Origin of the sequence: Micrococcus sp. NPDC078436, from assembly GCF_040702705.1 — a bacterium.
Taxonomy (GTDB): domain Bacteria; phylum Actinomycetota; class Actinomycetes; order Actinomycetales; family Micrococcaceae; genus Micrococcus.
In genome coordinates this window covers 1-50,372 of sequence record NZ_JBFBLX010000019.1, presented here as the reverse complement: position 1 = coordinate 50,372, position 50,372 = coordinate 1, and the positions used below count along the sequence as shown (strand labels likewise).

Sequence of the window (50,372 nt, the reverse complement as noted above, 5' to 3'; positions counted from 1 at the left end):
CGTGGTTGGAGTACTACAACACTGAGCGGGGTCACGCCGCGCTCGGAGGACACCCGCCCATGAACCGGGTGCCACCAACCTCATGACCGGGTACATCTAGGCGCGGGGCCCGGGGCCGGGCCCGGGTGCTGTGACTTTCCGGCCCACGGCGGACACAATGAGGACCGTGAGCGACGAGAACACGACCTTCATCCCCTCCCTGACCATCATCGGCGGCGGCCCCGGCGGCTACGAGGCGGCCATGGTGGCCGCCAAGCTCGGTGCCCGGGTCACCGTCATCGAGCGCCAGGGCATGGGGGGCTCCGCCGTCCTCACGGACGTGGTCCCGTCCAAGACCCTGATCGCCACGGCCGAGTCCATGCGCCGCGTGATGTCCGCCAAGGACCTCGGCGTGGACCTCGGCGGCGGCGAGCCCCGCGCGGACATGCTCGACGTGGACCGCCGCATCCTGGCCCTCGCCGGGGAGCAGTCCCGGGACATCGAGGCCGCCCTCACGGCGCTCGGCGTCCGCGTCATCCACGGCACGTCGCGCGTCGTCGGTCCCCACGAGGTGGAGGTGCGCCCCGAGGACGAGGCCGAGGGTGCCGACCGCGAGGTGATCACCTCGGATGCGATCCTCGTGGCCGTGGGCGCGAGCCCCCGCGAGCTGCCCACCGCCCTCCCGGACGGCGAGCGCATCTTCAACTGGAAGCAGCTGTACGCGCTGCAGGAGCTGCCCGAGCACCTCATCGTGGTGGGCTCGGGCGTGACCGGCGCCGAGTTCGCCTCCGCGTACGACCGACTCGGCGCGGAGGTCACCCTGGTCTCCTCCCGTGACCGCGTGCTCCCCGGCGAGGACGCCGACGCCGCCGAGCTGCTCGAGCACGTGTTCCACGAGAACGGCCTGAACGTGGTGGGCCGCTCCCGCGCCGAGGCCGTCGAGCGCACGGAGACCGGCGTGCGCGTGCACCTCTCCGGCGAGGGCGCTGTGGACACCCCCGTGCTCGAGGGCTCGCACTGCCTCGTGGCCGTGGGCGGCGTCCCCAACACCGCGGGCCTGGGCCTGAAGGAGGTCGGCGTGGAGCTGACCGAGTCCGGCCACGTCAAGGTCGACGGAGTCTCCCGCACCACGGTGCCCAGCATCTACGCCGCGGGCGACTGCACCGGTGCTCTCGCCCTCGCCTCGGTGGCCGCCATGCAGGGGCGCATCGCCGTCGCGCACCTGCTGGGCGACGCCCTCAAGCCGCTGCGCCCGCACCTGCTGGCCTCCAACATCTTCACCTCCCCCGAGATCGCCACGGTGGGCGTCACCCAGGAGCAGGTGGACACCGGCAAGTACCAGGCGGACGTGCTGCGCCTGGACTTCGCGACCAATCCCCGCGCCAAGATGCAGGGCGTGAAGGAGGGCTTCGTGAAGATCTTCGCCCGCCAGGGCTCGGGCACCGTGATCGGCGGCGTGGTGGTGGCCCCGCGGGCCTCCGACCTCATCTACCCGCTCGCGCTCGCCGTGACCCATAAGCTCCACGTGGACGACCTCGCGGACACCTTCACCGTGTACCCCTCCATGTCCGGTTCCATCGCGGAGGCGGCGCGCCGCCTGCACGTGCGCCTGTGAGCTGAGCGGTCCTCCACCTCCACCCCCACCCCCACCTCCACCCCCGCCTCCACCTCCGCCTCCACCTCCACCTCCACCCAGAGTGGTCACAACACGCCGCGTCGCCTTTCCGCAGGCGGCGTGTCGTGACCACTCCGGGCCAGGGCAGGTCGGGCCGGGCCGGGACAGGTCGGGCTGGGCCACTCCGGGTCGGGACAGGTCGGGCCGGGCCGGGACAGGTCGGGCCTCCACCGACGACGGCGGCCGGTCACCTTCACGCTGGAAGGTGACCGGCCGCCGTCGTCTCCGGGAGGGGTGCTGGCTCAGCGGGCCGCGCGGCGCTCCCGAGCGGAGGAGACGGTGTCCAGGTCCGCGTGCCGCGTCTCGGGGGAGAGGGCCAGGGCGACCATCGTGATCAGCGACGCCGCGGCGAGGTAGTAGCCGACGTACGAGACGTCGAACTTCTGCACCAGCCAGGCCGCCACGAACGGCGTGAGGGCCGCGCCGAGGATCGAGGACACGTTGTACGCGATGCCCGAGCCCGTGTAGCGCGTGTTCGTGGGGAACAGCTCGGGCAGGACGGCGGACATGGGGCCGAAGGTCAGGCCCATGAGCGTCATGCCGACCGCGAGGAACGCGACCATGAGCGGGACGTTCACCTCGGCGCCGGTGCCCATCGTGGCCGGGGCCAGCCAGAGGCCGAAGCTCAGGCCGAACAGGATCATGAGGCCGGAGACCGTCAGGAGGGTGGGCTTGCGGCCGAAGCGGTCCGCCAGCCAGCCGGACACCGGGATGAACGCCGCGAAGAACACGATGCCGATCAGCTGCAGCACGAGGAACTCGGAGTACGGGATCCCGAGCATGCCGTTCTCCCGCTTGCCGATCGCGTAGGAGAGGATCCACGTGGTCATGAGGTAGAAGAGCACGTACGTGGCGTACATGACGAAGGTGCCGAGGATCAGCTCCCACCAGTTCCGGCGGAAGACCTCGCCGACGGGGGCCTTGACGCGCTGGTCGTTGTCCAGGGCGCGCTGGAAGACCGGCGTCTCCTCGAGGCGGACGCGCACGTACATGCCCACGGCCACCATGGCGATCGAGAGCAGGAACGGCATGCGCCACACCCACGTGAGGAAGGCGCCGTCCATGTCCGGGTTGGTGGAGTCGTGGTCGAAGCCGAGCACGAGCAGCAGGTACAGGCCGTTGGCCAGGAAGAAGCCGATCGGGGCGCCGAGCTGCGGCCACATGGCCGCCTGCGCGCGCTTGCCCTCCTTCGCGTACTCGGTGGCCAGCAGGGCCGCGCCGGACCACTCGCCGCCCAGGCCGAGGCCCTGGGTGAAGCGCAGGATGGTGAGCATGGCCGGCGCCCACAGGCCCACCTGGTAGTACGTGGGCAGCAGGCCGATGAGGAACGTGGCGATGCCCATGGTCAGCAGGGAGCCGATGAGCGTGACCTTGCGGCCCATGCGGTCGCCGAAGTGGCCGAACAGCACCGAGCCGATCGGGCGGGCCACGAACGCCGCGCCGAAGGTGGCCATGGAGGCCAGGAGCGCGGCGCCGTCATCGCCCTTCGCGAAGAAGATCAGCGGGAACACCGAGACGGCGGCCGTGGCGTAGACGTAGAAGTCGTAGAACTCGATCGAGGTGCCGATGAGCGAGGCCACGACCACGCGCGAGCGGGGCACGGGCGTCTCGTCGGGGGCGGCTGCCGCGGGGGCGACGGCGGCCGGTGCACCGGCGCCGGCGCCGGCGGGGCCGGCGGGTGTGCCGGCAGACGCGGCGGGGCCCGAGGGCGGAGTGGAGTGGGACATGAGAGCTCCGAGGGACGGACGGTCACCGAGGGTCGGATGGCCCACGATGTGAGATGGAATGTCCGCTAGTATAGGAGTGGCGCGCTGACGTGCCCTCACGCTGGCTGCACCTGTCCACCATGCGGACGGCTCGGCCACTGGGAATCGTGCGCCGACGCCTGCGGACGCGACGGCGCCTCGGCCAGGTGTCCGGTCCGGCGCCTCGGCCAGGGGTCCGGCGCGGAGGGATGGACCGACGCGTCGCTGTGCCCGGCGACCAGGTGGTGTGTCCCCGAAATGACATGGTCTATCCGGTATAGCCCATGGCAATTGCCGGACGGCCACCCTGGTCCGCCACAGGAGAGCCCTTCCCCGCGGGGAGCGTGGCCGCGCCCGGACGCGGACTCAGCCTTCGTCGTCGATGGTGGCGAGCACGTCGCCGGCCTTGACCGTCTCGCCGGCTTTCACGCTCAACCCGGAGACCACGCCCGCGCGGTGCGCCGTGAGGGGCTGCTCCATCTTCATGGCCTCCATGACCACGATGAGATCGCCCTCGGCCACGGCCTGCCCGTTCTCCGCCGCCACCTTCACCACCGTGCCCTGCATGGGCGCGGTCAGCGCGTTGGTGCTGGGCGCCGTGGCCGCACCGGCGCGGGCTCCGCGGGGCCGACGTCGGCCCGCGCCGGCGCGCTGCGCGGCGCCCTGCACGGAGTGCATCGCGGCCGCGAACGTGGGCAGCGTGACGTCCACGCGCTTGCCGTTGACCTCCACCGTGACGGTGTGGCGGGCCTCCGGCGCGGCGGGGTCGGCGGGCGTCTGGCCGTAGGGCTCCAGGAGCGCGGCGAACTCGGTCTCGATCCAGCGGGTGTGGACCGAGAACGGTTCCTCGGAGCCGGCGAGCTCGGGCGCGAACGCCGGGTCCTTCACCACGGCCCGGTGGAACGGCAGCACCGAGGGCATCCCCGCGATCTCCGCCTCGCCGAGCGCACGGGCGGCCCGCTGGAGGGCCTGGCGGCGGGTGGCGCCAGTGACGATCAGCTTGGCGACCATCGAGTCGAACGCCCCGGAGACGGTCTCGCCCTCCAGCACGCCGGTGTCCACGCGCACGCCGGGGCCCGAGGGCAGGCGGAACGTGGTGAGGCGGCCGGGGGCGGGCAGGAAGCCGCGGCCCGGGTCTTCGCCGTTGAGGCGGAACTCGATCGAGTGGCCGCGCACCTCGGGATCGGTGTAGCCGAGGGCCTCACCGCGGGCGAGGCGGAACTGCTCCCGCACGAGGTCGATGCCCGTGACCTCCTCGGACACGGGGTGCTCCACCTGCAGGCGCGTGTTCACCTCGAGGAAGGACAGGGTGCCGTCCTGGCCCACGAGGAACTCGCACGTGCCCGCGCCCACGTAGCCGGCCTCCTTGAGCAGCGCCTTGGAGGACTCGACGAGGCGGCGGTTCTGCTCGTCTGTGAGGAACGGCGCGGGCGCCTCCTCCACGAGCTTCTGGTTGCGGCGCTGCAGCGAGCAGTCACGCGTGGAGACCACCACGACGTCGCCGTGCACGTCCGCGAGGCACTGCGTCTCCACGTGGCGCGGCTTGTCCAGGAAGCGCTCCACGAAGCACTCGCCGCGGCCGAACGCCGAGACCGCCTCGCGCACCGCGGACTCGTAGAGCTCGGGGATCTCCTCGCGCTCGCGGGCCACCTTGATGCCGCGGCCGCCGCCACCGTACGCGGCCTTGATGGCCACGGGCAGGCCGTGCTCGTCCGCGAACGCGAGCACCTCGGCCGTGCCTGTGGCGGGGGAGGTGGTGCCGGGGGCGAGCGGGGCGCCGACCCTCGTGGCCAGCCGGCGCGCGGAGACCTTGTCCCCGAGGGCATCGATGGCCGCCGGCGGCGGGCCGATCCACACGAGGCCGGCCGCCTCGACGGCGCGCGCGAAGCCGGCGTTCTCCGAGAGGAAGCCGTAGCCGGGGTGCACGGCGTCGGCGCCGGAGCGCTCAGCGGCGTCCAGGATCTTCTCCACGAGCAGGTAGGAGTCGGCCGCGGTCTCCCCGCCGATGGCCACGGCCTCGTCGGCGAGCTTGACGTGGAGGGCGTCGCGGTCCGGCTCGGCGTAGACGGCCACCGAGGTGAGGCCCTCGTCCTGGCATGCGCGGATGACGCGGACGGCGATCTCCCCGCGGTTGGCGATCAGCACGCGGGAGAACGGCCGCGGAGTCCCGGCGTCGGTGGCGAGGGGGGCCTGGGGCGCGTCGGCGGTGCTCATGGGCTTCGGGGACTCCTCGGGGAAGACGGCGGAGGCAGCGGCACGGGCTGCCGCTGTTCATCAGCACCCTACTGTGGGTGGGGGAACCCTCACAGCAACCCGGCTCGGATCCGCCGGATCAGCGCCTGGTGTTGGAGGAAACCCACAATTCCGTGAAGGGGACGCCGAGGTGTTCGCACGCACCGCGCAGCCACGAGACCGAGAGGCCGATGACGGCGTTGGGGTCGCCGTCGACGCCCGCGATCAGCGCGGCCCCCGCCCCGTCGATGGTGAACGCGCCCGCGCAGAAGAGCGGCTCGCCCGTGGCCACGTAGGCGGCGAGGGTGGCCTCGTCCGCCGCGGCGAAGCGGACGCCGGCGGAGACGACCCCCGCGACGGCGGGAGAGCCGGACGCGGAGGCTGAGGGCATCACCAGCCCGAGCCAGTGACCGGAGTGCAGCGTCCCGGCTCGGCCAGCCTGGCCCCGCCAGCGCTCGAGTGCGACGTCGGGTTCGTAGGGCTTGCCGTAGGCGCGGCCCTCGAACTCGAACACGGAGTCGCAGCCGAGCACGAGGGTGGGCACCGCGACGCCGTCGGCCGCCACGCGGGCGGCCACGTCCCGGCCCTTCGCCTCGGCGAGCAGCCCCGCGAGCTCGGCGGGGGAGGCGTCGGGGTGCTCGGCGCCCACGGCGTCCTCGTCCACGTTCGAGACCACGACGCGGAACCCCACCCGGGCGCGCGTGAGGATCTCCGCGCGCCCGGGCGAGGCCGAGCCGAGCACCAGCTCGACCGCCGCCGTCACGCCAGCGCGTCCCGGAGGGTGTCCAGGCCCATCGAGCCGAGCTTCAGCGCCCGCGTGTGGAACGCGCGGAGGTCGAAGTCGGCGCCCTCGCGCTCCTCGTGCTCGGCGCGGATCTGCTCCCAGATGCGCTGGCCCACCTTGTAGGCGGGCGCCTGGCCCGGCCAGCCGAGGTAGCGCGTGAACTCGAAGCGGCGCTGGCCCTCGGAGATGTTCAGGTGCTTGGCCAGGAACGCGTAGCCGCGCTCCGGGTCCCACGCGCCGCCGCCCTCGGACTCGGGCATCTCGAAGCCGCAGTGGTAGCCGATGTCGAACACCACGCGGGCGGCGCGCATGCGCTGCATGTCCAGCATGCCGAGGTGGTCGCCCGGATCGTCGAGGAAGCCGAGCTCCTCCATGAGCTTCTCCGCGTAGAGCGCCCAGCCCTCGCCGTGGCCGGAGGTCCAGCAGAAGCTGCGGCGCCACAGGTTGAGGTTCGCGCGGTTCATCATGGCGGTGGCGACCTGCAGGTGATGGCCGGGCACGCCCTCGTGGTAGACCGTGGTGGTCTCGGCCCACGTGGTGAACTCGTCCTCGCCGGCGGGCACGGACCACCACATGCGGCCCGGGCGGGAGAAGTCGTCCGAGGGGCCGGTGTAGTAGATGCCGCCCTCCTGCGTGGGGGCGATCATGCACTCGAGGCGGTCCATGGGAGCCGGGATCTCGAAGTGCTCCTTCATGGCCGCGACGGCCTCGTCGGAGAGGCGCTGCATCCAGGCCCGGAGCGCGTCGGTGCCCTTGAGGGCGCGCTCGGGATCGGCGTCGAGGACGGCGCGGGCCTCCTCAATCGTGGCGCCGGGCTTGATCCTCTCGGCGTCCGCCTCCTGCGCGGCGATCAGGCGCGCGAGCTCCTGCTGGCCCCAGCGGTAGGTCTCCTCGAGATCGATCTCCGCGCCGAGGAACACGCGCGAGGCGAGGCGGTAGTGCTCGATCCCGACGGCGTCGGCCTCCGGCGCGTGCGGGCGCAGCTCGGACTCGAGGGCGTCCGCGAAGTCGCGGTAGGCCTGCGCACCGGCCTCGGCGCCGGAGCGGATCCGCTCGGCGAGCGCGGCGTCGACGACGTCGGCCTCCTGCGCGCGGGCGGTCAGGCCCGGGAAGAACCCGTCCCCGGTGCCGTGCGCGCGGGCCTGCTCGATGACGATGTCGATCTGGCGCTGTGCGGCCACGTGGCCCGAGTCCTTCGAGGCGATCAGCGACGCCGTGTACCCCGCGAGCGCGGCCGGCAGGTTCTCGAGGCGGCCGGCGATGTGCTCCCAGTGCTCGGCGGTGTCCGTGGGCATGAGGTCGAACACGGCCCGGATGCCCTGCGCGGGGGACGCGATGTTGTTCAGCTCGGTGCGGCCGGTCGCGTGGATCTCCCGCTCGAGGCCGATGCGCTCCTGCATGGCGGCCTTGGTGACGCGGTCGGTCTCGTCGGCCGGCTCGAGCGCTTCGAGGTCCGCGAGGAGGCGGGCGTTGAGCTCGTCGTCGGCGCGGGCGCCTGCGGGGGAGAAGTCCGAGTACTCGGACTCGTGGCCCGCGAAGCCGAGCTCCGTGGCGGTGTCCGGGTGCAGGGCGAGGTAGTCGGTGACGTACTGCTCGGCCAGGGCGTCGATCGCGGAGGGCGTGCGGGCGCCGCCCTCGCTCAGAGAGGTGTTCTGGGTCATACCCGGAACTCTAGGCCGTGCGTTTTCGTGCGCGAAACGGGAGCTCACGTCCCCCTCCCGTTCACGACGCCGGTCGGGTCAGGAGGGGCCCGCCGAGCGGCGCCACTGGTCCTTGCCGGGACGGGCCCACAGCCCGAGGTCGTCGCGGCGGCGCAGCGTGCGGTCCAGCCGCGGCGGTCGCGGCCGAGCCTGCACGGCCTGCGCCTCCTCCGCCCGCAGGTGCGCAAGCACCGCGGTCAGGGCCGCCATCTCCTCCGGGTCCAGCTCGGCGCCGGAGAGACGCACGGCGTCGGCGGCGTCGCCGGCCTGCTCTCCACCGGCCTGGCCCGTGCCCCGGACCTCCTCGTCGCGCGCGCTCACAGCGGCATGTTCCCGTGCTTCTTGGCGGGCCGCGACTCGCGCTTGTGGTGCGTGGCGCGCAGGGCACGCACCAGCTGGGCACGCGTCTGGTGCGGGGCGACGACGGCGTCCACGTAGCCCAGCTCCGCGGCCTGGTACGGGTTCAGCAGCTCGGCCTCGTAGTCGGCCACGATCTGGGCGCGCCGCTCCTCCACGTCCCCGCCGGCCTTCTCGACCTCGGCGAGCTCGCGGCGGTACAGGATGTTGACGGCGCCCTGCGGCCCCATCACGCCGATCTGGGCGCTGGGCCAGGCCAGGTTGAGGTCCGCGCCGAGCTTCTTGGAGCCCATGACGATGTACGCGCCGCCGAACGCCTTGCGCGTGATCACCGTCAGCTTGGGCACGGTGGCCTCGGCGTAGGCGTAGATCAGCTTCGCGCCGCGGCGGATGATGCCCTGGAACTCCTGGTCGGTGCCGGGCAGGAACCCGGGCACGTCCACGAGGGTGACCACGGGCAGGTTGAACGCGTCGCAGAACCGCACGAACCGCGCCGCCTTCTCCGAGGCCGCGATGTCCAGCGTGCCGGCGAACTGCATCGGCTGGTTGGCCACCACGCCCACGCTCATCCCGTCGAGCCTCGCCAGCGCCGTGATCACGTTGGGGGCGTAGAGCTCCTGCAGCTGCAGCACGTGGCCGTCGTCCACGATCGCCCCGATCACCTGGAGCATGTCGTACGGCTGGTTGGCCGAGTCGGGGATCAGCGTGTCCAGGCCGTGGTCCTCGTCCGTCGGCTCGAGGTCCACGGGCTGGTCCAGCGGCGCCTCGGCCAGGTTGTTGGAGGGCAGGAACTCGAGCAGCTCCTGCACGTACGCGATCGCGTCCTCCTCCGACGTCGCCATGTAGTGCGCCGTGCCGGAGACCGCGTTGTGCGAGCGCGCGCCGCCGAGCGTCTCCATGTCCACGTCCTCGCCCGTGACGGTCTTGATCACGTCCGGGCCGGTGATGAACATGTGGGAGGTCTGGTCCACCATCACCACGACGTCGGTCAGCGCCGGCGAGTACGCCGCGCCGCCCGCGGACGGCCCCATGATCAGGGAGATCTGCGGGACCATGCCGGAGGCCAGCACGTTGTTCCGGAAGATGTCCGCGAACTGGGCGAGCGAGGCGACGCCCTCCTGGATGCGCGCGCCGCCGCCGTCGAGGATGCCGATCACGGGGCAGCCGTTGCGCGCCGCGAACTCCTGGACCTTCACGATCTTCTGGCCGTTACGCTCGGAGAGCGAGCCGCCGAACACCGTGAAGTCCTGCGCGTACACGGCCACCTGGCGGCCGTCCACGGTGCCGAAGCCGCTCACGACGCCGTCGCCGGCCGGGTGCTTGGCGTCCATGCCGAACGCGGTGGTGCGGTGCACGGCCAGCGCGTCGAGCTCCACGAACGAGCCCTCGTCCAGGAGCATCTCGATCCGCTCACGGGCGGTGTGCTTGCCCCGGCCGTGCTGACGCTCGACGGCGGCCGTGCCGCCGGGCGCGTCCGTCGCCTCGAGGCGGCGATGCAGGTCCGCGAGACGGCCGGCGGTGGTGGTCAGATCGGGATCGGACACGCGAGCTCCTGGGCTGATGGGCGGCCCGGGCGGGGCCCTGTCGAGCGGCCAGTCTACGGGGGAGGGCCCGGGGCCCCGACAGGAGGATTCCTCCAACGCCCGCCGGATCGGCTCGTGCGCCCCGCCCGCACGGCGGCGGACCGGTGGGCGTGTATATGTAGGGATCATGCAGGAACACGTCCCCGCGGCTCCCTCCCCAGCCGCCTCCGCCGCCCCCGCCCCGCCGCTGACGTGGCTCGAGTCCGTCGGCTCCACGCAGGACGACCTCCTGGCCCGCCTCGACCGGGAGGGCCACCGGCACGGCGCCGCCGTCGCCACCGCGGACCAGACCGCCGGCCGCGGCCGCCACACCCGCGTGTGGAGCACCCCGCCCGGCACCGCGCTCGCCCTCTCGGTCCATCTGCGGCCCGAGCCCGCCGGCGTCCCGCTCGCGCCCGTGCACCTCAGCTGGCTCTCTCTCGTGGCCGCCGCGACGATCGCCGAGCGCCTCGGAACCCGCGGCGTGGCCGCCCACGTGAAGTGGCCCAACGACGTGCTCGCCCCGGACGGGCGCAAGCTGTGCGGCGTGCTCGGCTCGGTGTCCCTCGCCGCGGACGGCAAGGGCCCCGGCGTGGTCGTGGGGATGGGCGTGAACCTGGACCACCGCGGCGCCGCCCCCGTGCCCACCGCCACCGACCTCGCGGAGTGGGCCGACGCCGGCCAGGTGCCCGAGCCGCGCGTGCTCGCCGAGGAGCTGCGCGACGCCGTGGTGGCCGCCGTGGACCGCTTCGCCGCCGCCGTGGCCGGCGAGGCCGAGCCCGTGGACGGGGATCACCCGGCCGTCGCCCCCGTGCTGCGCCGGCTCAGCACGGTGGGCCGTGAGATCCGGGCCGAGCTGCCCGGCGGGGACACCCTCGAGGGGACGGCCGTGGGCCTCGGACGCGGGGGGACGCTCCTGGTCAGGCCGCTCGCAGGGTCGCGTGAGACACTGCCCGCAGAGATCAGCGCGGGCGACGTCGTCCATCTGCGCGGCGACGTGCTGCGCGGACGCTGAGCCCGTGCCCCGGCGCGGGCACTGAAGCCGCAGGGAGTGGAGAGTGCGCCTGGAGCCCGGTGAACGCGTGGTGGTGCGCACCCGCGCGCATCCGCGCGTCCTGCTGCGCGCCGCCGCCCTGCTCGTGGGCACCGCCCTGCTCCTGGGCCTCGTCATGGGCGTCCTCGACCGCCCGGGCCTGCCGGGCCTCGTGGTCCGCTCCCGCTCGTGGCTGCACCTGCTCGCCTGGTCCCTGGCCGCGCTCGCCGTGCTGCTCGGCACGGTGCGGCCCTTCCTGCGCTGGCTCACCCGGCGCACGGTGATCACCACGCGCCGCCTCGTCCAGCGACCCGGCCTCGGCCGGCGCCCCGAGGCCGTCATGCCCCTCGTGTCCATCGCGGACGTGGTGCGCCGCGGCCGAGGCTCGGGCGCGGGGGATCTGCACGTCCGGTTCCAGGACGCCGGCCGCCAGGTCTACTGGCGGCTCACGGACGTCCCGGAGGCCGGCCGCTTCGAGGAGGCGCTGGCCGAGGCCACGCGTCGGGCCCGCGCGCAGTCGTGGCCCGCCCCGCACCCGTCAGGAGGCATCCGTTGACCCGCTCCCACCTGCCGGACACGGCACCGCTGCCCGTCATCCCGCCCGCCCGCGCCCCCGAGGCGAGGCCGGACGCACCCGTGACGCCGGACGCACCCGTGACGCCGGAGAACCCTGCGACCACGGGCGCGCCCGGGCCGTCGTCGACCGCCGCCGCCGACCCCTGGGACCCGGTGCCCACCCCCGGCTGGACCGGCGCCATGCGCACCCTGGACGCGGGGCTCGTGGTGGGCCCGCGCAGCTACACCCAGCGGGAGATGGCCGACCGCCTGGGGGTCCCCCTGGCCACCGCTCGGCGCATCTGGCGGGCCCTGGGATACCCCAGCGGGAAGGACGGGGACAAGGCGTTCACCGACGAGGACGCGCGCGCGTTCGGCGCCGTGCTGCACCTCATGCGCTCCGGCGCGCTGAACGAGGACACCGCCATCTCGCTCGCCCGCTCGATCGGCCAGCTGATGGACCGCATGGTGGTGTGGCAGATCGAGGCCCTCGTGGAGGACAAGATCGTCTCCGGGGGGATGTCCGACCCTTCGGCGCGCCGCGCGGCCGTGGACCTGCTGCCGGAGATCGTCTCCCCGCTCGAGGAGGCCATGGAGGTCGTCTACCGGCGGCAGCTGAACCGCGCCGTGCAGCGCCTCACCGTCCGCGTGGAGGCCGGCCTGGCCGCGAGCGAGCAGGGCCGCGACGGCTCGGAGCACGACGCCCCGCTTCCGCTCGCGCGCGCCGTGGGCTTCGCCGACATGGTCTCCTACACCACGCTCTCCCGCACGATGGACGAGCGGACGCTGGCCCGCATGGTGCAGCGCTTCGAGTCCCGGTGCGCGGAGATCATCTCCTCGGGCGGCGGCTGGCTCGTGAAGACGATCGGCGACGAGGTGCTCTTCAACGCCGAGTCGCCGGAGGCCGGTGCCACGATCGCGCTGAGCCTCTCCGAGGCGCTGGCCGACGACCCCGTGCTGCCCTCGGCGCGCGTCTCCCTCGCGTGGGGCCGCGTGCTCTCCCGCCTCGGGGACATCTACGGACCCACGGTGAACCTCGCCGCGCGCCTGACGTCGCTCGCGGATCCGGGTACGGTGCTCGTGGACGCCCTGACCGCCGCCGCCCTCTCGCAGGACGAACGGTTCGTCCTCGTCCCTCAGCCGCCGAGGATCGTTCGCGGGTTCGGAGAGGTCCGCCCCTCCCTGCTCATGAGCGGTGCCACGCAGACCCTGCTCGTCGACTGATCCCCGGCCGGCCCCGCGTCGGCCGTCCCCGCCACCGACGGAACCCGAGGACCCATGAGCCGCCCTGTGCAGGAGCCGCACCCGTCCGATCCCGCCCGCCCCGGGGCCGCCGACCGCCCCGAGGTCGCCGCCCGCACCCACGTGGGAGCGGTCCGCGAGCTCAACGAGGACACGTGGGTCACCCTGGGGGAGCCGCTCGTGCTCGCCGCGGTGGCGGACGGGATGGGAGGTCACGAGGCCGGCGAGGTGGCCTCGGCCGCCGCCGTCGAGCTGTTGGAGCGGCGCGCCCCCGAGGTCCTCGCCCCCGGGAGCCCGCACACCCTGGAGGAGCTCGCCGCCCTCGTGCACGAGGCCGACGCGGCCGTGATCGAGGCCGGCCACGCCCGCTCCGGCACCACGCTGACCCTGCTGGCCTGCCTGGACGTCGAGCGCAGCCGCTGGGCGATCGCCAACGTGGGGGACTCCCGCGTCTACCGGCGGCCCGCCGACGCGCCGGTGCTCCAGCAGGTCACGGTGGACCACTCCGCCGTGCAGCTGCTCGTGGACGCCGGCCGGCTCACCGCGGACGAGGCGCGCGTGCACCCCCGGCGCAACGTGATCACCCGCGCCCTGGGCTCGCTCGAACCGCTCACCGTGGACGTGGCGGAGGTGGACGCCGCCTCCGGCGACACGTTCGTGCTGTGCAGCGACGGCCTCACGGGCGAGCTGACGGACGAGGAGATCCGGGCGCTGCTGGACGACGCCGCGGACCTCGAGGAGGCCGCCGAGCAGCTCGTCCACGCCGCCCTGTGGCGCGGCGGACGGGACAACATCACCGTGGTGCTGGTCCGGATCCCCTGAGGTGTCCGGGACGGGAACTAGGGTGGTCCCCGTGAGCACCCCCGAGCCCTCCGTCGGCCCCGACGCCCCCGGACAGATCCCCTCCGAGCGCCTCCGCGAGGAGTACGAGACGCTCGTCGAGCAGGTCCGCTCCGCGCGCACCGCGTACTACCAGCAGGACGCCCCGGAGCTCTCGGACGCGGAGTACGACGCGCTGTACCGCCGCCTCGAGGACATCGAGACGCTGCACCCGGAGATCGTCGCCAACGACTCGCCCACCCAGGAGGTCGGCGGCGAGGCCTCCGCCGCGTTCTCCCCGGTCACGCACGGGGCGCGCATGTACTCGCTCGAGGACCTGTTCTCCGAGGAGGAGCTGCGCACCTGGTTCCTGCGCACCGCGGGCACCCTGACGGCGGGCCGCCCGGAGGCGGCGCCGGCGTGGACGGTCGAGGTGAAGATCGACGGGCTGGCCGTGAACCTGCGCTACCGGGAGGGCCGGCTCGTGCAGGCCGCCACCCGCGGCGACGGGCGCGTGGGCGAGGACGTCACGCAGAACGTGCGCACCATCGCCGACGTCCCCCAGACGCTCACCGGCGAGGGATGGCCGGCCGAGTTCGAGGTGCGCGGCGAGGTCTTCATGTCCTCCGCCGCCTTCGCGGAGCTCAACGCGCAGCGCGCAGAGGAGGGTCTGCCGCCCTTCGCGAACCCGCGCAACGCGGCCGCCGGATCCCTGCGCCAGAAGGATCCCGCCGTCACGGCCCGGCGCCCGCTGTCCATGATCCTGCACGGCGTCGGCGCGGGGCCAGACCTCGGCGTCGCCTCCCAGCACGAGGCCTACGACGCGCTGGCGGCCTGGGGCCTGCCCGTGAGCCCGTACACGCGCCTCGTGGAGGGCGCGGACGAGGCCGCGCTGGCCGACGTCGTCGCGGTGATCGAGGAGTACGGGCGCCGCCGGCACGAGCTGATCCACGAGATCGACGGCATCGTGGTCAAGGCCGACGCCTTCGCGGACCAGCGCCTGCTCGGCCACACCTCCCGCGTGCCCCGCTGGGCGGCCGCGTTCAAGTACCCGCCGGAGGAGGTGCACACCCTCCTGCTCGACATCCTCGTCAGCGTGGGCCGCACCGGCCGCGTCACCCCCTTCGCCCACATGGAGCCCGTGTCGGTGGCCGGGTCCACCGTCTCCCTGGCCACGCTGCACAACCAGGACGTGGTCAAGGCCAAGGGCGTGCTGATCGGGGACACCGTCATCCTGCGCAAGGCGGGGGACGTGATCCCCGAGGTCGTGGGCCCCGTGCTGCCGCTGCGCGAGACCGCAGCCGAGCGGGGCATCGAGCTGCGCGAGTTCGTGATGCCCGCCGACTGCCCCTCGTGCGGCACCCCGCTGGCCCCCGCCAAGGAGGGGGACGTGGACCTGCGCTGCCCCAACGCCCGCACCTGCCCGGCCCAGCTGGCCGGCCGCGTCGAGCACCTGGCCAGCCGCGGTGCGTTCGACGTGGAGGCGCTCGGCGAGGAGGCCGCCCGCTGGCTCGTGAACGGGCCCGGCCCGGATCCGGCCGAGAACGGCGGTCGGGTGCTCCCCGAGGGCGCCGGCGTCATCACCGCGGAGGCGCAGGTCTTCGACCTCGCCTCCGGCACGCCCGAGGAGATCACGGGCCCCCGCGGCGAGGACGGCCTGACGGACCTCCAGCGCTCCCTCGGCGAGGTCCGCGTGTGGCGCGAGGGCCGCACGAAGGTGGACGGCCGCATGGTGCCCTCGGGCGTGTTCACGCTCAAGCCGTACTTCTTCACCGCCGGCACCGCGAAGAAGCCGTCCGCGCCCACGGCCAACACGCTGCGCCTGTTCGACGAGCTCGAGAAGGCCAAGTCCCAACCGCTGTGGCGCACCCTCGTGGCGCTGTCCATCCGGCACGTGGGCCCGACGGCGGCCCGCTCGCTGGCCACGGCGTTCGGCTCGATGGCGGCGCTGCGCGCGGCGGCCGAGGCAGGCGACCGGGACCGGCTGGCCGACATCGACGGCGTCGGGCCGATCATCGCGGACGCCCTCATCGAGTGGTTCGCCGAGGACTGGCACCGGGAGATCGTGGACCGCTGGGCCGCCGCGGGCGTCTCCATGGAGGACGAGCAGGACGAGTCCATGCCCCGCACGCTGGAGGGCGTGACCGTGGTGGTCACCGGATCGCTCGAGGGCTTCTCCCGCGACTCCGCGAAGGAGGCCATCCTGGTGCGCGGCGGCAAGGCGTCCGGCTCCGTCTCCAAGAAGACCCACTTCCTCGTGGCCGGGGAGAACGCGGGAACCAAGCTGGAGAAGGCCGAGCAGCTCGGCGTGCCCGTGCTGGACGAGGCCGGGTTCGTCACGCTGCTGGCCGAGGGGCCGGCGGCCGTGCGCCCGGCGGACACGGCCGACCCCACCGACGGCGAGGACGAAGAGGCGTCGGGAACTGCCGACGCCGTCGCAGACGGGGAGGCATCGGCATGAGCGCACGCACCACGGTCCCGGGCCTGCTCGTGGTGGCCAAGGCCGCCGCACGCGCCGGCGCGGACGTCCTGGCCCGGCGCTGGACCGGCCACCACCCGGCCGTCCCGATCGGCGCCGAGGAGATCGGTGCGGAGACGAAGTCCTCCGGCTCCGACTGGGTCACCGACTACGACCGCCGCGCCGAGCAGGCCGTCCGAGGGGTCATCGCCGGCTACCGTCCGTCGGACGAGATCACCGGCGAGGAGTACGGCGCCACCCGCCCCGCCGAGCCGTCCGGGTACCGCTGGTCCATCGACCCGCTGGACGGCACCACCAACTTCGTGCGCGGCCTGCCGCAGTTCTGCACCTCGGTGGCCGTGACCGGCCCGGTGGACGCCGAGACCGCCGACCTGCTGGGGGTGGCCGAGGGCACCGAGCGCTGGCTGGCCGGCGTCGTGGTGGCGCCCGCACTGGGCCGCACCTGGTTCGCGAGCGCGGGCCGAGGCGCCTTCAGCACCGCGGACGCGACGACGGCGGGCGTGGACGTGCCCGACCGCGACGCCGCCCCCGTCCGGATCACCGGCCCCGTGCCGGGGCGCTCCGGGCGGCTGCTCGCCACCGGATTCGGCTACGACCCCGCCCGCCGGGCCCTGCAGGTGCGGGCGCTCGCGGCCTTGCTCCCCGCGTTCGGGGACGTGCGGCGCATCGGCTCGGCCGCCCTGGACCTGTGCATGGTCGCGGACGGCACCCTGGACGCGTATGCCGAGTTCGGCACGCAGGAGTACGACTGGGCCGCCGGCGCGCTCGTGGCGGAGGAGGCCGGGGCCCGCGTGCGCCGGCCCGCGAGCGGCGACGGCACGGCTGATCCCGGCTGGATGGTGGCCGGGGACGTGGACGAGGCCGCCCTGACGGCGGCACAGGAGGTGACCGCGTGAGACGGCTGGTGGGCGATCCCTGGTTCTACCCGGTGCTGTTCGCGGCGTCGGGGATCTTCTTCGCGGTGTGGGGCACGGTGAACCGGAACCTCGCGGTGATCGCGTCCTCGCTGGTGCTGCTGTACTTCGTGCTGCGCTTTCTCCGGGCCACCCGGGTGCGCTCCCGCCCGCTCGCCGGCGCGGAGGCGCACGTGGCGGCGGGCGGCGTCGTGGTGTTCTGGCGGCCCGGCTGCCAGTACTGCATGACGCTGATCAAGGCGCTCACGCCCGCGGAACGCGCGGCGGCCTCCTGGGTGAACATCTGGACAGACGCCGAGGCCGCGGCCGCGCTGCGTCGCCTCCACGCACGGCGCGAAGGTCGCGAGCACGAGGCCGTCCCCACGGTGTGGGCGCGGAAGAAGGACTTCATCGTGGCCGACGACGCCTCGCGCGCCCGCCTGAAGGACATGCTGCGGGCGGCCACGCCCGCGCAGGAGGGGAGCGCCCGATGAGCGGGATCCACGTCCGGGCGCTGCGCCCCGAGGACCACGACGCCGTCGCCGCGCTCACGCTGGCCTCCTACGTGGACGGCGGGCACATCGACCCCGACTCCGAGTACGTGCGGACCCTCACGGACGTGGCCTCCCGGGCGGAGAAGGCGGAGGTCCTCGTGGCCGAGCTCGACGGGCAGGTGGTCGGCTCCGTGGTGCTCACCCCGCTGGGCTCGCCGATGGCGGAGACCGCCGTGGAGGGGGAGTACGAGTTCCGCATGCTGGCCGTGCACCCGGACCACCACCGCCGCGGCGTCGCCCGCGCCCTGATGGCCGCGATCGTGGAGCGGGCCCGGGCCCTGCCCGGGATCGAGGCCATCGCCCTGACCACCATGCCGACGATGACCGACGCCCACCGGCTCTACGAGCGCATGGGCTTCGTGCGGCTGCCCGAGCGGGACTGGCACCTGCGGGACGTGGTCCCGGACCTGGACCCGGCGGACGAGGCCGGTCCCTTCATCGTGTACCGGATGCCGCTGGGCTGACCCGCCCCCGCAGTCCGGCCCGGCTGCCGCCGTGTCCCGTCCGCGCGCGCCGCTAGACTCGGTCCGAACCGAAAGCGGCCCGTCCGGCCCCGTCGCGCGTCCGCGTGCCCGGCCCGGCCACGCCGTCCGACACCACCGTCGTGAAGGAGATCCATGCCGGAGATCACCCGGGAGCAGGTGGAGCACCTCGCCCGCCTGGCCCACATCCAGATGAGCGCGGAGGAGCTGGCCCAGATGCCGGGCGAGCTCGAGGAGATCCTCGCGGCCGTCGAGGACGTGCGCGCGGTGGCCACCGCGGACGTGGAGCCCACCTCCCACCCCATCGCCCTGCACAACGTGTTCCGCGAGGACGTGCCCACGGGCATGCTCACGCAGGAGCAGGCCCTGGACCAGGCGCCGGACGCCGAGGACGGCCAGTTCAAGGTCCCCGCGATCCTGGACGGAGAGTGATCACGAGCATGACCGAGACCTTCGATGTGAACGCCGAGGCGGGCGCCGACCAGCTGGTCCGCCTCACCGCCCTGCAGATGGCCGAGCGCCTGCGCGCCGGCACCACCACCTCCGTGGAGCTCGTCCAGGCGCACCTGGACCGCATCGCGGAGTTCGACGGCGACCCGCGCGCCGACGCCGCAGAGGACCGCGGCGTGCGGGCGTACCTGCACGTCAACGCGGAGGAGGCGCTCGCCGTCGCCGCCGAGGTGGACGCGATCCGCGCCGCCGGGGGCGCCGAGGCCGAGGCCCTGCACCCGCTGGCCGGCGTGCCGGTGGCGATCAAGGACAACATCGTCACCGTCGGGCAGCCCACGACGGCGGCCTCCAGGATGCTCGACGGCTGGATGAGCCCGTACGACGCCACGGTCATCGAGCGGATCCGCGCCGCCCGCCTGCCGATCCTGGGCAAGACCAACATGGACGAGTTCGCGATGGGCGGCTCCACCGAGTACTCCGCGTTCGGCGTGACCCGCAACCCGTGGGACCTGGACCGGGTGCCCGGCGGCTCCGGTGGCGGCTCGGCCGCCGCGGTGGCCGCGTTCCTCGCCCCGTTCGCCCTGGGCTCGGACACGGGCGGCTCCATCCGCGAGCCCGCCGCGTTCACCGGCACCGTGGGCGTCAAGCCCACGTACGGCGCCGTGTCCCGCTTCGGCGTGATCGCGATGGCCTCCTCGCTGGACCAGGTGGGCCCCGCCGCGCGCACCGTGGCGGACGCCGCCGCGCTGCAGCAGGTGATCGCCGGCCATGACGAGCGCGACTCCACCTCGCTGCCCGAGGAGCCCGCCGACCTCGGCGCGGCCGCTGCCCGCGGGAACCTCTCCGGCCTGCGCATCGGCGTGATCGCCGACCTGCGCGAGGACGGCTACCACCCCGGTGTGAAGGCGGCCTTCGACGCCGACGTCGCCGCCCTGCGAGAGGCGGGCGCGGAGATCGTCGAGGTCTCCTGCCCGCACTTCCACGCGGCCCTGGGCGCGTACTACCTCATCATGCCCTCGGAGGTCTCCTCCAACCTGGCCCGCTTCGACGGCGTCCGCTACGGCAACCGCGTGGTCCCGGCCGGCGGCGGCACGATCGAGCAGGTCATGGGCGCCACCCGCGCCGCCGGCTTCGGCCCCGAGGTCAAGCGCCGCATCATCCTGGGCACCTACGCCCTCTCCGCGGGCTACTACGACGCCTACTACGGCTCCGCGCAGAAGGTCCGCACGCTCGTGCAGCAGGACTTCGCGGCCGCCTTCGAGCAGGTGGACGTGCTGCTGAGCCCCACCGCGCCGGGCACCGCGTTCGCGCTGGGGGAGCAGACGAAGGATCCGGTCACCATGTACCTCAACGACTACGCGACCATCCCGGCCAACCTGGCCGGGGTCCCGGGCATCTCGGTGCCCGGCGGCCTCGTGGACGGCCTGCCGTACGGCCTGCAGTTCACGGCCCCGGCGCGCGAGGACGCCCGCCTGTACGAGGTGGGCGCCGCCGTCGAGGCGCTGGTGACCCGCCGCGGCGGCTCGCCCGTGTGGGCGCAGGCCCCCGAGCTCGAGAAGGGCGCGCAGCGCCGCACCGGCGCCGAGCGCGCCACCACCACGGACGGAGGAGCCGCGTGAGCCACGCAGAGCAGACCATGGACGTCGCCGAGGCGATGGAGCGCTTCGACCCGGTGCTCGGGTTCGAGGTGCACGTGGAGCTGAACACCGCCACGAAGATCTTCTCCTCGGCCGCCAACGCGTTCGGCGACCAGCCGAACACCAACGTCACCCCGCTCGACCTCGGCCTGCCGGGCACGCTGCCCGTGCTGAACCGGCAGGCCGTGGAGTTCGCGATCCGCCTGGGCCTGGCCCTGAACGCGCAGATCGCCCCGACGTGCCGGTTCGCGCGGAAGAACTACTTCTACCCGGACACCCCGAAGAACTTCCAGACGTCCCAGTACGACGAGCCGATCGTGTTCGACGGCCACCTGGACGTGGAGCTCGAGGACGGCACCGTGTTCCGCGTGGAGATCGAGCGCGCCCACCTCGAGGACGACGCCGGCAAGCTCACCCACCAGGGCGGGTCCGGCCGCATCCAGGGCGCCTCGAGCTCCCTGGTGGACTACAACCGCGCGGGCGTGCCGCTCATCGAGATCGTGACCCGGCCCATCGTCGGCGCGGGGGAGCGGGCCCCGGAGATCGCGCGCGCCTACGTGGCCGCCATCCGGGACATCGTGAAGGCCATCGGCATCTCGGACGCCCGCATGGAGCACGGCAACGTGCGCTGCGACGCGAACGTCTCCCTCATGGAGAAGGGCGCCGAGGTCTTCGGCACGCGCACCGAGACCAAGAACGTGAGCTCCACGCGCGCGGTGCAGCACGCCGTCACCCACGAGATCCAGCGTCAGGCCGCCGTGCTCGCCGCGGGCGGGACCATCACGCAGGAGACCCGCCACTGGCACGAGGACACGCGCACGACGACGTCGGGCCGTCCCAAGTCCGACGCCGACGACTACCGCTACTTCCCCGAGCCGGACCTCGTGCCCGTCGTCGTGGACGAGGCGTGGATCGAGCGCGTGCGCGCCGAGCTGCCCGAGCTGCCGGCCGTGCGCAACAGGCGCCTGAAGGCGGAGTGGGGCTACTCGGACGAGGAGTTCCGCGACGTCGTCAACGCCGGCGTGCTGGACGAGATCGTCGCCACGGTCGAGGCCGGGGCGTCCGCGCCGGCGGCCCGCAAGTGGTGGATGGGCGAGATCGCCCGCCTGGCCAACGTGCGCGAGGTGGCCGTGGCCGAGCTCGGCATCGCCCCCGCCCACGTGGTGGAGGTCGAGGAGCTCATCGCCGCGAAGACCATCAACGACAAGATCGCCAAGCAGGTGCTCGGCCTCGTCGCCGACGGCGAGGGCGCCCCGAAGGAGATCGTGGCGGCCAAGGGCCTGGCCGTGGTCTCCGACGACGGCGCGCTCACCGCCGCCGTGGACGCCGCGATCGCCGCCAACCCGGACGTGGCCGAGAAGATCAAGGGCGGCAAGATGGCCGCCGTCGGCGCCCTGATCGGCCCGGTCATGAAGGCCACCCGCGGGCAGGCCGACGCCGGCCGCGTGCGCGAGATCGTGCTCGAGCGCCTCGGGGTCGGCTGACCGGGGAGTCTCACCCCAGCGCGGTCACCGCCCGCGTCACACGCGGAAGCGTCTTGCGCAGCAGCGTGCGCCAGGAGCGGTCCGGGATGCCCACCAGTGCGTCCCGGGCCGCGGCGTCGTCGAGGGTCTCGAGGGCCATGACGCCGAGCCACACGCGGGCGCGCCGCGCCTCGGCCGCGTCCCGGGCCACGTCCTCGACGAGCTCCTCGCCGTGCCACAGGCCGAGGTAGGCGACGTTGAGTGCGGGGTCCCACGCGCACGCCAGGTCCCAGTCGAGGATCCCCGCCAGCCGCCACGTCGGCTCGGGGTGCACGGGCGTGCCCGGCTCGGGCAGCCACCGCAGGTTGTGCCCGGCCAGATCCCCGTGCACCAGACACGGCGGCACGGGCGGCTCCGCGGTCCAGCGCGTCACCGCGTCGGTCAGGCTCGCGACGACGCTGGGCCAGGCGGCCAGGGGAGTCGCGTCGCCCTGAACCCGATCCGGGCCGCTGTCCGCCTCCCGCGTCGGCGGCGCATCGCCCGGCCAGCCGCCGAGCCGCCCCGCGAGCCGCTCGGGCAGCGCGGCGACGGCGGCGACGCGCTCGGCCGTCCACGGCCCGCGGAAGGCGAAGGGCGCCCCGAGATGCGGGGCGATGCGGGGGTCGGCGACGTCGACGGCAGCGAGGGCGTCGACGATGCCGCGCAGCACAGCCGGGTCGCCCTCGTGCGGCGGGTGGGGGAAGCCGGGCAGGTGGGTCTGCAGGACGGCCGCGGTGCCGCCGGGGCCGGGGACGGGGACCGCGCCGCCGTCGTCACCCGCGCCTGAACGGACCGCCTCAGCACCCACCACCTCCGAGAGCGAGACCGGCAGCGGCCACGGCAGCCCCGCCGCCGCGAGGCCGTCCACGAGGGCCACCCGGCGCTCCAGCTGGGCGGCCGGATCGCGCTCCCGACTCCACACCGTGCCCGGTGCCGCGCCCGCCTCGTGGAGGCGTGCCATGCGCAGCACGCCCACGTCCTCGAGCACGAGCACCCGGTGGAACTGCCCGCCCTCCTCGACGCCGCCGGCGGACCAATCGGCCGCGCGGAGGCGGGCCGTCGTCGTCGGGTCCAGGCCGGGCCGCAGGCGCTCGAGCGCCGCGGCCACCAGCTCGAGCTCGGACGGGACGGGATCGCTGGCCATGCTCCCAGGGTAGGGGAGGGTGCCGTCCCTACACTGGCCCCCGTGACCACGCCCGCTCCCTGCGCCTCCGCGCCGACCCGCACCCCCGGCGCCTCCGCGAACGCCGCGCACCTGCCCGACCCCTCCGCCCGCACGGTGCGGTGGGAGATCGCGATCGTGCTGGGGCTCTCGCTCGGGCGCTCGGCGGTGTACGCGGTGGTGCAGCTGATCGACAAGGCCACCCGGGCCCCGCTCGGCGAGCAGACCACCGTCCTGAATCCCACCGTGAACGACCGCTGGATCTTCGACCTCGTCTACCAGCTCCTGGACATCGGCTTCGCCCTCGTGCCGGTCGCGCTCGTGCTCCACCTGATGTGGCTGCGGGGGCGGAACCCGTTCCGCACGCTCGGCCTGGATCTGCGCCGCCCCGGTCGCGACCTGGCCTGGGGCCTGGGCCTGTTCGCGGCCATCGGGCTGGGCACGCTCGGCGTCTACGCGGGCGGCCGCGCGGCCGGCATCACGACGGCGATCGTCGCCAACGCGATGGACCCGAGCTGGTACGCGGTGCCCGTGCTGCTGCTCTCCGCCGCGCGGCATGCGCTGCTCGAGGAGGTGATCGTCGTCGCCTGGATGGTGGACCGGCTGGGGTATCTCCAGCAGCTGCGCGCCGCCGGTCTCGCACGGCATCCTGCGCCGGCGCTGCCCTCGCCCGCGGCGACAGGCCTCTTCCTGCCCGTCCGCGTCTGGACCGTGGTGCTGGCCTTGGCGGTGCTGCGCGCGGGATACCACCTGTACCAGGGGGTCGGCCCGGGGATCGGCAACGCGCTCATGGGCGTGGTGTTCACGCTGTTCTTCGTGCGGCACCGGCGGGTCGTCCCGCTCGTGGTGGCGCACTTCCTGCTGGACGCCGTCGGGTTTGTCGGCTATCCGCTGCTGGCGCGGGCGGGACTGCTCGGCTGAGCGGCCCCGCCCGCAGGCCCGCTCAGAGCGTGATCTCGCCCTTCGGGGTGCGGAAGGTGACCGAGGAGATGCCCGGGGTGCCGGACGGGGCCACGTAGGCGATGTCGACGTCGGCCACGGCGTCCTCCTCCGTGCCGCCCAGCCACTCGCGCAGGCGGTCCGGGGACCCGGCCATGGAGAGGTGGGCGATCGCGGCCTGCGGCTCGGCGGCCTGGGACGGGTGCATGTCCTCCTGGCCGTCGGCCCAGCGCACGATGAACGGCAGCTGCGGGTCGGCAAGGGTGCCCTTGACGCCGATCTGACGCCAGGACAGCTCCCGGCCGTCGGGGAAGCGGCGGATGCCGGGCACGGCCTCGCGCTCCAGGCGGCGCTCGAAGCGGCCGATGTCCGGGGTGGAGACGGCCCAGCTCATCCAGCCGCCGCCCTGCTCGGAGCGGGCGCGGACGAGCTGGCCGAAGGGGGCGCTGAGGGAGGCCGGGTGGTCCATGGCCTCCACGACCTCGAGCCACTGCCCGTTCCGCATGGGGAACAGGGCGTTGTGGGTGCCGAAGCGCGGGTGCACGCCGCCCTTGATGCGGTCGATGCCGAGGGTCTCGACGAGGCGCTCCACGGTGGCCTCGAGGCCCTCGGGCCCGGCGGCGTAGGAGACGTGGTCCATCCGGCAGGTGTTCACGGCGTTGTTCCTCTCCGAACCCCCGGGCGGGCCGGGCGTCGAACGCGATGGGAGGGCGGCGCCGTCGGCCCCTTGACCACCGAGCCGCCCCTGTGATTCACAGCGTATCCATGTGTGACACGCCCGATGAAATCGACCCCGCACCCGTGGCACACTGGCGGCACGGTCACGAGAGTCAGCGTCTTTGCCCCGGCATGCTGACCGGCAACCCTCCTTCCGCGGTGGGGTGCCCCGGGTGACGACCAGGCCGGCTCCCACACGGGCTGCCGGCAAGCGCGGGCCGTCCCCTCGGCCCCTCTCGACGACGCCGGGGCACCCCCGGCGCGAGGCGCCGGGTCGACCCGGCGCACCGACCGCCGGGAGGGACGCGGGTCCGGCCCCTGAGGAGCTCAGGAGAGTCCGCCATGACCGACCAGAACATCCCCGCCGAGACCACGCCCCTGACCCCGGCCGCCGCGTGGGGCTTCTCCACCGCGCAGGTCCACGCCGGCGCCGCCCCCGGCCAGCACGCCTTCGGCGCGACGGCCCTGCCCATCTACCAGACCACCTCGTTCGACTTCCCCTCCGCCGAGGTGGCGGCGGACCGGTTCGCCCTCAAGGACCTGGACCCGCTCTACACCCGCATCGGCAACCCGACCCAGTCCCCGGTGGAGGAGAAGATCGCCGCGCTCGAGGGCGGCGTGGGCGCGCTGCTGCTGGCCTCCGGCCAGGCGGCCACGACCTTCTCGATCCTCAACGTCGCCGGAGCCGGGGACCACGTCGTCGCCTCGGCGAGCCTCTACGGCGGCACGCAGAACCTCTTCAAGCACACCCTCGCCAAGGTCGGCGTCGAGACGACGTTCGTGACCGATCCGGACGACATCGAGTCCTGGCGCGCCGCCGTGAAGCCGAACACCAAGGCCTTCTTCGGGGAGACCCTCGGCAACCCCCGGGGCGACGTGCTGGACGTTCGGGCGGTGGCCGACGTCGCGCACGAGGCGGGCGTGCCGCTGATCGTGGACAACACGCTGGCCACCCCGTACCTGCTGCGCCCGATCGAGCACGGCGCGGACATCGTCACCCACTCGGCCACGAAGTACCTCGGCGGGCACGCCGCCGCCATGGCCGGCGTGATCGTCGACGGCGGCACGTTCGACTTCGCGCAGCACCCCGAGCGCTTCCCCGGGTTCAACGAGCCGGACGAGTCCTACCACGGGCTCGTGTACGCGCGGGACCTGGGCGTCGGCTCCGCCCTGGGCGCCAACCTCGCGTTCATCCTCAAGGCGCGCGTGCAGCTGCTGCGCGACTACGGCTCCTCGATCTCCCCGTTCAACGCCTTCCTCGTCAACCTCGGCCTCGAGACCCTCTCCCTGCGCATGCAGCGCGCCGTGGCCAACGCGACGGCCGTGGCCGCGTGGCTCGAGGCGCGCGACGACGTGGACTCCGTGGTCTACGCCGGCCTGCCCTCCAGCCCGTGGCACGAGCGGGCGCAGCGGTACCTGCCGCGCGGCGCAGGCGCGTTCGTCTCCTTCGAGATCGCGGGCGGCGCCGAGGCGGGCGCGGCGTTCGTGGACGGGCTTGAGCTGCTGCACCACGTGGCCAACATCGGCGACGTCCGCTCGCTCGTGGTGCACCCGGCCTCCACCACCCACGCCCAGCTCACCGAGGACGAGCAGCGCGCCGCCGGCGTCACCCCCGGCCTGGTGCGACTCTCGCTCGGCGTGGAGGACGTCGAGGACATCCTCGCCGACCTGGAGCGCGGCTTCGCGGCGGCGGCCGGTGCGGGGGAGGGCACCCGATGACCGCGGTCGCGAGCCGCCCGTCCCTGACCGTCGACCTCCCCGAGGGCGCCCGCCACACCGTCTCGGTCGGGCCCCTGACCACCGAGACCGGCGGCTTCCTCCCGGACGTCACCCTCACGTACGAGACGTGGGGGACCCTGGACGCCGACGGCTCCAACGCGGTCCTCGTGCTGCACGCCCTCACGGGCGACTCGCACGTGGCCGCGCACGCCGCAGACCCGACGCCGGGCTGGTGGGACGCGCTCGTCGGCCCCGGCCGGGCGGTGGACACGGACCGCTGGTTCGTCGTCGCCCCCGCGATGGTGGGCGGCTGTCACGGTTCCACGGGCCCGTCCTCGCCCGACCCCGACGGCGTGCCGTGGGGCTCGCGCTTCCCGTTCCTCACGCTGCGCGACGCGGTGGAGGCCGAGCGCCGCCTCGCCGACCACCTCGGGATCGACGTGTGGCAGGCCGTGATCGGCGGGTCGATGGGCGGGGCCCGCGCCCTGGAGTGGGCGGTCTCCCACCCGGAGCGCGTGGCCGGCGTCGGGGTGCTCGCTTCGACGGCGCAGTCCTCGGCGGACCAGATCGCCTGGGGCCAGGCGCAGGCCGCGGCCATCCGGCTCGACCCGGCGCACCGCGAGGGCGACTACTACGGCGGACCCGGACCCGAGACGGGCCTCGGGATCGCCCGGCGCATCGCCCACACCACCTACCGCACGGCCGAGGAGCTCGAGTACCGCTTCGGCCGCGAGCCGCAGGGCGCGGAGGACCCGTTCGGGGCCGCCGTCGGGAGGCGGCAGGGACGCTACGCGGTGGAGTCCTACCTGGACCACCAGGCCGCGAAGCTGTCCGCGCGGTTCGACGCGAACTCCTACCTCGTGCTCACCGAGGCGCTCATGAGCCACGACGTCGCCCGTGGGCGGGGGAGCCTGTCCGAGGCGCTGGGGCGCTTCCGCGGGCGGGCCTTCGTGGCCGCCGTCGACTCCGACCGGCTGTACCGGCCCGAGGAGTCGGCGCTGCTCGCGGAGCTGCTGCCCGGCGAGGTGCCCGTCCACTCGATCGTCTCGCCGATCGGCCATGACGGGTTCCTCACGGAGTACGGGCAGGTCGCCGACGCCCTGAAGGAGACCCTCGCCCTCTGACCGCTCAGGAGGCCGGCTCGGCGGGCGGCGTGACCGGCAGCGACTCCGTGTGGTCCGAGCCGTGCGGCATCTCCACGCCGAACAGCGGCTCGGGCACGGGGCGCTTGGCGCTGACCCCGTCGCCGGAGGAGACGCCGCGGATGCGTCGGATCACCCACGGCGCCAGGTGGGCCCGCGCCCACTTGGCGTTGGACACGCGGGCCTGACGCCACGTCCGGGGCGCGGCCGGCTTGGGCTGGAGGGGCTCCAGATCGTGCTCGACGCCGAGGGTGTCCAGCACCATCGCCGCGATGGTGTGGTGCCCGGTGGGGGAGAAGTGCAGCCGGTCCTCTGCCCACATCTCGGGCCTCGAGAGCTGCTTGAGCGACCACATGTCCGGCACGAGCGCGTCGTGGCGCAGCGCCACGGTGCGCACGTTCTCGTTGTAGATCGCCACCTTCCCCCGGATGCGTCCCAGCACGGGGGTGTCACGGACGTCGGTCACGTTGAACAGGAGCACGGTGGCGCCCGTTCCCGCGAGCTTCCCGACGGCGGCGTCCAGGCGGCGGGCGACGTCGTCGGGGTCGGCGCCGCGCAGGATGTCGTTGCCGCCCGCGCAGATGCTGATGAGGTCCGGGGCCAGCTCGATGGCCGGGTCCACCTGGTCGGCGGCGATCTGATCGATCAGCTTGCCGCGCACGGCGAGGTTCGCGTAGGCGAACGGCTCCGGCCCCTCGGCGTGGCGGGCCAGCTCCTCGGCCACGCGGTCGGCCCAGCCGCGGTGGTAGCCGAGCTGGTCCGGGTCCGGATCCCCGATGCCCTCCGTGAAGGAGTCGCCGAGGGCCACGTAGCGGCGCCAGGGGTGACCGGTGGGCTGATCGTCGACGGGCGGCACGATGGTGTTACTCACGGGTAGCAGTCTGCTCCAGGGGCCGACCCACGGTCAATCGCTAGGCTGAGCCGGTGACCGAGCCCTCCCACACCCCCTCCGCCCCGGGCCCCGAGCCCGTCGTCCGCTGGTCCCGCCCCGAGGGCGAGCGCACCGAGCACCTGCTGATCCTGCTCCACGGCTACGGCGCGAGCGAGCACGACCTCTTCGGCCTCGTGCCCCAGCTGCCGGAGCCGTTCACGGTGGCCGCCGTCCGCGCCCCGCTGACCCTCCAGCCCGGCATGCACGCGTGGTTCCCGCTCTCCCAGGACCCGGTGACGGGGGAGATCGGCTCCGACGACGCTCCGGCCGTCCGCCGCGCGACAGAGGACCTGCACGCGTGGGTGCAGACCGTGCGCGGCGACTTCCGCACCGTCTCTCTGCTCGGCTTCTCGCAGGGCATGGCGCTGGCGACCTCTCTGCTGCGCCTGGACCCGGAGGCCTACGCGTGCACGGTCGCGCTCTCCGGCTTCGTGATCGACCCGGACCTCGCCGAGCCCGGCCTCGAGGGCCTCTTCATCCGCGACGACGAGGTCGCCCGGCTCACGCCGAAGGTCTTCTGGGGCCGTGGCCAGGACGACCCGGTCATCTCCGAGGCGCGCGTCGAGTCCGCCCACGCGTGGCTCACCGCGCACACGGACCTCATGAAGATCGTCTACGCGGGCCTGCCCCACGCGATCAACCAGCAGGAGCTCGGCCACGTGCGCGAATACCTGCAGCACACGGTGCTGAAGGGCCGCTGAGGCTCAGGACTCGGCGGACTCCGCCTCGATCACCACGGCCTCGCCGTTGAACTCGACGACGTCGCCGTCGTGCAGCTGCGCGCCGCGGCGGGTCTCGACCGCGCCGTTCACGGTGACCATCCCGTCCGCGACGACGTCCCGGGCCATCGCGCCGTCCTCCACGAGGGAGGCGAGCTTGAGGGCCTGGCCGAGGCGGATCATCGTGTCACGGATCGGCAGGGGCTGAGCGTCCTCGGGGACGTCGACGGCGGTGGCGTCGGTCCCCGTGGCGCGGGATTCGTCATGGCTGTGGGCATCGGTCATGACGTCCATTGTGGCCGGTAGGCTGGTCCGCATCGACCGGCCCGGCCGTCCGAGACCGCCCGCGCCGCGCGCAGGGTGAGCGCGAGGACCCGGCGGGCCGCCGTCGTCGTGAACCCCTCCCGCCCCCGATGTGCACGGAAGTGATGCCCCCATGGCTGCCAAGTCCCCGCTCGAGAACGTCATCAGCCTGGCCAAGCGCCGCGGCTTCGTGTTCCAGGCCGGTGAGATCTACGGCGGCTCGCGCTCCGCGTGGGACTACGGGCCCCTGGGCGTGGAGCTGAAGGAGAACATCAAGGCGGAGTGGTGGAAGACCTTCGTGCGCTCGCGCGAGGACATGGTGGGCCTGGACTCCTCCATCATCCTGCCGCGGCAGGTCTGGCAGGCCTCGGGCCACGTGGACACCTTCACGGACCCGCTCGTGGAGTGCCAGCAGTGCCACAGGCGCCACCGCCAGGACCACCTGGTCGAGGCGTTCGAGGCCAAGAAGGGCCGTGCCCCGGAAGGCATGCAGGACATCGTCTGCCCGGACTGCGGCACCAAGGGCATGTTCACCGAGCCGCAGATGTTCTCCGGCCTCATGAAGACCTTCCTCGGCCCCGTGGACAACGAGGAGGGGCTGCACTACATGCGCCCCGAGACCGCGCAGGGCATCTTCGTGAACTTCCTCAACGTGCTCGGCGCCTCGCGCAAGAAGCCGCCGTTCGGCATCGGCCAGATCGGCAAGGCGTTCCGCAACGAGATCACGCCCGGCAACTTCATCTTCCGCACGCGCGAGTTCGAGCAGATGGAGATCGAGTACTTCGTGCCGCCGGCTGACGCCCAGCGGCACTTCGACACGTGGGTCGAGGCCTGCTGGAACTGGTTCATCGACCTCGGGATCGACCCGGAGAACCTGCGCCGCTTCGACGTCCCGGCGGAGGAGCGCGCCCACTACTCGGACGGCACCATCGACCTGGAGTACAAGTTCGGCTTCGGCGGCGGGGACGGCTGGGGCGAGCTCATGGGCGTGGCCAACCGCACCGACTACGATCTCTCGAGCCACACGACGGCCTCCGGCACCAAGCTGCAGTACTTCGACCAGGCCAACGGCGAGCACTACACGCCGTACGTGATCGAGCCCTCCTTCGGGCTGACCCGCTCCATGATGGCCTTCCTCGTGGACGCCTACGCCGAGGAGGAGGCGCCGAACGCGAAGGGCGGCACGGACGTGCGCACCGTGCTCCGCCTCGACCCGCGTCTGGCCCCGGTCAAGGCCGCCGTCCTCCCGCTGTCCAAGAAGGAGGAGCTGCAGCCGGCCACGCAGGCCCTCGCCGCCGAGCTGCGCCGCGAGTGGAACATCGAGACGGACGACTCCGGTGCCATCGGCCGCCGCTACCGCCGCCAGGACGAGATCGGCACCCCGTTCTGCATCACCGTGGACTTCGACACGCTCGAGGACCAGGCCGTCACCGTCCGCGAGCGGGACACCATGGCGCAGGAGCGCGTGGCCCTCTCCCAGGTGAAGGCCTACCTCGCCGAGCGCCTCACCAAGTGAGCGGGCGGGATCTGGAGGGGCATGGCCGGGACGGACACGGCGTGACCGACGACGGCGGCGCGGCCCTGCCCGCGGACATCACCCTGCGCCCGTGGCGCTCGGGGGTCGACCTCGCCCTCCTCGAGGTGTGGGGCGACCCCGCCAACGCGCAGCAGCACCAGGACCGCGCGATGCTCGCGGACGACGCGGACGTGCCGTGGCGCCGCTCCCTCGTGGCCGAGGCCGACGGCGTCCCGGTGGCGGCGGGCGTGGTCTACGCGTCCTCGCTGCACCCGCGGCGACTGTGGCTGTACGTGGAGACCGCCCCGTCCGAGCGGCGCCGCGGCATCGCCCGTGCGCTCCTGGCCGCGCTGCGCGGGCTCGCCGAGCAGGCCCACGCGGAGGGGCTCGTCCCCACGACCGCGCTCAAGGCGCGGTTCGCGCGCGAGGCGCTGGTCGGCGTCGCGGAGGAGGTCACCGCCGAGGGCACCCGCGCCGCGACGGCCGAGCTGGCCGCCGCCACCGAGGCGTTCCTGACCGCGCAGGGGTTCGCGCCCGTGCAGCGCTCGCGGCGCGTCGCCGTCGCCCCCGGGGCCGTGGACCTGCCCGCGCTGCGGGACGAGGAGCACCCGGACGGCGTCGTGCTGGAGGAGACGGCCACCGGATCGGTGGAGCTGACCCAGGCGGTCGTGGCGTTCTACCAGGCCACGCACGACTGGGACCCGGCGCACATGACCGTCGGCTCCGCCCAGACGCTCCTCCTCGGCCCCGCGACCGGGGCTGCCGGCGCCGTCGTGCTGCGGGACGCCCCGCGCGCCGAGGGCGGGAGGATCCGCGCGTTCGCCGTCTCCTACACCGCCCAGCGCCAGGACGCCCCCGCGGACGTGCTCCTCGGCTGGGACCCGGAGCTGTCCGAGGCGGACGCCCTGCAGGCGGTCGCCGACCTGCTCGCGCTGCTCGTGGCGCAGCACCCGGTGCAGCTCGAGGTGGACCAGGCCATGCGCCCCCTGGAGCGGATCATCGACGGGCTGATCGCCGGCGGCGCCGCGAAGCCCGTCCTGGACACCCTCGTGCTGGCCGATGACGCCGACTGAGACCGCCGCGCCGGACGCGGCCCGCCGGAGCGCGCTCCGGCGGGCCGTGCTCTGTGTGGCCGGGCTCAACCTGGCCTACATGGTCGCGGAGCTGCTCGTGGCGTTCGCCATCGGCTCGGTGTCCCTGGCCGCCGACGGCGTCGACTTCTTCGAGGACTTCGCCGTCAACCTGCTGATCGCCGTCGCGCTCGGCTGGTCGGCCGCGCGTCAGGCGACCGTCGGACGCGTGCTCGCCGGGATCATCCTGCTGCCCGCCGTCGCGGCGCTCGTGATGGCCGCCCTGAAGGCCGGCGACCCCGAGCCGCCCGCCGCCGGACCGCTGTTCTGGACCGCGCTCGGCGCGATCGCCGTGAACCTGGTGTGCACCGTGATCCTCGCCCGCTTCCGGAGCGACGCCGGCTCGCTCACGGCGGCCGCCTACCTGGCGGCCCGCAACGACCTCGTGGCCGGCGCGGCCATCCTGGTGCTCGCCGGCGTGACGCGCTGGACCGGATCGGGCTGGCCTGACATCCTGCTGGGCATCGGCCTCGTGCTCCTCAACGGACCGGCGGCCAGGGAGGTCTGGGAGAAGGCCGGGGAGGAGCGCCTCGCGGAGCGGGCGCTGGAGGGGGAGTTCGATGACGACTGAGGACCAGGGCCGGGAACCGGAGGCCGGCGGCACGCCGTGGCGTCCGGCGACGGGCGACTCGCCCTACGAGCCGGCGACGCGGCTGCCGCCCGCGGGGGCGACAGCCCGGCGCGATCCGAAGCGCCGCCGCGCGTCCAAGGCCATCGTGATCGGCGGGACGCTCGCGCTCGCGGCGGCCATGACCGGCGTCGCGGTGACCTCGCAGTCCTCCATCGAGTCCGCGCCCGCGGAGGAGAACGGGTGGACGAACGAGTTCGGGGAGACCGTCGCGGCCCCGGCGGAGCTGGAGCAGGACTACGCCCAGGTCTGCCAGGACACCCAGACGGGCGAGCGCATCGACGACCAGTGGTGCGAGGACCCCTCGATCGCCGAGGGGCAGGCGGCCCAGGGCCAGGAACAGGCGGCCGAGGGGGAGGGCCAGGCGGCCGAGGGGGAGGAGCAGCAGACCTCGCACTACGGTGGCGGCTACGGCTGGTTCTTCATCCCGCTCTCCGGCGGACGCACCGTGCCCGCCGTCGGGAGCCCGCTGCGCGACGGGACCACCCAGGCCCCGGCGGGGCGCTCGGTGACGAAGGTCCCGGCCTCTGGCGGCTCGTTCGCCAAGGCCGGCACCGTGTCCAAGGGCGGCTTCGGCACCAAGGGAGGCGGCGCCGGCTCCTGAGCCGCGCCGCGACGAGGAGGAGAGCACCGTGCAGCGCATCAGCACCGAGCCGCGTCCGGACTGGGAGGAGAAGGTCGCCTCCCAGGGGCTCGTCTTCTCCCCGACGCTCATGCCGGACGGCTCCGTCCTGCAGTACTGGAACGAGTCCGCCGCCTACGTCCTCACCATGGACGAGGTCATGCTCCTGGAGCAGGCCTCCGAGCGCCTGCACGCGATGTCCATGGAGGCCGCGCGCTTCCTGGCGTCCGAGCAGACGATCGCCGGATCGCCCTGGCGTGCGCTCGGCCTGCCCCGCGAGGCGGTCGTCCTCGCGGTGGAGTCCCTCGAGCGGGGGGACCCCCACCTCTACGGCCGCTTCGACCTCGTCTACTCCGGCCCGGACGCCCCGCCCAAGATGCTGGAGTACAACGCGGACACGCCCACCGGGCTGATCGAGGCCGCCGTCGCCCAGTGGTTCTGGAAGCAGGACGTCTTCGGCGAGGACGTGGACCAGTGGAACGGGATCTTCGAGGCCCTCGTGGACCGCTGGCGGGAGATCTACGCCCCCGAGCTCGCGGCGGGGGAGAGCCCGCGCGTGCACTTCGCCCACACGGAGCTGGACGAGACGGGCGAGGACGCCATGACGGTGGCCTGCCTCCGCGACGCCGCCGAGCAGGCGGGGCTGACCTGCGAGTCGCTCCTGATGAGCCAGATCGGCTTCGACACCGAGCAGCTGCGCTTCACGGGCGCCGACCTGCGCTACCTCACCGGCATCTTCAAGCTCTACCCGTGGGAGGACATGGCCCACGAGCGGTTCGGCCCGCGCCTGGCCCTGGACGAGCACGTGCGGTGGATCGAGCCGGCCTGGAAGATGCTGCTCTCCACCAAGGCGCTCTCCGCCGCCCTGTGGCACCTCTTCCCCGGGGACGACCTTCTCCTGCCCACCTACCTCAACGAGGTCCGCGGCCTCACCGAGTACGTGCGCAAGCCGCTGCACGGCCGCGAGGGCGCGGGCATCCGCATCGTCTCCTCGGACGTCACGACCTCCTCCGACCCGGGCCGCTGGGGAGAGGAGGGCCACGTCTTCCAGCAGTACCACCGCCTGCCCGACTTCCCCGGGCCGGACGGCCGGCCCAACCGGCCTGTGCTCGGCACGTGGATGGTGGGGGACGAGTGCTTCGGCGTCGGCATCCGCGAGTCCGACGGCCCGATCACCGACCCGTACTGCCGCTTCGTGCCCAACATCATCCGCGGCTGACCGCGCCCTCCCGCAGGGCCCAACCGCACCCGAACCCGAACGCCTCCCACCCGCCCGCGCCCGACCTCCCCGAGGATCCCCGCCGCCCATGCTCAGCACGCACCAGTCCGTCTCCGTGTCCACGTCCTCGGTGGCGCCGGTCTACTCCGCCGTCGTCACGGTGCCCCTCATCGTGGGCCTCGTCGGCTCGGGCGCGCCCCTGGCCTACCTGCTCGCCCTCGTGCCCATCGTGCTCGTGTGGGCCGGCATGTCCGAGAACGACGACCGGCAGCCGGACAAGGGCTCCATCTACGCGTGGGCGGTCCGCTCGCACCCGGTGATGGGGTGGATCGGCGGGTACTGCCTCGCGGTCACCGGCGTCGTCGCGACGTCGGGCCTCGCCTACGTCGCCCTCGACGCCTGGCTGCCCGGCCTGCCCGCGTGGGCCAAGGCCCTGGCCGGCGCGGTCCTCATCGCCGTGGCCACCGCCGTCAGCTCGACCAACGTCCGGATCACCTCCGCCGTCCAGACCGCCGGCGTCCTCGTGCAGGTGGCCGCCGCCGTCGTGCTGGTGTCCGTGTTCCTGAGGGTGGGGCCCACGCTGACCCCGATGACCGGCACGGCGACCGACTGGCTCCACGCCGTGCTGCTGGCCGTGTTCGCGTTCTGGGGCTTCGACGCCGTCTACGCGCTCTCGGAGGAGTCGCACCCGGGCGTGCCGCGCCGGGCGGCGGCGGTCTCCCTCGTCCTGCTCGTGGCGATCTTCCTGGTCTTCTCGCTGCTCGGCGCCTCCCCGCACCCCGACGCCGCGGAGGCCCTGGTGCACCCCGTGGTGGTGGCCGGCGTCGTGGTCTCCTGCGTGATGGCGCTCGGCTCCACCCTCATCCCGACGGCGCGGGGCGTCTCCGCCATGGCCGAGCGCGGGCACCTGCCCTCCGCCCTGGCCCCGCTGCGCACCGCCGAGGTCGCCTCCGCGGCGGGAGCGGTGGCCTGGCTCGCCCTCGCGCTGGTGGTGCCGGGGATCTTCTGGGACTCGATCGAGATGCTCTCGATCTTCGTGGGCGCGTACTTCACCATCTCCTCGCTCACGGCGGCCGCCCACGACCGCGGCGCCCTGAAGGTCGTCCACCTGGTGGGCGCCGCCCTCATGGGGCTCATCACCGCGGCCGCGCTCGTGACCATGTTCGACCCGGAGTACGGGGAGACGCGGATCGGGGACGTGGGCGGCGTCGGCCTGCTGGCGGTCGTGTTCACGGCGCTCGGCGTCGCGCTCGCGGTGCTCGTGGTCCGCGGACGCGGGGCCTCCGGAGGCGGTCGGGCCGTCAGCGCCTGAGCACAACGTGCGCGCAGGACTGGCCGTCGGCCGGTCGTCCGACCGAGCGACCGCCCGACCGACCGAGCGTCCGGGCGCCCGCCCGACCGACCGACCCATAGTCAGTCGACCGAGCCCTATGAGGGTGTTGCGGTGCATCAGGGTCGGTCCGGCCGAGGGGACATGCTTCCGTCCCGCGGGTGACCCTCCCCGCGCGGGCCTCAGCGGTCCCAGCCCAGGAGCCTCCAGACCTCCGCCCAGCCCTCGAAGAGGTGGGCGTTGTACTCCGGGCCGAGCTGGTTCGGGTTGGCGAACAGCACCCAGTCGGCGGCCTGGACGGCCCGGTCTGCGGACAGCTGCTCGGCGACCTCCTCGGGCGTGCCCGCGTAGGTCGGGCCGGAGACGGCGCGGCGGCCGTCGAGGCGCCCCGAGGACTCCCGGGAGGCCCGCTCGTGGCCGAAGGACATCTCGTCGCGGTCGTCCTGGATCACGAACGCGGAGCGGGTGACCGCCGTCCGGGGCGCGCCGGTGCGCCCGAGGGGGCTGACGCCGTCGTGGTGGCCGGCCGCCGCATGGGCCTCGAGGTAGCGGGCGATCTGGTCGGCTTGCTGGACGTGGAAGGGGCGGCCGTCGTCCTCGAGGAGCAGGGTGGAGGAGAGCATGTCGTACCCGGCCTCGCCTGCGCGGACGGCGGTCGCGGTCGTGCCGGCACCCCACCAGACGCGCTGCGCCAGCGTGGGGGAGTGCGGCTCGATGCGCAGGGGCCGGGAGGTGTGGGCCCAGCCGGAGGAGAGGTCCGGCGTCGCGATGCCCGCGCCCGAGATGCCCTCCATGAACCGGCGGCCGCGCTCCCAGGCGACGTCGGACCAGGTCTCGCCGGGGGCGAGGTCGTAGCCGAACCGGTGCTGGCCGTCCGCGGCGGCCTCGGGTGAGCCGCGCGAGATGCCGAGCTCGAGGCGCTCGCCGGCAAGCAGGTCCGTGGTCGCGGCGGCCTCGGCCATGGACAGGGGATTCTCGTACCGCAGGTCGATCACGCCGGTGCCGAGGTGGATGCGCTCGGTGCGGGCGGCCATCGCGGCGAGGATCGGGAAGGGGGAGGAGAACATCTGCTGCCAGTGGTGGCTGCGGATCCATGCGCCGTCCAGGCCGGCGGCCTCGGCGGCCACGGCCATCTGCACGACGTCGCGCAGGGCCTGCCCGGCGTCGGGCTCGACGGGGACGCGGTCCACGGCGGGGCGGTGGATCCAGTGCCCGAAGTTGAGGAATCCTAAGTGCTTCTTGGTCATGGGTGTTTCAACCTTGAAAGACCGGCGGTTGTTCCCGGAGTGCGTTTCGGTGCGGCGTGGGTCCGCCGCCGGGGCCGTCCGGTCCCATCCCGCTCGACCGGTTCCCGCCCACCCGACCGGGCCCCCGCCCGCCAGACCGACCCTTATTCAGGAGAACACCCCCATAGGGATCGGTCGGGTGAATAAGAGTCGGTCCGCCGGTGACCGGTGGCCGGCGAGGATGGCGGTCCGCCGGCGGCCGGCAGTCCGCCGGTGAGCGACGTCCGGCGCCGGCCCTCCCGACTCCACCCGCCCGCGTGCGGGAGAATGGACCCATGACACAGCAGTGGAGCGAGGAGTCCATGGAGCTGGCCGCGCAGCTCTTCGACCTGGCACGGAACGGGGACACGGCCACCCTCAAGGCGTACCTGGACCAGGGCCTGAAGCGGAACCTGCGCAACGGCAGCGGGGACACCTTCCTCACCCTCGCCGCGTACTACAGGCAGACGGACACGGTGCGCATGCTGATCGAGGCCGGCCTCGACGTCGCCGCCGTCAACGACCGCGGCCAGGACGCCCTCGGCTGCGCCACCTTCCGCAAGGACGAGGACGCCGTTCGGGCCCTCCTCGCCGCGGGCGCGGACCCCGACGGCGGCTCACCCTCCGCGCGCGAGGTCGCCCGGACCTTCGGGCTCGAGGAGATGCTCGCGCTGCTCGACGGCCGTGGCTGAGACGCCCGAGGGCACCCCCTCCGTCGACGAGGTGTACGCAGCCGTCCGCGCCGGGCTCCCCGAGCTCGTCGCGGACCTGACCCGCCTCCTCGGCCCCGGCTGGGACGTCGAGGCCGACCCGGGGGAGCCCAGTCACCCCCACCTGCGCCTGCACGGGTCCCTCGCCGACGACGGCCGCCGCCTCGTCGTGGACGTCCTCCCCGTCCGGTGCCGCTCCCCGCTCTTCCACGCCACCGTCGGCGTCTCCATGCTCCCCGGCGATCTCGACCCCGCCGGGCTGGGCGCCGACGTCGAGCCGGCGTGGATCACGCGGGTGCGGGCCCTGGGCGAGGCCATGGAGGCGACGGCGGCGGACCCCGTCCGCGTCTCCGCGCACCCGGGCGGCGGCAGCAAGGGCGCGGCGGCCGTGAAACTCGCGCTCGCAGACCGCTTCGGCCTGCCGCGCCGGTACGCCAAGGGCTGGCCGGACGAGTTCCTCGGCGTGCGGACGAGCCCCGTCCCGGGGGAGCGGTACGGGGAGTTCGCCCGGGCGCTCGCCGCCCAGGTCCGGGTGCTGGACGCCGTCCCTCCACCGGCCTGACGCGTCCCTCGCGCGGTCTGGGAGAATGGGCGGGATATGACTGCTTCCCCTGACACCGCCGCGCGGCCCGCCTCGGACACCCGCGCCGCCGATCCGAACGCCGTCCACTACGCCAAGTCCGCCGGCGCCGGCCGCCGCATCGCGGACGACGACCAGCTCCACGAGGGCCGCCACGCCGCGCCCTCGACGGACCGCCTGAGCCTCCCCGCGCTGAAGCTCGGCCCCATCACCGTGGACGTGCCCGTGGTGCTCGCGCCGATGGCCGGCATCACCAACACGGCCTTCCGCCGCCTGTGCCGCGAGTACGGCGGCGGCCTCTACGTGAACGAGATGGTGACGGCCCGCGCCCTCGTGGAGCGCAAGCCCGAGTCCATGCGCATCATCAAGCACGATCCGGACGAGGTGCCCCGCTCGGTGCAGCTCTACTCGGTGGACCCCGTCACCACGGGCGCCGCCGTCCGCATGCTCGTGGAGGAGGACCGCGCCGACCACATCGACATGAACTTCGGCTGCCCCGTCCCCAAGGTCACCCGCCGCGGCGGCGGCTCCGCGCTGCCCTGGAAGTCGGAGCTCTTCGCCTCGATCGTGAAGGCCGCCGTCACGGAGGCCTCCAAGAAGGACATCCCGGTCACCGTCAAGATGCGCCGCGGCATCGACGAGGACCACCTCACCTTCCTCGACGCCGGCCGCACCGCGCGGGACCTCGGCGTCGCCGCTGTGGCGCTCCACGGCCGCACGACGCGCCAGTTCTACTCCGGCAGCGCCGTGTGGGAGGACATCGCGCGCCTGCGTGAGGCGCTGCCGGACATCCCGGTGCTCGGCAACGGGGACATCTGGTCCGCCGAGGACGCGATCGCGATGGTCGAGCAGACCGGCGTCGACGGCGTCGTGATCGGGCGCGGCTGCCAGGGCCGCCCGTGGCTGTTCGGGGACCTGCAGGCCGCGTTCGAGGGACGTCAGGAGCGCTTCCAGCCCACGCTCGGGCAGGTGGCGGACACGCTGTACCGCCACGCGGAGCTGCTCGTGGACACCTTCGAGGGGGACGAGCTCAAGGCGCTGCGGGACATCCGCAAGCATGTGGCCTGGTACTTCAAGGGCTACCCCGTGGGCTCCGAGATCCGCACGGCGCTCTCCACGGTGCCCACCCTGGAGGCCATGCGCGAGATCCTCGCGCGCGTGGACCGGGAGCAGCCGTACCCGGGCCTGGACGCCGAGGGCCCGCGCGGCCGCTCCGGCGCCCCCAAGCGGCCCCACCTGCCGGACGGCTGGCTGGACTCCCGCGAGCTCAACGCCGAGCAGCAGGCCATGATCGCGGCCGCCGAGCTGGACGTCTCCGGTGGCTGAGCCCACGACGCCGGCGCGCGCCGCCGCGTACGGGCCCGCCGCGCCGTCGTCGCCCTGGACCGGGGCCGCCCACCAGCCGGTGCTGTTCGGCTCCGAGGGCCGGCCCCCGTACGCCGGCCGCGCTGTGCAGACCCCCGGCTACTCGCCGTGGGACCGGGAGCGGTGGCTGCCCGAGCCGCCCAAGTCCTCCTACCGTTCGGACTTCGAGCGGGACCGTGCCCGCGTGCTGCACTCCGCGGGCCTGCGTCGGCTGGGGGCCAAGACCCAGGTGGTCGCCCCGGACGCGGACGACTTCGCCCGCACCCGCCTGACGCACTCGCTCGAGGTGGCCCAGGTGGGGCGTGAACTCGGCCGGTCGCTGGGCTGCGACCCCGACCTCGTGGACACCGCCTGCCTGTCCCACGACCTCGGCCATCCGCCCTTCGGGCACAACGGGGAGAAGGCGCTCGACGCGGTCAGCGAGGACGTCGGCGGCTTCGAGGGCAACGCCCAGACCCTGCGGCTGCTGGCCCGCCTCGAGCAGAAGAAGCTCTTCGCGGACGGCTCCTCCGCGGGCCTGAACCTCACGCGCGCCGCCCTCGACGCCGCGTGCAAGTACCCCTGGACCCGTGAGGACGCCCCGCTGCGCCCCGACGGCACGCGTTCGCGCAAGTTCGGCGTCTACGCGGACGACCTGCCCGTGTTCCGCTGGTTCCGCGCCGGTGTGCCCGGCCCCCGGAAGTCCATGGAGGCCCAGGTCATGGACCTCGCGGACGACATCTCCTACTCCGTGCACGACGTCGAGGACGGCGTGGTCAACGCCGCGTTCCAGCTCAAGTGGCTGGCCATCCCGGAGCACCGGGAGCGCGTCGTGGAGACCACCCGCCAGTGGTACCTGCCGCACAGGGACCCGGCCGAGGTCGACGCGGCCCTGGCCCGCCTCGAGGCCACCGACGTGTGGGTCTCCAAGATGGACGGCTCCCGGCGGGCGCTCGCGGCGATGAAGGACATGACGAGTCAGCTGATCGGCCGGTTCTGCAGCGCCGCCTTCGACGCCACGCGCCAGGTGTTCGGCAACGAGCCTCTGACCCGCCACGGCGCCGACGTCGTGGTGCCCGAGGAGACGGAGACCGAGATCGCCGTGATGAAGGGCATCGCGGCGGCCTACGTGATGACCGCGGAGCAGCGCCAGCCGCTCTACGCACGGCAGCGCGAGGTGCTCGCGGAGCTCGTGGCGCTGCTGGACGCCACGGGGGACCGGTACCTCGAGCCGATGTTCGCGTTCGACTGGACGCAGGCCCCCGACGACGCAGCCCGGCGCCGCGTGCTGATCGACCAGATCGCCTCGCTCACCGATTCGACCGCCGTCGAGTGGCACCACACCCTGGTGCGCGGCGAGCCGTTCACCCGCGTCTGGGTCTGAGCGCCTGGGCTGGAACGCGCAGCCGACGGGCTGCGGCCCGGTGACGATCAGTCCAGGTGGATCTCAAGGGCCGCCTCCAGCAGCGCGGCGCCGTCGTCGGGGGACAGTGGCCCGAAGTGGCCGAAGACCTCGGCGCTGACCGCACCGAGCAGAGCCGTCCAGGCACGGGTGGCCGCGGTGACCTGAGGCGCCGTGGCCTCCACCTGAAGCTCCTCGACGGCCTGCGCCACGAACGGCGGGCTGAGCCGGGCGGCGTCGTCGTCCTCGGTGCCGGGGGTTCGGAAGGCGCCGTCGGCGGCGGCCTGCAGACCGTGCCGGGTCAACCGCAGCCCGGGGCCTGAGGTGCGTTCGGCCGGGGCGTGGTAGCCGGGAACCGGTGAGCCGTAGATCAGCGCCCACTGCGCCGGGTGGGCCAGCGCCCAGGTGCGCATGGCGTGGGCGAGCGTCCGCATCCGGGTCCGCGGCTCGGTGATTCCCGCGATGTCCTGTTCCACCGCATCGGCCAGGGAAGAGAAGGCGTCCTCCAGCAGCCGGGTGAGCAGCTCGTCGCGGCTGGCCACGTACCGGTAGACGCCGGAGGGCACCACCCCGAGTTCGCGGGCGACCTCGCGCAGGGACAGTCCGGCGGCGCCGTGCTCGGCCAGCTGCCGCCGCCCGACAGCGAGCACTAGCTCATCCATCTCGGCACGGGTGCGGCGGGGGCGGGGCATGGATCCATCATGGCATCCGCTCGCAGAGGCTCCGGCGCGGGGTGCAGAGGCGATAGAGTGAGCACCGCTCACTCACTGGTGAGCGGTGCTCACTCCCGGCTCGTGGGGTGCGCGTCTTCGCCGTCGTCCCGGGAGTCCCCATGCATGCCGCCGTCTTCGGTGCCGGTCAGATCAGCTCCGCCCTCGTCCCCCTGTTGCTCTCCGCTGGCCACTCCGTCAGCATCGTCCGCCGCCGCGCCTGGACGGACGAGGACGCCGCACGGCTATCTCCGGCCGGTCAGCGCGGCGCGCTCACCCTGCTCACCGGCGACGTCGGCGACCCGGCTCTGCTGCGGCAGGCATTGGACGGTGCCGACGTGGTCTTCCACCTGATCCATGCCGCCTACTCCACCGAGGTGTGGCGCCGCGAGCTTCCGCCGCGGGAGCGGGCCGTCATGGACGCGGCCGCCGAGCGTGAGATCCCCGTCGTGTTCCCGGAGTCCGTCTACGCCTGGGGGCATCAGGCCGAGGACCTCCATGAGGGCCAAGCGGTCAGCCCGTGCTCTCCGCTGGGTCAGGTGCGCGCCGAGCTGCTGGCCGCGCGTCGAGAGCACCCGGCCCGGACCCTGTCCGTGGTTGCCTCCGACTTCATCGGGCCCACCGCGGCCGCCACCAGCGTGCAGGCCCTCGTCCTGGATCGCGCCGCCGCCGGCCGGCGTGCGGTGGTGTTCGGCGACCCGGACCAGCCGCACTCGCTGACACGGCTGCCGGACCTGGCCGCCGCCCTGCTGCGCTGCGCGGAGCACGCCGAGGACCTGGCCCCGTCCGGGGACGCGGTGCTGCACGCCCCGACGCCGCCGGCGCGCAGCCTGCGCGCCGAGGCCCACCAGGCGGCGACGACGGCCGGTGTGCCGCTGCGGGGGATGCTCGCCGTGCCCGGCCCCCTGCTGCGGGGCGCGGGACGGTTCTCCGCGACGGCGCGGGAGCTGCACCGGCAGCGCTACCTGTGGACGCGGCCCTGTGTGCTGCGGCCCGGCGTGCTCGGGCAGGCCCCGATCAGCTGAGCAGCGCGGGCAGGATCACCCCTGCCGGGCCGGCCAGGCGGTGGGTCACCGCGGGGGACAGCTCCGTGAGGTCCGGGTTGATCTCCACGACGGCGGCGCCGGCCCCCAGCGCGACGAACGGCAGGGACGCCGCCGGCTGCACGACGCCCGAGGTGCCGATCACGACGGCCAGATCGCACGCCTCGAGCGCGGCATAGGCGCGGTCCCATGCGTCGGCGGGGAGCATCTCGCCGAACCACACGATCCCCGGCCGGACGAGCCCGTCCCCGCACACGGTGCAGGCCGGCGGTGCCTCGCGGAGCATCGCCTCGAGGTCGGCCTCGGAGCCGGCCGTCGCCTCGTCCGCGGGCGCGCCCGGGTCGACGTCGGCGGGGGCCCCGCACTCGGCACAGCGGTGCTCGAACAGGGACCCGTGCAGGTGCGCGAGGACCCGGGCGCCGGCCCGCTCGTGCAGGTCGTCCACGTTCTGGGTGACCACCTCCAGGCCGGGTGTGCGGCGCTGCCAGGCGGCGACGGCGTCGTGCCCCGCGTTCGGGGCGACGGACCGGACCATGCGGGCGCGCCAGCGGTACCAGGACCACACCAGCGCGGGATCCGCGAGGAACGCCTCCTCCGTGGCGAGCTCCTCCGCGGAGAACCGCTCCCACAGGCCGGTCTGCGCGTCGCGGAAGGTCGGCACGCCGGACTCGGCGCTCATGCCCGCGCCGGTGAGCACCACGGGGCGCTCGGCGGCGCGGATCAGGCGGCGGACGGCGTCGAGGTCGGGGGAGTCGAGCGGGGCGGAGGTCTGGTCGCTCATGAGCCCAGCCTACGAGGGGCGCGCGTCCCCGCTGCCGGTCACCCGTGCGAACGCCCGGCGCAGCGCCCCCGCCTTGAGCAGCACCTCGTCGTACTCCGCGTCGGCGTCCGAGTCGGCGACGATCGCCCCGCCCGCGCCGATCGACCAGCGGCCTGAGCCTCCGGTCGCGTCGTCGTCGGCTCCCGGGGCGAGGACCGCCGTGCGGATCACGATGCTCAGCTCGCACGCCCCGTCCGCGCTGAGCAGCCCGAGCGCCCCCGAATAGACCCCGCGCGGCGCCCCCTCCCACTGCGCCAGCAGCTCGACCGTGCGCCGCTTCGGCGCGCCCGTCATGGACCCGCCGGGGAAGAGGGAGCGGGCCACGTCCACGGCGGTCAGCCCCGGGAGGGCACGGCCCGTGACGGTGGAGACCAGCTGGTGCACGGACGCGTACGACTCGACCGCCATGAGCGAGGGCACCTGCACGGAGCCGGGCACGCACACGCGCGTGAGGTCGTTGCGCAGCAGGTCCACGATCATGAGGTTCTCGGCGCGCGTCTTGGGGTCGGCGGCGAGCGCGCGGGCCGCGGCGGCGTCCTCGGCCGGATCCACGTGCCGGGCCGCGGTGCCCTTGATCGGTTTGGTGCTGTACCTCCCGTCCCGGCCGGAGAGGAAGCGCTCGGGGGAGGCGGAGACCACGGCCCAGCGGTCCGGGCCGGCGCCGTGCTCGATCAGCGCCGCGTACGGGGTGGGGTGGTGCGCCGCGAGGTCCCGGAACAGGACGAGCGGGTCCACGCGCACGGCCGGGTCCACGTCGAAGCGGGTGGTCAGGCACAGCTCGTAGGACTCGCCCTCGCGCAGGGCACGGTGGCACCGCTCCATGAGCGCGGTGTAGGCGGCACGGTCCGCGCGCCAGGTCCCTGCCACCTGGGCCCCTCCGGCTGCCCCCGCCACCCCCGACGACGACGGCGCGCGCCCGCCGTCCCCGGCCGGTGCCGCGTGCGCCCGGGGGACGGTGAGGGCGTCGCGCACGCGGGCCGCCCACGCCTCGACGCCCCGCTCCGCCGCGGCCGCGTCCAGGGAGACGACGCAGCAGGTGAGCGAGCCGTCGTGATGGTCCACGACCGCGTACCGGCTGGGACGCAGCCAGAACAGCGCGGGCAGCGGCGCCGGGTCCGCCGGACCGGCTGCGGGCGGGGCGACGCCCAGGTCGGCCAGGCCGAGCTCGTAGCCGAGGAACCCGACGTGCCCGCCGCGCAGGGGGAGGCCCTCGCCGCCCACCACGGGGCGCGGGGCCGACGCCGCGGCCAGCTCAGCCCAGGCTGCCTCGGCGTCGCGGGGGTCCGGCCGGCGGAGCACGCGCGGCCCCGGCGAGGGGACGGCCTCGGGGGAGCCGTCGGCGGCGTCCTCGCCCAGGACGTCGACGGCGTCGCCCACGATGCTCCAGCGCGCCTCGCCCGCGTCCGGCAGGGCGGAGTCGAGCCAGAACGAGGGGGCGCCGCGCACGACGGCGTGCTCGGCGACGGCGCCGGCCGCGCTCGCGGCGGTGTGCCCGAGCCCCGTGAGGGCGCCCGCGTCCAGGACCCGGGTGGCGATGTGCAGCGGCGCGGACGCGGGGGGCCGAGGCGGGGTGGGCATGGGGACCACTGTAGGAGCCCCACCCGCGTCGATCGTGACTGAACCGTGCCCTCGCCGTGATCGGCCTCATGCGTGGCGTCTGCCTAGGGTGGGGCATGGCCCTCTCGCACTCCTCGCCTCTCCGCCGGCACCGCCGCAGCGGCTTCGCGGCGCTGGCGGCCGTCGCCATGCTGGCCGGGGCCGGGTGTGCCGCGGAGCCCACCCCGTCCGAGGCGGCGCTGCCCACGGAGCGCGGCGCGGAGGTGCGCGAGCCCGACGTGCGCGAGACCGCGGAGAGCGTCCCAGGGGTCTCCGCGACTGCGCTCGAGTTCTGGCGGCCCGCGGAGTTGGTCATCGCCGAAGAGGTCGAACCCGCCGGCTCCCTCGTGGACCTGGCGGAACGGTCGGAGCTGGTGGTGTGCGGGACCGTCGCCGCGGTCCGCGAACGCGCCGGTGGCTTCGAGGGTGCCACGACACTGATGGTGGACGTGGGACAGGTCCTCAAGGGCTCGGCCGCGGGCCAGGTGCGCGTGGACGTCCACGTGCGGGTGGGGCAGACGATGGCGGGGGACGCCCTCGCGGCCGCGGACGAGGACTACCTCTGGTTCCTCACCCCGGGCGACGACGAGGACGTCTGGTACGCCACCACCGTGACGGGCGTCCTGGGCCCGGGCACGGACGGACCCGTCACCGCCGTGCTCCAGCCGCAGGACACCACGATGGTGGTGCCGGCCGATGTCGCCTCCCTGGACGCCGCCGCCCAGCGCGCCGGCCTGGCGGACGCCTGAGGCCGACGCGGCTCCTGCACCGCCAGCGCGGCCTCGTCTCCCGTCCCCACCCGCGCGTCCGCCCGGGGCTGAGCGCGTCGCCGCCTCCCTAGAATGGTCCGCATGGCCGGACTGATCGTGCGCAAAGACATCGACCTCGTCCGCGAGCGCGCCGATCTGAAGGCCGTCGTGGAGGAGTTCGTCACGCTGCGCTCGGCAGGCGTCGGCTCCTACAAGGGCCTGTGCCCGTTCCACGACGAGCGGACCCCGTCCTTCCACGTGCGCCCCGGCGTCGGGACCTACCACTGCTTCGGGTGCGGCGAGCACGGGGACGTCATCGCGTTCCTGATGGCGCAGGAGCACACCACGTTCACCGAGACGGTCGAGCGCCTGGCCGCGCGGGTGGGCGTCGAGCTGCACTACGAGGACGGCGCCGGTCCTGACCGCGCCGAGGTGGGCAGACGCCAGCGCCTGCTCGAGGCCAACAAGATCGCGGACGAGTTCTACCGGCGCGCCCTCGGCTCGAAGGAGGCCCAGACCGCGCGGGACTTCCTCACCGGCCGCGGCTTCACCCAGGAGCACGCCGAGCGCTTCGCCAACGGCTACGCGCCCCAGGGCTGGTCCACGCTCCTGGACCACCTGCGCCAGCGCGGCTTCCGCGACGACGAGCTGCGGGCCACTGGCCTGTTCTCGGAGGGCCAGCGCGGCCTCTATGACCGCTTCCGCGGCCGCCTGCTGTGGCCCATCCGGGACATGACGGGCGCGACCATCGGCTTCGGCGCGCGCAAGCTCTACGAGGACGACCAGGGCCCCAAGTACCTCAACACCCCGGAGACGCAGCTCTACAAGAAGTCGCAGGTGCTCTACGGCATCGACCTGGCGAAGCGGGCCATCGCGAAGGAGCGCCAGCTCGTGCTCGTAGAGGGCTACACGGACGTCATGGCCGCGCACCTGGCTGGCGTCGGGACGGCCGTGGCCACGTGCGGCACCGCGTTCGGCGCGGACCACATCAAGGTGGCGCGCCGGCTGATCTCGGACGATGGCACGGGCGGCGAGGTGATCTTCACCTTCGACGGCGACGAAGCCGGGCAGAAGGCCGCGCTCAAGGCGTTCGACGAGGACCACCGCTTCCTCGCCAAGACCTTCGTGGCGGTGGAGCCGAGCGGCATGGACCCCTGCGACCTGCGTCAGCAGAAGGGCGACGAGGCCGTGCGCGCGCTCATCGCCTCCCGCCGCCCGCTCTTCGAGTTCGCCATCCGCGCCGGTCTGAAGGACTACGATCTGGACACCGTGGAGGGCCGCGCCGGCGCCCTGCGCCATGCCGCGCCCATCGTGGCCGGCATCAAGGACTCCGTGCTGCGCCCCGGGTATGAGCGCGAGCTCGCGGGCTGGCTCGGGCTCGATCCGAACGCGGTGCACCGGGCCGTCGCCGCCGCGGCGCGCTCCACCCCACGCTCCGAGCGCGGCGAACGGGGAGAGCAGGCGACGCCCGCCGCCTCGATGTCGGCGAACCCCACCTCGGTCAACCCCACGTCGGGGGGCCCGGCGTCGGGCGAGGCCCCGCAGGTCCCCGTGGAGCCGCTGGTCGTGCGCGTGGACCCGCGCGATCCGGTGGCCCGGCGCGAGCGCGAGTCGCTCGAGGTGGTGCTGCAGCACCCCACACTGCTCTCCGCCGAGCAGTGGACGGCGCTGTACGAGGCGCGCTTCACCGTGCCGCAGTTCGCGGCCGTGCACCGGGGCGTCATGGCGGCGGGCTCCTCCGGCGCCACGCCCGCGCGCTGGGTGGACGCCGTGCGGGACGCGGTCCCCGAGGAGGTGGGCGGCGTCGTCTCCGAGCTGGCGGTCCGGGACCTGCCCGCCCGCACCGAGGCGGACGTGGACCGCTACTGCCGGGACATCATGAACCGCCTCTTCGCCCTCCAGATCGTGCACCGCAAGGAGGAGCTGCTGGGTCAGCTGCAGCGTCTGGGCCCGCAGGGCGATCCGGCCGAGTTCATGCGCCTCAACAGCGAGCTCATGGAACTCGAGGCCCGGCGACGGGCCCTGCGCGCCGACGACTGAGGGGCCACGGGCAGCGCGGATCGGTGGCGTACCGATCAGTGGCGCGCCGTTCAGTCGATCTCGACGACCTCGTTGCTCTCGGCGTCGATCACATCGAAGGCGGCGTCGTGCCCGGCGGCCTCAGACGAGGAGGCGGCGACGGCGCTCGGGTGGCGCAGACCCATCCGTTCTGGTAGTGTTTCCTCCGTTGCTCGGGCGGCTGGATCGCCCGAGACGCATTCCTCCGTAGCTCAATTGGCAGAGCATTCGACTGTTAATCGAAGGGTTGTTGGTTCGAGTCCAACCGGAGGAGCCCACTCGAAGCCCCTGCACCGACCAGTTCGGTGTGGGGGCTTCGTCGTGCCTGGAGGATGTTCCGGCCCAGCAAGTCGCCAAGCGTAAGCTCCAGCAGTTCTGCCACTTGTGCCAGCTCGGTGATAGAGAAGGCCATCACTCCACGAAGCCGCCGCGAAAGTGCGCTGGGGGTGATGTCTAGCGCCTCGGCCAGTTGCCGCTGAGACATGCCCCTGCGCGTCAACCACACGCGGACCTCCGTACCTACGTCCGCTGCTGTGAAGGCAGGTTCTGGGTGTCGTTTCATGTCTTCAACATAACGGAGACGGACCCAAAATGTCCATGAAGGACATGACGTGTCGCTGAGCGACACGGCGTGAATTGACAGGTCATGCCGCTGAGCGGCACGCTGTGCCTATGAGTATCGCGAAGGCGCTAAGCCTCAACATTCGAGAACGACTGGTTCGGTTAGAGATGACGCAGGGTCAGCTTGCTGCCGCAGTAGGAATGACGCCCACAGCGCTGTCGGCGCGGATGCGAGGGCAACGAGAGTTCCGCTTGTCTGAGATGGCTGCAATCGCAGAGGCCCTGGAGGTGGAGCTTCCCTATCTGGTTGCCAACGCGCCGGAGATGGAGGTTGAAGCGCCCTGGGTTTGTTGGAGACTCCTGACCTTGGAAACGAGGATGGAGTTATGCCGAAAGAGCAGACAGCGGGGAAGCCGACGACGCGTCGGTATTCGCCGGAGGAGAAGGCCGCGGCGGTCCGGATGGTGCGGACGCTGCGTGCCGAGCTGGGGACCGAGCATGGGACTGTGCAGCGGGTCGCGACGCAGCTCGGATACGGGGTCGAGTCCGTGCGGATGTGGGTCAAGCAAGCCGACATCGACGACGGCGTCACCTCTGGCGTGAGCAGCGCTGAGGCGCAGCGGGTGCGTGAACTGGAGCAGGAGGTCCGGGAGTTGCGGCGGGCCAACGAGGTCCTCAAGCGTGCTGCGTCTTTCTTCGGGGCGGAGCTCGACCGCCACTACCGGAAGTAGTCGCGTTCATCGACGCGAACAAGGATGACCTGGTCGACGGTCGCCGGCTCGGAGTCGAGCTCATCTGCAGGCTGCTGCAGGTGGCTCCGAGCAGCTACTACGCCGCCAAGACCCGCGCCCCCTCGGCTCGCGCGGTGCGGCACGAGGAGCTGATCCCGCAGCTGGTCGAGCTCTGGGAGACGAACTACCGCGTCTATGGAATCCGCAAGCTCTGGAAAGCCGCCCGCCGGGCGGGGATCATGATCGGCCGAGACCAGACCGCCCGGCTGATGCGCGCAGCAGGCATCGAGGGTGCGCGGCGGTCGAAGAGGGTCAAGACCACCCGGCCGGACCCGGCGTCGGCGCGGCACCCGGACCTCGTGAAGCGGGAGTTCACCGCGCCTGCCCCGAACCGGCTTTAGGTCACCGACCTGACGTTCGTGCCGACGTGGGACGGCGTCGCGTACGTCTGCTTCATCGTCGACGCGTTCAGCAGGATGATCGTAGGGTGGCGGTGCGCGTCACACATGCGCACCGAGATGGTCCTCGACGCGATCGAGATGGCCCGCTGGTCCCGCGGCGCTCGCCACGAGGACCTGCGCTGTCACAGCGACGCGGGGTCTCAATTCACCTCCATTCGCTACGGCGAACGCCTCGCCGAGATCGGAGCGACACCGTCGATCGGGACCGTCGGGGACAGCTATGACAACGCCCTGGCCGAGACCGTGAACGGCTATTACAAGGCCGAGCTCGTCCGCGGACCCGCACGGCCAGGTCCCTGGCGAACGGTCGAGGACCTCGAGCTCGCGACCCTCGGGTGGGTGTCCTGGCACAACACGCAACGCCTCCACGGCTACCACGGCGACGTCCCACCCGCCGAGTTCGAGGACACGTTCTATGCTGTCGAAGCCGGCCGCGAACAGCTGGTCGGAATCAAATAGCGCGAGTCTCCATCAGACCCAGGGCGCTTCAAAGATCCATCAGCTCGTCGATGGGACCGGGCTGCCGCTGGTCAGCCTGATCACCCCCGGCCAAGCCGGGGACTCCCCGATGCTGCTGCCGCTGCT

General features: G+C 73.6%; 44 protein-coding genes, 1 tRNA gene, 3 pseudogenes, 1 riboswitch and 1 other annotated feature. Of the genes and pseudogenes, 33 read left to right on the top strand and 15 right to left on the bottom strand.

The genetic code is table 11. The features are described from left to right. The first annotated feature begins 157 nt into the window (after positions 1 to 157). A complete protein-coding gene (locus tag AB0302_RS10495; RefSeq protein ID WP_366371934.1) occupies positions 158 to 1,594 on the top strand; it encodes an NAD(P)H-quinone dehydrogenase in 1,437 nt (478 codons plus the stop codon). Positions 1,595 to 1,896: 302 nt separating this feature from the next. Here AB0302_RS10495 and AB0302_RS10490 read toward each other — a convergent pair whose 3' ends face one another. The 6 genes from AB0302_RS10490 to AB0302_RS10465 all read right to left on the bottom strand — a co-directional run bounded on the left by AB0302_RS10490 (position 1,897) and on the right by AB0302_RS10465 (position 10,016). Next, positions 1,897 to 3,381 carry an MFS transporter gene (locus tag AB0302_RS10490; RefSeq protein WP_366371932.1) on the bottom strand — a complete coding sequence of 495 codons (1,485 nt, stop codon included), beginning with the start codon at positions 3,379 to 3,381 and terminating at the stop codon, positions 1,897 to 1,899. Between the two features lie 384 nt (positions 3,382 to 3,765). After that, a complete protein-coding gene (locus AB0302_RS10485; protein WP_366371930.1) occupies positions 3,766 to 5,613 on the bottom strand; it encodes a biotin carboxylase N-terminal domain-containing protein in 1,848 nt (615 codons plus the stop codon). Positions 5,614 to 5,731: 118 nt separating this feature from the next. Then, a complete protein-coding gene (locus AB0302_RS10480; RefSeq protein ID WP_366371928.1) occupies positions 5,732 to 6,394 on the bottom strand; it encodes a nucleoside triphosphate pyrophosphatase in 663 nt (220 codons plus the stop codon). Continuing rightward, positions 6,391 to 8,076: a DUF885 domain-containing protein gene (locus AB0302_RS10475; protein WP_366371926.1), complete on the bottom strand. Its 1,686-nt coding sequence runs from the start codon at positions 8,074 to 8,076 to the stop codon at positions 6,391 to 6,393. Before AB0302_RS10475 ends, AB0302_RS10480 begins: the two co-directional genes overlap by 4 nt. Positions 8,077 to 8,154: 78 nt before the next feature. Beyond that, the gene (locus tag AB0302_RS10470; protein WP_248118132.1) at positions 8,155 to 8,436 is read right to left on the bottom strand and encodes an acyl-CoA carboxylase epsilon subunit; all 282 of its coding nucleotides are present in this window, start codon (positions 8,434 to 8,436) and stop codon (positions 8,155 to 8,157) included. Then, positions 8,433 to 10,016 carry an acyl-CoA carboxylase subunit beta gene (locus AB0302_RS10465; protein WP_366371923.1) on the bottom strand — a complete coding sequence of 528 codons (1,584 nt, stop codon included), beginning with the start codon at positions 10,014 to 10,016 and terminating at the stop codon, positions 8,433 to 8,435. The genes AB0302_RS10470 and AB0302_RS10465 overlap by 4 nt, the downstream gene beginning before the upstream one ends. 166 nt (positions 10,017 to 10,182) lie before the next feature. On the opposite strand from AB0302_RS10465, the gene AB0302_RS10460 reads away from it, so the two are divergent. The 11 genes from AB0302_RS10460 (at position 10,183) to gatB (ending at position 21,662) form a co-directional block, all read left to right on the top strand. Continuing rightward, entirely contained in the window at positions 10,183 to 11,049 is an 867-nt protein-coding gene (locus AB0302_RS10460; RefSeq protein ID WP_248118135.1) for a biotin--[acetyl-CoA-carboxylase] ligase, read from the top strand. Between the two features lie 43 nt (positions 11,050 to 11,092). Beyond that, positions 11,093 to 11,623: a PH domain-containing protein gene (locus AB0302_RS10455; RefSeq protein ID WP_366371921.1), complete on the top strand. Its 531-nt coding sequence runs from the start codon at positions 11,093 to 11,095 to the stop codon at positions 11,621 to 11,623. Next, positions 11,620 to 12,846 (top strand): adenylate/guanylate cyclase domain-containing protein, encoded by a 1,227-nt coding sequence (locus AB0302_RS10450; RefSeq protein ID WP_366371919.1) that lies wholly within the window; start codon positions 11,620 to 11,622, stop codon positions 12,844 to 12,846. The genes AB0302_RS10455 and AB0302_RS10450 overlap by 4 nt, the downstream gene beginning before the upstream one ends. Before the next feature lie 54 nt (positions 12,847 to 12,900). Then, entirely contained in the window at positions 12,901 to 13,686 is a 786-nt protein-coding gene (locus tag AB0302_RS10445) for a protein phosphatase 2C domain-containing protein (RefSeq protein ID WP_366371917.1), read from the top strand. A 31-nt stretch (positions 13,687 to 13,717) separates the two neighbouring features. Next, on the top strand, positions 13,718 to 16,144 hold the full coding sequence (gene ligA / locus AB0302_RS10440) for an NAD-dependent DNA ligase LigA (RefSeq protein ID WP_366371915.1): 2,427 nt from the start codon (positions 13,718 to 13,720) through the stop codon (positions 16,142 to 16,144). Next, positions 16,141 to 17,058 (top strand): inositol monophosphatase family protein, encoded by a 918-nt coding sequence (locus AB0302_RS10435; RefSeq protein ID WP_366371913.1) that lies wholly within the window; start codon positions 16,141 to 16,143, stop codon positions 17,056 to 17,058. The genes ligA and AB0302_RS10435 overlap by 4 nt, the downstream gene beginning before the upstream one ends. Further along, positions 17,055 to 17,549 carry a glutaredoxin domain-containing protein gene (locus AB0302_RS10430; RefSeq protein ID WP_366371911.1) on the top strand — a complete coding sequence of 165 codons (495 nt, stop codon included), beginning with the start codon at positions 17,055 to 17,057 and terminating at the stop codon, positions 17,547 to 17,549. Before AB0302_RS10435 ends, AB0302_RS10430 begins: the two co-directional genes overlap by 4 nt. Continuing rightward, entirely contained in the window at positions 17,546 to 18,073 is a 528-nt protein-coding gene (locus tag AB0302_RS10425) for a GNAT family N-acetyltransferase (protein WP_366371909.1), read from the top strand. The genes AB0302_RS10430 and AB0302_RS10425 overlap by 4 nt, the downstream gene beginning before the upstream one ends. Positions 18,074 to 18,226: 153 nt before the next feature. Further along, positions 18,227 to 18,523, top strand: a complete 297-nt coding sequence (gatC, locus tag AB0302_RS10420) for an Asp-tRNA(Asn)/Glu-tRNA(Gln) amidotransferase subunit GatC (protein WP_366371907.1) — start codon at positions 18,227 to 18,229, stop codon at positions 18,521 to 18,523. 8 nt (positions 18,524 to 18,531) lie between these two features. Further along, positions 18,532 to 20,160 (top strand): Asp-tRNA(Asn)/Glu-tRNA(Gln) amidotransferase subunit GatA, encoded by a 1,629-nt coding sequence (gatA, locus tag AB0302_RS10415; RefSeq protein WP_366371905.1) that lies wholly within the window; start codon positions 18,532 to 18,534, stop codon positions 20,158 to 20,160. Next, positions 20,157 to 21,662: an Asp-tRNA(Asn)/Glu-tRNA(Gln) amidotransferase subunit GatB gene (gatB, locus tag AB0302_RS10410; RefSeq protein WP_366371903.1), complete on the top strand. Its 1,506-nt coding sequence runs from the start codon at positions 20,157 to 20,159 to the stop codon at positions 21,660 to 21,662. Before gatA ends, gatB begins: the two co-directional genes overlap by 4 nt. Before the next feature lie 10 nt (positions 21,663 to 21,672). Here the strand turns inward: gatB and AB0302_RS10405 are convergent, their stop codons facing one another. Beyond that, positions 21,673 to 22,824, bottom strand: coding sequence for a phosphotransferase (locus tag AB0302_RS10405; protein WP_366371901.1), 1,152 nt, complete (start codon positions 22,822 to 22,824; stop codon positions 21,673 to 21,675). A gap of 111 nt (positions 22,825 to 22,935) precedes the next feature. On the opposite strand from AB0302_RS10405, the gene AB0302_RS10400 reads away from it, so the two are divergent. Then, entirely contained in the window at positions 22,936 to 23,763 is an 828-nt protein-coding gene (locus AB0302_RS10400; RefSeq protein WP_366371940.1) for a CPBP family intramembrane glutamic endopeptidase, read from the top strand. Between the two features lie 22 nt (positions 23,764 to 23,785). Here the strand turns inward: AB0302_RS10400 and AB0302_RS10395 are convergent, their stop codons facing one another. Continuing rightward, positions 23,786 to 24,436 carry a VOC family protein gene (locus tag AB0302_RS10395; protein ID WP_366371899.1) on the bottom strand — a complete coding sequence of 217 codons (651 nt, stop codon included), beginning with the start codon at positions 24,434 to 24,436 and terminating at the stop codon, positions 23,786 to 23,788. A gap of 164 nt (positions 24,437 to 24,600) precedes the next feature. Beyond that, a riboswitch (SAM riboswitch) is annotated at positions 24,601 to 24,718 on the top strand. A gap of 122 nt (positions 24,719 to 24,840) precedes the next feature. On the opposite strand from AB0302_RS10395, the gene AB0302_RS10390 reads away from it, so the two are divergent. Continuing rightward, complete coding sequence (locus tag AB0302_RS10390) at positions 24,841 to 26,217, top strand: bifunctional o-acetylhomoserine/o-acetylserine sulfhydrylase (RefSeq protein WP_366371897.1); 1,377 nt, start codon at positions 24,841 to 24,843, stop codon at positions 26,215 to 26,217. Next, positions 26,214 to 27,341 (top strand): homoserine O-acetyltransferase, encoded by a 1,128-nt coding sequence (locus AB0302_RS10385; RefSeq protein ID WP_366371895.1) that lies wholly within the window; start codon positions 26,214 to 26,216, stop codon positions 27,339 to 27,341. Before AB0302_RS10390 ends, AB0302_RS10385 begins: the two co-directional genes overlap by 4 nt. Positions 27,342 to 27,345: 4 nt before the next feature. Here AB0302_RS10385 and AB0302_RS10380 read toward each other — a convergent pair whose 3' ends face one another. After that, positions 27,346 to 28,230 carry an SGNH/GDSL hydrolase family protein gene (locus AB0302_RS10380; protein WP_366371893.1) on the bottom strand — a complete coding sequence of 295 codons (885 nt, stop codon included), beginning with the start codon at positions 28,228 to 28,230 and terminating at the stop codon, positions 27,346 to 27,348. A 53-nt stretch (positions 28,231 to 28,283) separates the two neighbouring features. On the opposite strand from AB0302_RS10380, the gene AB0302_RS10375 reads away from it, so the two are divergent. After that, the gene (locus AB0302_RS10375; RefSeq protein ID WP_366371891.1) at positions 28,284 to 28,991 is read left to right on the top strand and encodes a phospholipase; all 708 of its coding nucleotides are present in this window, start codon (positions 28,284 to 28,286) and stop codon (positions 28,989 to 28,991) included. Between the two features lie 3 nt (positions 28,992 to 28,994). Here AB0302_RS10375 and AB0302_RS10370 read toward each other — a convergent pair whose 3' ends face one another. Beyond that, positions 28,995 to 29,294 (bottom strand): RNA-binding S4 domain-containing protein, encoded by a 300-nt coding sequence (locus AB0302_RS10370; RefSeq protein ID WP_282442800.1) that lies wholly within the window; start codon positions 29,292 to 29,294, stop codon positions 28,995 to 28,997. 151 nt (positions 29,295 to 29,445) lie between these two features. On the opposite strand from AB0302_RS10370, the gene AB0302_RS10365 reads away from it, so the two are divergent. The 6 genes from AB0302_RS10365 to AB0302_RS10340 all read left to right on the top strand — a co-directional run bounded on the left by AB0302_RS10365 (position 29,446) and on the right by AB0302_RS10340 (position 35,739). Next, a complete protein-coding gene (locus tag AB0302_RS10365) occupies positions 29,446 to 30,828 on the top strand; it encodes a glycine--tRNA ligase (RefSeq protein WP_248118183.1) in 1,383 nt (460 codons plus the stop codon). A 41-nt stretch (positions 30,829 to 30,869) separates the two neighbouring features. Beyond that, complete coding sequence (locus AB0302_RS10360) at positions 30,870 to 31,901, top strand: GNAT family N-acetyltransferase (protein ID WP_366371889.1); 1,032 nt, start codon at positions 30,870 to 30,872, stop codon at positions 31,899 to 31,901. Further along, positions 31,888 to 32,529, top strand: coding sequence for a cation transporter (locus AB0302_RS10355; protein ID WP_366371887.1), 642 nt, complete (start codon positions 31,888 to 31,890; stop codon positions 32,527 to 32,529). Before AB0302_RS10360 ends, AB0302_RS10355 begins: the two co-directional genes overlap by 14 nt. Further along, positions 32,519 to 33,190 (top strand): hypothetical protein, encoded by a 672-nt coding sequence (locus AB0302_RS10350; RefSeq protein WP_366371885.1) that lies wholly within the window; start codon positions 32,519 to 32,521, stop codon positions 33,188 to 33,190. Before AB0302_RS10355 ends, AB0302_RS10350 begins: the two co-directional genes overlap by 11 nt. Before the next feature lie 28 nt (positions 33,191 to 33,218). Then, a complete protein-coding gene (locus tag AB0302_RS10345) occupies positions 33,219 to 34,427 on the top strand; it encodes a glutathionylspermidine synthase family protein (protein ID WP_248118192.1) in 1,209 nt (402 codons plus the stop codon). 88 nt (positions 34,428 to 34,515) lie between these two features. Next, a complete protein-coding gene (locus AB0302_RS10340) occupies positions 34,516 to 35,739 on the top strand; it encodes a hypothetical protein (RefSeq protein ID WP_366371882.1) in 1,224 nt (407 codons plus the stop codon). Positions 35,740 to 35,939: 200 nt separating this feature from the next. Here AB0302_RS10340 and AB0302_RS10335 read toward each other — a convergent pair whose 3' ends face one another. Next, positions 35,940 to 37,004, bottom strand: coding sequence for an LLM class flavin-dependent oxidoreductase (locus AB0302_RS10335; RefSeq protein WP_366371880.1), 1,065 nt, complete (start codon positions 37,002 to 37,004; stop codon positions 35,940 to 35,942). Between the two features lie 314 nt (positions 37,005 to 37,318). Here AB0302_RS10335 and AB0302_RS10330 point away from each other — a divergent pair, with 314 nt between their 5' ends. The 4 genes from AB0302_RS10330 (at position 37,319) to AB0302_RS10315 (ending at position 41,040) form a co-directional block, all read left to right on the top strand. After that, a complete protein-coding gene (locus tag AB0302_RS10330; RefSeq protein ID WP_366371878.1) occupies positions 37,319 to 37,714 on the top strand; it encodes an ankyrin repeat domain-containing protein in 396 nt (131 codons plus the stop codon). Then, entirely contained in the window at positions 37,707 to 38,294 is a 588-nt protein-coding gene (locus tag AB0302_RS10325) for a hypothetical protein (RefSeq protein WP_366371876.1), read from the top strand. The genes AB0302_RS10330 and AB0302_RS10325 overlap by 8 nt, the downstream gene beginning before the upstream one ends. A gap of 36 nt (positions 38,295 to 38,330) precedes the next feature. Next, positions 38,331 to 39,638 carry a tRNA dihydrouridine synthase DusB gene (gene dusB, locus AB0302_RS10320; protein ID WP_366371874.1) on the top strand — a complete coding sequence of 436 codons (1,308 nt, stop codon included), beginning with the start codon at positions 38,331 to 38,333 and terminating at the stop codon, positions 39,636 to 39,638. A gap of 124 nt (positions 39,639 to 39,762) precedes the next feature. Then, complete coding sequence (locus tag AB0302_RS10315) at positions 39,763 to 41,040, top strand: deoxyguanosinetriphosphate triphosphohydrolase (protein ID WP_366371938.1); 1,278 nt, start codon at positions 39,763 to 39,765, stop codon at positions 41,038 to 41,040. 47 nt (positions 41,041 to 41,087) lie between these two features. On the opposite strand, the gene AB0302_RS10310 is transcribed toward AB0302_RS10315, so the two are convergent. Then, positions 41,088 to 41,750, bottom strand: a complete 663-nt coding sequence (locus AB0302_RS10310) for a TetR/AcrR family transcriptional regulator (RefSeq protein WP_251650778.1) — start codon at positions 41,748 to 41,750, stop codon at positions 41,088 to 41,090. 140 nt (positions 41,751 to 41,890) lie between these two features. On the opposite strand from AB0302_RS10310, the gene AB0302_RS10305 reads away from it, so the two are divergent. Continuing rightward, on the top strand, positions 41,891 to 42,793 hold the full coding sequence (locus AB0302_RS10305) for an NAD-dependent epimerase/dehydratase family protein (RefSeq protein WP_366371872.1): 903 nt from the start codon (positions 41,891 to 41,893) through the stop codon (positions 42,791 to 42,793). On the opposite strand, the gene AB0302_RS10300 is transcribed toward AB0302_RS10305, so the two are convergent. Continuing rightward, entirely contained in the window at positions 42,786 to 43,592 is an 807-nt protein-coding gene (locus AB0302_RS10300; protein ID WP_366371870.1) for an NAD-dependent deacylase, read from the bottom strand. The genes AB0302_RS10305 and AB0302_RS10300 overlap by 8 nt on opposite strands. Before the next feature lie 9 nt (positions 43,593 to 43,601). After that, complete coding sequence (locus AB0302_RS10295; protein WP_366371868.1) at positions 43,602 to 45,209, bottom strand: anthranilate synthase component I family protein; 1,608 nt, start codon at positions 45,207 to 45,209, stop codon at positions 43,602 to 43,604. A gap of 95 nt (positions 45,210 to 45,304) precedes the next feature. Here AB0302_RS10295 and AB0302_RS10290 point away from each other — a divergent pair, with 95 nt between their 5' ends. The 3 genes from AB0302_RS10290 (at position 45,305) to AB0302_RS10280 (ending at position 48,308) form a co-directional block, all read left to right on the top strand. Continuing rightward, positions 45,305 to 45,976 carry a hypothetical protein gene (locus AB0302_RS10290; protein WP_366371866.1) on the top strand — a complete coding sequence of 224 codons (672 nt, stop codon included), beginning with the start codon at positions 45,305 to 45,307 and terminating at the stop codon, positions 45,974 to 45,976. Positions 45,977 to 46,078: 102 nt separating this feature from the next. Next, on the top strand, positions 46,079 to 48,016 hold the full coding sequence (dnaG, locus tag AB0302_RS10285) for a DNA primase (RefSeq protein ID WP_366371864.1): 1,938 nt from the start codon (positions 46,079 to 46,081) through the stop codon (positions 48,014 to 48,016). A 219-nt stretch (positions 48,017 to 48,235) separates the two neighbouring features. After that, positions 48,236 to 48,308: transfer RNA gene (locus AB0302_RS10280), tRNA-Asn, on the top strand. On the opposite strand, the gene AB0302_RS10275 is transcribed toward AB0302_RS10280, so the two are convergent. Continuing rightward, positions 48,270 to 48,596: a helix-turn-helix transcriptional regulator gene (locus AB0302_RS10275; protein ID WP_366371936.1), complete on the bottom strand. Its 327-nt coding sequence runs from the start codon at positions 48,594 to 48,596 to the stop codon at positions 48,270 to 48,272. The genes AB0302_RS10280 and AB0302_RS10275 overlap by 39 nt on opposite strands. A 110-nt stretch (positions 48,597 to 48,706) precedes the next feature. Here AB0302_RS10275 and AB0302_RS10270 point away from each other — a divergent pair. The 3 pseudogenes from AB0302_RS10270 to AB0302_RS10260 form a co-directional block, all read left to right on the top strand. Further along, a pseudogene (locus AB0302_RS10270) lies at positions 48,707 to 48,889 on the top strand (helix-turn-helix transcriptional regulator); the annotation flags it as partial. Between the two features lie 92 nt (positions 48,890 to 48,981). Next, positions 48,982 to 50,246 (top strand): annotated as a pseudogene (locus AB0302_RS10265) (IS3 family transposase). After that, positions 49,281 to 49,415: a sequence feature (AL1L pseudoknot), on the top strand. (Overlaps the previous pseudogene by 135 nt.) A gap of 25 nt (positions 50,247 to 50,271) precedes the next feature. Continuing rightward, a pseudogene (locus AB0302_RS10260) lies at positions 50,272 to 50,372 on the top strand (IS5/IS1182 family transposase); the annotation flags it as partial.

What these genes read in the sequence shown, in the direction of transcription:
- AB0302_RS10445 (WP_366371917.1), top strand. Translation starts at nt 12,901, where the DNA reads ATGAGCCGCCCTGTGCAGGAGCCGCACCCGTCCGATCCCGCCCGCCCC.
- AB0302_RS10390 (WP_366371897.1), top strand. Translation starts at nt 24,841, where the DNA reads ATGACCGACCAGAACATCCCCGCCGAGACCACGCCCCTGACCCCGGCC.
- AB0302_RS10330 (WP_366371878.1), top strand. Translation starts at nt 37,319, where the DNA reads ATGACACAGCAGTGGAGCGAGGAGTCCATGGAGCTGGCCGCGCAGCTC.
- AB0302_RS10355 (WP_366371887.1), top strand. Translation starts at nt 31,888, where the DNA reads ATGACGCCGACTGAGACCGCCGCGCCGGACGCGGCCCGCCGGAGCGCG.
- AB0302_RS10495 (WP_366371934.1), top strand. Translation starts at nt 158, where the DNA reads ATGAGGACCGTGAGCGACGAGAACACGACCTTCATCCCCTCCCTGACC.
- gatC (WP_366371907.1), top strand. Translation starts at nt 18,227, where the DNA reads ATGCCGGAGATCACCCGGGAGCAGGTGGAGCACCTCGCCCGCCTGGCC.
- AB0302_RS10475 (WP_366371926.1), bottom strand. Translation starts at nt 8,076, where the DNA reads ATGACCCAGAACACCTCTCTGAGCGAGGGCGGCGCCCGCACGCCCTCC.
- AB0302_RS10275 (WP_366371936.1), bottom strand. Translation starts at nt 48,596, where the DNA reads ATGAAACGACACCCAGAACCTGCCTTCACAGCAGCGGACGTAGGTACG.
- AB0302_RS10290 (WP_366371866.1), top strand. Translation starts at nt 45,305, where the DNA reads ATGGCCCTCTCGCACTCCTCGCCTCTCCGCCGGCACCGCCGCAGCGGC.
- AB0302_RS10425 (WP_366371909.1), top strand. Translation starts at nt 17,546, where the DNA reads ATGAGCGGGATCCACGTCCGGGCGCTGCGCCCCGAGGACCACGACGCC.
- AB0302_RS10490 (WP_366371932.1), bottom strand. Translation starts at nt 3,381, where the DNA reads ATGTCCCACTCCACTCCGCCCTCGGGCCCCGCCGCGTCTGCCGGCACA.
- AB0302_RS10350 (WP_366371885.1), top strand. Translation starts at nt 32,519, where the DNA reads ATGACGACTGAGGACCAGGGCCGGGAACCGGAGGCCGGCGGCACGCCG.
- AB0302_RS10335 (WP_366371880.1), bottom strand. Translation starts at nt 37,004, where the DNA reads ATGACCAAGAAGCACTTAGGATTCCTCAACTTCGGGCACTGGATCCAC.
- AB0302_RS10310 (WP_251650778.1), bottom strand. Translation starts at nt 41,750, where the DNA reads ATGCCCCGCCCCCGCCGCACCCGTGCCGAGATGGATGAGCTAGTGCTC.
- AB0302_RS10485 (WP_366371930.1), bottom strand. Translation starts at nt 5,613, where the DNA reads ATGAGCACCGCCGACGCGCCCCAGGCCCCCCTCGCCACCGACGCCGGG.
- AB0302_RS10295 (WP_366371868.1), bottom strand. Translation starts at nt 45,209, where the DNA reads ATGCCCACCCCGCCTCGGCCCCCCGCGTCCGCGCCGCTGCACATCGCC.
- AB0302_RS10405 (WP_366371901.1), bottom strand. Translation starts at nt 22,824, where the DNA reads ATGGCCAGCGATCCCGTCCCGTCCGAGCTCGAGCTGGTGGCCGCGGCG.
- AB0302_RS10305 (WP_366371872.1), top strand. Translation starts at nt 41,891, where the DNA reads ATGCATGCCGCCGTCTTCGGTGCCGGTCAGATCAGCTCCGCCCTCGTC.
- AB0302_RS10435 (WP_366371913.1), top strand. Translation starts at nt 16,141, where the DNA reads ATGAGCGCACGCACCACGGTCCCGGGCCTGCTCGTGGTGGCCAAGGCC.
- gatA (WP_366371905.1), top strand. Translation starts at nt 18,532, where the DNA reads ATGACCGAGACCTTCGATGTGAACGCCGAGGCGGGCGCCGACCAGCTG.
- AB0302_RS10460 (WP_248118135.1), top strand. Translation starts at nt 10,183, where the DNA reads ATGCAGGAACACGTCCCCGCGGCTCCCTCCCCAGCCGCCTCCGCCGCC.
- dusB (WP_366371874.1), top strand. Translation starts at nt 38,331, where the DNA reads ATGACTGCTTCCCCTGACACCGCCGCGCGGCCCGCCTCGGACACCCGC.
- AB0302_RS10365 (WP_248118183.1), top strand. Translation starts at nt 29,446, where the DNA reads ATGGCTGCCAAGTCCCCGCTCGAGAACGTCATCAGCCTGGCCAAGCGC.
- dnaG (WP_366371864.1), top strand. Translation starts at nt 46,079, where the DNA reads ATGGCCGGACTGATCGTGCGCAAAGACATCGACCTCGTCCGCGAGCGC.
- AB0302_RS10385 (WP_366371895.1), top strand. Translation starts at nt 26,214, where the DNA reads ATGACCGCGGTCGCGAGCCGCCCGTCCCTGACCGTCGACCTCCCCGAG.
- AB0302_RS10340 (WP_366371882.1), top strand. Translation starts at nt 34,516, where the DNA reads ATGCTCAGCACGCACCAGTCCGTCTCCGTGTCCACGTCCTCGGTGGCG.
- AB0302_RS10370 (WP_282442800.1), bottom strand. Translation starts at nt 29,294, where the DNA reads ATGACCGATGCCCACAGCCATGACGAATCCCGCGCCACGGGGACCGAC.
- AB0302_RS10300 (WP_366371870.1), bottom strand. Translation starts at nt 43,592, where the DNA reads ATGAGCGACCAGACCTCCGCCCCGCTCGACTCCCCCGACCTCGACGCC.